Source organism: Stenotrophomonas sp. YJH_SMC_91 (assembly GCF_059368495.1).
Genome location: NZ_JCAFRT010000004.1, coordinates 166,860 through 220,352, shown reverse-complemented (window position 1 = coordinate 220,352; position 53,493 = coordinate 166,860). Strand labels below are relative to the sequence as shown.

Here is a 53,493-nt window from a genome sequence, read left to right as displayed (position 1 = left end):
TGGTTGAGGCGATCGAAGCCGGGCGTGCCCTGTGCGAAGCCCAGCCCCTGCCCGATGCCCTTCGCGGCCAGATGGTTGAGGATGGCCAGGCTCTCGCTGAGCAGCTCGTCCTGCGCGGTGCGCAGGGTCGGGGTTTCACCCAGCGGATTGAGGCGGCGGTAGTCTTCGCTCTGCACCTGGCCGGGCATGTCGATGCGGCACAGGTGATACGGCTGGCGCAGCCATTCCAGGGCGACGATGGAGCCGAACGAGCAGCCCGAGGGCACGCCGTAGAAGAGGATCGGGGTCATGGCAGGTTTCCGGTTCAAGCCGCGATGCGGCGGGTGAGGAAAGCGTGCCTGCGTGGACATTGCCCAGGAAGCCGCTTGAATGGCATCCTGAAGTCCACATCTGTGGACGTTGCGCATGCTCAACCTCAACGATCTGGCCCTGTTCGTGACGGCGGTGGAGCAGGGCGGGTTCGCTGCAGGCGGGCGCCATCTGGGCCTGCCGCGCTCGACCCTGAGCAAGCGCGTGGCGCTGCTGGAAGAACAGCTCCAGGTGCGGCTGCTGCAGCGCAGTTCGCGCCGCTTCGCATTGACCGAGGTCGGTCAGGAGTTCTTCGAGCGCGCACGCGCAGCGTTGTCCGAGGTCGAGGCCGCCGAGGCCATCGTCCGCGACCGCCAGGCCGAACCCAGCGGCACCGTGCGGATCAGCGCTTCGATTCCGGTGGTGCAGGGGGAGCTCGCCGCGTGCCTGCCCGCGTTGGCCCGCCGCTATCCACGGCTGCGTATCGAAGTTGAAGTGAGTGATCGTTTCATCGACCTGGCGCAGGAAGGCATCGACATCGCCCTGCGCAGCCACTTCGGTCCGCTGCCGGATTCCGGGTTGGTGCAGCGCATGCTCGGTAGCGAACGCATCGTGCTGGTGGCGTCCCCTGGTTATCTGGCAGCCGCGCCGGCAGTGGACACGCCCGAACAGCTACGCGCGCATGCCGGCCTGCTGACCGCGCGCCATGCAACGCGCTGGACGCTGCACGGCGCCGACGCCCGCACCGTGCAGGTGGAGCCGCAGGTGGCGCTGGTCGGCAATGAATCGCAGCTGCTGATCGCGGCGGCAGAAGCGGGTCTTGGCATCACCGTACTGCCACACAGCCTGTGTGCTGCGGCCATCGCCGCCGGCCGCCTGCAGCAGGTGCTGCCGGCGTGGCATGCCGGCGAAGTCACCACCAGCGTGTTGCTGCCGCATCGTCGCGGCCAGTTGCCGGGCGTGCGCGTGGTGGTGGATGCGCTGGTCGCGCATTACCAGCTCAACTCAGCGCGCGCGCCAGCACCTGCCAGATCCTCGGGTCCTGGCACTGCGAAACGTTGAAACGTACATAGTCGGCCGCGCGCTGCGATTGGCTGAAGGCATTGCCCGGCGCCAGCACGATGCCTTCGCGCAGGCATTGCCGCGCCAGTGCGGCGGCGTCGCGGCCATCGGGCAGCTGGCACCACAGGAACAGGCCGGCTTCCGGCTGCAGCCACGGCGTGATACCCAGCGTCTGCAGTTTCCGCAGTGTGTGCCGGCGTGCATCGGCCAGCCGCGAACGTATCGACTGCATGTGGCGGCGGTAACCGCTGTCGGTCAGCGCGATGTGCATCAACTGCGCGGCCAGATGGCCACCGCCGAAGCTGGTCGCCAGCTTCAGGTCGGTCAACGCCTCTATCCAGTCGTGGCGCGCGGCGATGTAGCCGCAGCGCGACGCTGCCGACAGCGTCTTGGAGAAGCTACCGACGTGGACCACCCGTGACAGCCCATCGAGCGCGGCCAGCCGCGGTGCCGGCTGCAGTTCGAAGTCGGCGAAGATGTCATCCTCGATGATGATCAGTTCGCTGCGTTCGGCCAGGCCCAGCAGGCGGTGCGCGGTGCTTGCGGAAAGCACCGCGCCGGTCGGGTTGTGCAATCCGGAATTGGTGATGTACAGCCGCGGCGAATGTGCCTGCAGGGCCTGCGCGAACGCCTCCAGGTCCGGGCCGCTGTGCGTGTACGGCACGCCGATGGCCTGCACCTGGTGCGCCTTCAGCAGCGCGTGGTAATTGAAGTAGCTCGGGTCATCGATCAGCACGCAGTCGCCGGGCTTGAGCAGGAAACGGCAGAGCAGGTCGACCGCGTGCGTACCGGATTCGGTCAGCAGGATCTGCTCCACCGGTGCATCGATGCCAAGCGTGGCGCTGCGCCTTTGCAGCAGCTGGCGCAACGCGGGCAGCCCGAGCGGGGCGGCGTAGTCCACCAGTTGCATGGCATCGGCACGCGCCAGCCGGCGCAGGCCGCGGCGCACGCCATCGTGATACAGCCAGTCACTGGGCATCCAGCCGCACCCTGGCTTGAGGTCGCCCGCGGGCGTTTCCAGCGATTGCCGTGATACCCACAGCGGATCCACCGCGCGATCCAGCCGCGGCTCCATTTCGGCCAGCGCCAGCGGTGCGGCCGGGCCACTGACGTAGAAGCCCGAGCCTGCGCGCGCACTGATCAGGCCTTCGGCCGCCAGGCGCTCGTAGGCTTCGACCACGGTGGAGACCGAAACCCCCATCGTCGCCGCCTGCGCACGGACCGAAGGCAGGCGTGAGCCGGGACCATCCACCCGTGCACTGATGCGGGTGCGGACGGTCTGGATGACCGATTCGATGCGGGTAAGCGGGCGCGGCATGGTGGAACCGTAGTGGAAGTGTGGGCAGTACAGTTACTTGGGACTGTACTGGATTGTAGCTGGGGTCTTCCCGCGCCGGATGCTTCCATGCAGGTCCAGCCGGGCATCGTCCGGCACCTTCAGGAGTACAGGCGTGGAACGGTCGGCGAGTGGTTGGATCAATGGCTTCATCGGTGTGGTGATCTTCGCCGGCTCCCTGCCGGCCACCCGCCTGGCGGTGCTGCAGCTGGACGCCGGATTCGTCACCGCTGCACGCGCCACCATTGCCGCCGTGCTCGGCCTCGGCCTGCTCCTTCTGCTGCGCCAGCCGTGGCCGCGGCGCAGTGACCTGCCAGGCCTGGCAGTGGTCAGCCTCGGGGTGGTAGTCGGCTTTCCGTTGTTGACCGCACTCGCGCTGCGCCACGCATCGTCGGCGCACACCATCGTGTTTCTCGGCCTGTTGCCGTTGAGCACTGCGGTGTTCGGCGTGCTGCGCGGTGGCGATCGGCCGCGCCCGGCGTTCTGGCTGTTTTCGTTGCTGGGCAGTGCCTGCGTGGTCGGCTATGCGGTGCGCAACGGCATCGAGGCATCGTTGCAAGCTGATCTGCTGATGCTGGCGGCGATCGTGGTGTGCGGGCTGGGCTATGCCGAAGGTGGTCGGCTGGCCCGTCATCTCGGCGGTTGGCAGGTGATCAGTTGGGCGTTGCTGCTGGCCTTGCCGGTGATGCTGCCGCTGACGGTGCTGATGCGCCCGGCCTCGTTCACTGCGGTCGGTGCCTCGGCGTGGTGGGCGCTGGGCTATGTGGCAGTGTTCAGCATGCTGATCGGCTTCCTGTTCTGGTACCGCGGGCTGGCGCAGGGCGGCATCGCCGCCGTCGGCCAGCTGCAGCTGCTACAGCCCTTCTTCGGCCTCGCCCTGGCTGCGCTGCTGCTGCACGAATCGGTCAGCCTCAGCATGGTGCTGGTGACCGTGGTCGCGGTGATCTGCGTGGCCGGCGCGCGCCGCTTCAGTCGCTGAACGAAAAAGGGGACGGAGGGGATTAAGTCGTAATCGGTCCTACTGTGCCTGAAACGACTTAATCCCCTCCGTCCCCTTTTCCGGGGCGCCCTGGAACAGATGCGCAACGGCATAGTCGATGAACACCCGCAGGCGTGCACTGGGATGGCGCCCACCGGGCCATAGCAACGAGAACTGCCCCTGGTGCGTGGGCAGCGCAGGCAGTACCCGTTGCAGGCGGCCATCGGCCAGCGCGTCAGCAGCGAGGAAGTCAGGCATCCAGGCCAGGCCCATGCAACCGATCGCAGCGGCAAGCACGGCCTCCATGTTGTTGCAGGTCATCGCCGTGGGAAGGCGTGCCCCCGCATCGCCTTCGATGCCCGGCAGCTGCCACGGATGCAGCTTTCCGGTGGTGGGGTAACGGAAACGCAGCGCGGTATGCATGCGCAGCTCGCCCACATCACCGGGCGTGCCATGCGCCTGCAGATAGCCCGGCGCCGCACAGAGGATGAAACGAAAGCCGCCCAGTCGCCGTGCGGTCAAGCTGGAATCGGCCAGTTCACCACTGCGTATCACCGCGTCCAGGCCTTCGCTGACCACATCGACGATACGGTCGTTGAAGTCCAGTTCCAGCTGCACCTGCGGATAGCGTTGCTGGAAGCCGGGCAGCACCGGCAGCAGGAAGCGGTACCCGATGGTGGGCAGGCCGATGCGCAGCAGCCCGCTGGGGGCGTGCTGTCGCTGCGCCAGGTCCGCCTGTGCTTCGGAAAGCTCGTCCAGTGCACGCCGGCAGCGCTGCAGCAGCAGTTCGCCTTCGTCGGTGAGATGCACGCGGCGGGTGGTGCGTTGGAACAGGCGGGTGCCGAGCTCCTGTTCAAGACGGGCGATGCGCTTGCCGACCGCCGACGCGGACAGGCCAAGTACACGCGCAGCGCCGACGATGCTGCCAGCCTCCGCGGTGCGGACGAAGGCGAGCAGGGCAGAAATGGAGTCCATGCGGGGCATGATTACGGAACAGTGGGACGCAATCAACGTCCATCGAGCCTGTTTTTCAGGGATAGCGGCCTGTCCATCATCAATGCCCCTGATGGATGGAGGCCCGCATGGCCCCGGTTTCGATGCTCCCTGTACCTGTCCAGACGCAGCAGCGCTGGACCCTGCTTGCCGTCTGCCTGGCCGCACTGGCGTTGCCGTTGTCCTTCTCGGCCGGTGCCGTCGCGGTGCCCGCGCTGGCCCGTGCCGTGGCGTCGTCGCCGAGCGTGCTGGCCTGGGTGACCAATGCCTTCATGCTCACCTTCGGCAGCCTGCTGCTCGCTGCCGGTGGCCTGGCCGACCGCTATGGCCGGCGGCGGTTGTTCCTGCTGGGCACGGCAGGCTTCACCGTCGCCACGATCGTCGTCTGCCTCGCGCCCACGCTGCTGTGGCTGGATCTGGCGCGCGGGCTGCAGGGCGTTGCCGCCGCAGCGGCGTTGGCGTCCGGCACGGCTGCGCTCGCGCATGCCTGGCAGGGGCCGATGCGTGGCCGTGTGTTCGCCCTGCTGGGCGCCACATTCGGTGCGGGGTTGGCGCTGGGGCCGCTGCTTGCGGGTCTGCTGCTGCAGGCATTGGGATGGCGCAGTGTGTTCGCCGTCGGCGGCGTGCTGACATTCGCCGCCTTCGTACTGGGCGCGCGTGTGTTGCCCGAAAGCCACGGTGAACGCGGGCGGCTGGATGTCGGCGGCATGCTGGGCTTCAGCCTGATGCTGGCAGCGTTGACACTGGCCCTGCTGTGGCTGGGCGAGTTCGGCCTGCATACCGTGCGCGTGCAACTGGCGCTGTTGGCGACGCTGCTGCTGGGCGCAGCGTTCATCTGCATCGAACGACTGCACCGCTCACCCCTGCTGGACCTCTCGTTGTTCTCGCAACCGGCGTTCCTCGGTGTCCAGCTGCTGCCGGTCGCAACCTGCTTCGGCTACGTGGTGCTGCTGGTGGTATTGCCTCTGCAGCTGCTGGGAGTGCACGGACAGAGCGCGACCCTGGTGGGGCTGCAGATGCTGGCCCTGTCCACGCCGATGCTGGTGCTGCCGATGCTGGCTGCGCGCTGGGCGGAGCGCGTTGGAAGTGCGCGGCTGTGCACGCTGGGACTGCTGGTCTGTGCCTCTGGCCTGTACCTGTTGTCGCGCCATGCATCGCAGCCGTCGCCTTCGCAGTGGGTGCCGTGGCTGATGCTGGTCGGTGCAGGGACGGCCTTGCCATGGGGGCTGATGGATGGGCTGTCGGTCAGCGTGGTGCCGGTACAGCGTGCGGGCATGGCCGCCGGCATCTTCGGGACCGTGCGTGTAGCCGGTGAAGGCATCGCATTGGCCGCAGTCACTGCCTTGCTTGCGCTGCTGATCGGCCATCAGCTGCAGGGCGCGTCGCCGGCATCGCTGGCGCGTGCCGGTGCCTATCTGGCCACCGGGGCGCGGGAACAGGCGCAGGCACTGCTACCGGCGATGAGTCGCATGCAGCTGCAGCACGCCAGTAGCGAGGCGCTGGCAACACTGCTGCGTGTACTGGCGCTGCTGACCGCCGCATGTGCTGCGTTGTTGCACCTGTTGCTGCGGAAACGTAAAGACGCGCTGGTCGGGCGTACTGCGTAGCAGGCTCATCGCCCGCCTTCGCCGTCATCCCGTTGTCGTGTCCCGCTCACGCTGCCTATGCCCACCCGGGCCTAGGCTTGGTCGTCCCCGTCCCCCACGGAGACCTGCCATGTGGCTGCTCGATCATCTCTGGCCTGGCCGTCGACCGCTTCCTCCCCCGGCCGCGGATGCGCCACCGGCACCGCCGCGCCGGCCCTGGCTGAAACGCCCGGCGCGGGCCGGGCGCAGCGGCATGGCGCCCTGGCAGAAGGTGGCCACGCCGCCGCGGCGCACGCGCCACTAGCCGGTGCGGTCTGATGGGTGGTTGACCCCATCGCTGACCGGGATCACCCCCAACGCGAACGGGTCGATGCCCTCCAGGCAGGCCACGTTGTAGCCGTACTGGTCGGGGTTGGAGCGGCGCCGGTGATGGGTGTAGATGCCGCACACGCCACAGAAGTAGTGCTCGGCCACATGGGTGTTGAACTGGTACATCTGCAGGTGGTTCTGCCCGCGCAGCACCTGCAGGCCCTGGCGGGGGACGCTGGCGGCGATGGCGCCCCGGCGCCGGCACATCGAGCAGTCGCAGCGGCGGGGATCGACGATGCCGTCCGGCAGGTCCAGCAGCAGCTCGACGGTGCCGCAGTGGCAGGTTGCGCGGTGCTGGGGTTGGACCGGAACGCCGGCCACGGAAGTGATGCCCATCATTGCTCCTGTGTGATCCGTCTGGCCGCGGGGGCCGCCGCAGACGGTGCGCCGATGTGCCTGAACGGGCCGTAGATGCCACGGTGAACCCGCTTGTGGCTAACTATGCGGCTTCAGGACCGCGACAGGATGCCAGTGAAAGCCGCAGGACGATGGATGACAGGAAGTGCCATGGCGCTGCTGGCGCTGTGGGTGACCGGGCTGCTGGCCTATCAGTTGCCGGGGCCGGGCTGGCTGGCTACCGGCGTCGCCGGGCTGTGGCTGCTGGTAGCGCTGTGGGTGTCGTGGCGGGTCGCGCGGGGCCGTGCCTCGCGCCGCCTGGGCCTGGCGTTCGGGGTATCGCTGGCGCTGGCCGGCCTGTGGTGGATGCTGCTGACCCCGCGCCAGGACCGCGTGTGGGCCGATGACGTGGCCCAGCGCCTGCACGTGGTGTCTTTCGATGGCCGCCACGTCGTGCTGGACAACGTGCGTGATTTCACCTGGCGCAGCGAAACCGACTACGACGCCCGCTGGGTGCGCCGCGAGTACGACCTGGACCAGTTGCGCTCGGCCGATCTGGTGCTGTCGTACTGGATGGGCCCGGCCATCGCCCACACCCTGATCTCGTTTGGTTTCGAGGACGGTCGCCACGTGGTGTTCTCGCTGGAGATCCGCAAGGAGCGCGGTGAATCGTTCTCGGCGCTGGGCGGCTTCTTCCGCAAGTTCGAGATGACCCTGGTAGCTTCGGAGGAGACCGACATCATCCGCACCCGCACCAACGCGCGCGGCGAGGACGTCTATCTCTACCGCCTGCATGGCATGGACCGCGCACAGCTGAAGGAACTGTTCGCTGCGTACATCGCGCAGGCCCGCGAACTGGATGCCAAGCCCGGCTTCTACAACACGCTGACCAGCAACTGCACCACGATCGTCTTCGACCTGGCCCGGCACATCGCACCGCGCCTGCCGCTGGATTACCGCCTGCTGCTGTCCGGTTACCTGGCCGAGTACGCGCAGGAGGTCGGCGCGCTCGCTCCAGGTGTGCCGTACGCCGAGCTGCATGACAAGGGCCGCATCACCCAGCGCGCGCTGGACCTGGGCAGCGGCGACCATTTCTCCACCGTAATCCGCCAGGGCGTGCCCGGCACCGAGCAGGACCCGCAGTAATGACCCGATTCCTCCCACGCCGCTGGCAGCGCCTGCTGCCGGTGTTGTTCGCTGCCTTCCTGCTGCTGGGTAGCAGCGGTTGCGCGATGGTTACCGTCAAGCAGGTCAAGTCCAGCGATTCGCTGGTCAACAAGCGTGCCGACGTGCTCAACACGGGCAAGCTCAGCCCGGCCGCGCGCGAGACGCTCAGCGCGGCAGGCCTGGACGAGTCGCAGTGCGAAAAGGACTTCCTGGTCTGCCGCAGCACGCTGCTGATGACCGACGACCTCAATGTCGAGCAGCGGTTGTCGGCGCTGTCCGAACTGTGGGTGAAGGCCGCGCTGGCGATGACGCCGAAGAAGACGGCTGCCGGCGATCCGCCGATGAGCGATGCGGCATTGGATGCCTGGCTGGAAGCGGCGCGCTATGCCTATGCCTACCTGTTCTACAGCGGCCGCTCACCGTCCGACCGTGCCTTCGAGGACCGCCAGACGCAGGTGCGCGACTATTACAACTACGCGGCCGAGAAGGCAGCAGTGGTGCTGTTCGTGCGCGCACGCGCCGCTGCGCTGGCCGGCGAGGATTACACGAAGCCGCTCACGGTCGGCAGCTGGTCGCTGGCCTCCAACTACCAGCAGCTGAACCTGAAGAGCATTCCCGCGCAGCTGGTGCCGGCCGGCACGGTCAGCTTCGTCGGCCTGCGCAGTACCTATCGCCGCGATGGCTTCGGTGCCGAGCTGGTGATGGTGATGGACCCGCCGAAGCTGGTTGCACCGGTGATCGCACCCGAGGGCCCCAAGGCCGAGGCGCCGCAGGAGAATGAGGACGACGCACGCCGTGGCCGCCGTCATCGCCATGACGATTCGGTGCCCGAGTTCAGCGAGATGTCCTCGATCAACGTCACCGCACTGCTGCGTTTCGAGGGCAGCAACCTGGACGATGTGATGCGCACGCGCCGGGTCGAGCTGGACGCTTACTCGCCCGAAGCCACTGAGCGCATCACCCTGCATGGCGAGCAGGTGCCGCTGGCCGGCAACTTCACCGCCGCCTATGGCCTGTGGCTGGCGCAGAGCGGTTTCGCCCGGCAATCGCTGCGCACCCTGTTCGGCATGAGCGAGGGCATCGGCGAACCGCACATCTACCTGATGCAGCCGTGGGATCCGAATCGTCGCATCATCTTCATGCTGCACGGCCTGGCCAGCAGCCCGGAAGCCTGGGTGAACCTGGCCAACGAGATCATGGGCGACCCCGAGCTGCGCCAGCAGTTCCAGGTGTGGCAGGTCTACTACCCGACCAATGCGCCGATCGCGTTGAACCGCTACGAGATCGCCAGTGCGTTCAACGACACGCTGAAGCACTTCGATCCCAACGGCAGCACGCGTGCATCGAAGGACATGGTCTACATCGGCCACAGCATGGGCGGCGTGCTGGCGCGCCTGCTGGTCAGTGACTCGGGCGACGTACTGTGGAATGATCTGCTGGCCAACTACGACCTGAAGGGCGAGCGCCTGAAGCGGGTGCAGAACAAGCTGGGGCCGTTGCTGCATTTCAAGGCGCAGCCGAACGTGGAACGCGCGATCTTCATCGCCGCGCCGCACCAGGGCACCGACATCGCAGGCAACAAGGTCGGGCGGCTGATCGGTCGCCTGGTACGCCTGCCGCTGACCATCCTCGGCAAGTTCGAGGATGTGTTCCTGGCACTGGCGCAGGCCGAACAGCAGGTCGATGGCACGGCCAAGCCGAAGATCCCGAACAGCATCGACAACCTCAAGGCCAGCGATCCGTTCGTGAAGGCCGCCGCACAGCTGCCGATCGAAGCGGGCCTGAAGTACCACTCGATCATCGCCCAGCGCAAACCGGAACTGCCGGTGGACAAATCCGATGACGGGCTGGTGCCGTACTGGAGCGCGCACCTGCCGGGTGCATTGTCCGAGAAGGTGATCATCTCCGGCCACAGCGTGCAGGAGACCCCGCAGGCGGTGCTGGAAGTGCGGCGCATCCTGCATCGGGACATCGATGATGTGGGGGCTGGTACGCGGTAATGCCGGTCCCTGGCCGTCATCATCTGGACATTCCAGCGTTCGTGAGGTTGCCGGCCAGCGGCCGGCACTACCGCGATGCGCGGCGGCGCTACACCCGTCGCGCGATCACCGTGGCCAACAGCGCAAGGCCGAAGGTGATGGCCAGGCACAGCAGGTAGCCGGTGTGCGGGGTGCTTTCCACGAACAACGCGAACAATGCGCCGGAGACCGCCAGCGCGGTGGTCACCGACAGGGCCTCGCTCAGCTGCAGTGCCGAGGTGTTGGCACCTTGCTCCCGCGGCGCCGACAACGACAGCGTCAACACCGACAGGCTGGCGTAGATCATGCCCATGCCGAAGCCGGTCACGGCCCAGCCGAGCAGCGACACCGGCAGTGGCACCGCGTTGAACAGCACGGCCAGCGTGGCGGCGATGCCGACCGTCATCATCATCGTGCCGGCGCGCAGCAGCTGCTGGCGTGACCAGCCACGCTGCTGGTGGCCCTGCAGCCACGAGCCGGCGAACCAGCCCAGCGCACCGAGACTGAGTACGGCACCGGCCCAGCTGGGCGAAAGGCCACGTTCGCGCTGCAGCAGCAGTGGCAGGTAGGCCTCGCAGGCGAAGAAGGCGGCTGCCGCGATGCCACGCAGCGCGATCACGCTGGGCAGGCCATGGCGCAGGATCAGTGTTCCGGGCGGAAGCAGTCGATGTACGCAGAACAGCAGCGCCAGCACCGCCACACCGATGCAGAGCAGGGCAGGCAGGCCCGGTTGCTGACCGCCGAAGTACAGCAGCAACGCGGCCAGCGAGGCGCCGCTGGCCCAGCGCACCACCTTGCCGCGTCCATCGTCGGCGGTGCCGGGGGGACGGGGCTGCATGCGTGCCAGCGCGGGGCGCAGCAGCAGGCCTGCCGGAACCGCCAGCAATGGCACCGCCAGAAACACCCAGCGCCAGCCCAGGTGCTGCACGATCAGGCCGCTCAACGCCGGGCCGACCATCGAAGGCACCACCCACCCGGCCGAGAAGGCGGCGAACACCTTCGGCCGCAGGTGCTCCGGGTAGCTGCGGCCGACCATCACGTACAGCGAGACCGAGATCGCACCCGCACCCAGGCCCTGCAGCAGGCGTCCCGCCACCAGCATGCCCATGCGCATCGCGAAGCCGGCCAGCAACAGGCCCAGCACGAAGCAGGCCAATCCGTACCAGAGCGGCCGTGCCGGACCATGGTGATCGGCCCAGCGCCCGGCCAGGGTCATGCCGATCACGCTGGTGGCCAGGGTACCGCCGAAGGCCAGTGCGTACAGGCGCAGGCCATCCAGCGCCTCGGCCACGGTGGGCATCGCGGCCGCAACGGCCAATGCCTCGAAGGCATGCAGCGCGACCAGCGCGACCATGCCGAGGGTGGTCGCGCGATAGCGTGCGGACAGGATCGAGGTGTCAGCCGGCAGATGGGCGGCGGCGGGAGAGAGGGTCGGGGTCATACGGGTCAGGTGCGGGCCGCGCTTGTCAACCGGCGGCGAAGATAGCAGCATGACACCTCAACTGCAGTTGAGGTCAAGCAATGGTGTCCCAGGAACTGAGCGTTGGCGAAGTCTCCCAGCGCAGTGGCGTGGCGGTTTCCGCGCTGCACTTCTACGAGCGCAAGGGGCTGATCAGCAGCCTGCGGACTTCGGGTAACCAGCGCCGCTACAGCCGCGACGTGCTGCGCCGGCTGGCGGTGATCCGCGTCGCGCAACGCGTGGGCATGCCGTTGGAAGCGGTCGGCCGTGCCTTCGAAAGCCTGCCCGAGGGCCGCGCACCGACCAAGGCCGACTGGGCCAGGCTGTCCGCGCGCTGGCGCACCGAGCTGGAGGAGCGCATCCATATGCTGCAACTGCTGCGCGATGAGCTCACCGGCTGCATCGGCTGCGGCTGCCTGTCGCTGCAGCGCTGCCGCCTGGCCAACCCGGGGGATGTGCTTGGCGAACGCGGCGACGGCCCGATGCGCTGGGAGTGAACCGCGAAAAGGGGACGGAGGGGATTATGTCGTTTGTGCATTGACGACTTGATCCCCTCCGTCCCTTCTTTCTTACCAGACCGTGATCGTCTCGCCGCTCTGGATGCCTTCCACTGCACGCTGGAAGGCCAGTGCGGCGCGTTGCGCGCTTACCGCTTCAAAGCCCGGGAAGTAGGGGCCGTAGGCTGCCATCGATTCGATCAGTACGTTCGGGCTGACCACGTTGATGCGCAGGCCGCGCGGCAGCAGCTCCAGTGCGGTGGCGCGCACGAAGCCTTCCAGTGCGGCATTCACCGAGGTGGCGTTGACGCCGTCGCGGATCGGTTGTGCGCTGACGATGCCGCTGGTCAGGGTGATCGAGCCGCCGCTGTTGAGATGGTGCTGCGCCGCCAGGGCCAGCCGCACCTGGCCCAGCAGCTTGTCCTGCAGGCCGAGGTTGAACTGCGCCGGCGTCATGTCCTGCAGCGGACCGAAGTGCAGCTTGCCGGCGGTGGAAATCACCGCATCAACCGGGCCGGTACGCGAGAACAGTTCGGCGACGCTGGCGTCGTCGGTCAGGTCCACCCGCAGTTCGCCGCTGCTGCGGCCGGCGGCGAGAATCTGATGCTGTTGGCCGAGCTGGCGGGCGACTGCCTGGCCGAGGGTGCCGCTGGCACCAACGAGGAGGATCTTCATGGCCGTTCCTTGCGTGAGGGAGTGAACGCAGTCTGCGCCGTCACAGCGGGGTTAGGTAAGCGGCGTATGCTTTGCAGATTCCTAACTCCGGATTAGCAATGGATACCCTTCGCTGCATGCAGGCTTTCGTCGCGGTAGCCGAGTGCGGCAGCTTTGCAGGGGCCGCTGAACAGTTGCAGGTCTCGGCGGTGATGGTCGGCAAGTACATCCAGCAGCTGGAGGCGCACCTGGGCACCGCGTTGCTGCAACGGAACACCCGCCGCCAGCGCCTGACCGAAGCCGGCAGCGCCTACCTGGCCGGGTGCCGGCAGGTGCTGGAGCAGGTGCAGCAGGCCGAGGCCGACGTGGCCGGCCTGCAGGTGCAACCGCGCGGGCTGCTGCGGGTCAGCGCACCCACCACCTGGGGCAGCTGCGTGCTGGCGCCACAACTGGCCGGCCTGCTGCGCGCGCAGCCGCAGCTGAACGTCGAACTGGATCTGAGCAACCGCCGTGTGGATCTGATCGAGGACGGCTTCGACGTGGCGATCCGGGTCGGGCCGCTGCCGTCGCAGGAGGTGGTGGCGCGGCCGCTGCCACCGTATGCGATGAGCCTGTGCGCGGCGCCGTCCTACCTGCGCCGGCGCGGCACGCCGCGTACGCCCGCCGATCTGGAAGGGCATGACTGCCTGAGCCATCTGGCCTGGCGCGGTGGCCACGGCTGGCAGCTGGCCAACGGTGAACAGGTGGACTGGGAAGCGCGCCTGACCTGCAACGATGGTGTTGCACTGCGCGAAGCCGCCGTGGCCGGAGCAGGGCTGGTGCTGCAGCCGACCGCACTGCTGGCCGGGGAGATTGCAGCCGGGCGGTTGAAGCCGCTGCTGCGCGACTACCTGCCCGAACCGCGGCCGATGCACCTGATCTACCTGCCCGACCGCAGGCCGCGCCCGCGGTTGCAGTGCTTCGTCGATTTCGTCATGACCACGTTGGCGCAATGAGCATCCACGCCATGCGTGGATGATGGTAGGTGCCGACCATTGGTCGGCACACATCGGGATCAATCATTCGCCGCAGACAGTTCCTGCCCACGCACCTGCGCAGCGCGCAGTGCCGTATCCACCAGGGCCTCGAAGCCGCCGGCCTGGAAGCTCTCGATCGCGGCCTGGGTGGTTCCGTTCGGCGAGGTCACGCGGCGGCGAAGCTCGGCCGGGCTCTCACCGGCTTCATCCAGCATGCGCGAGGCGCCCAGCAGGGTCTGCACCACCAGCGTGCGCGCGGCGTCGGCCGGCAGGCCCTGGGCAATACCCGCCGCTTCCATCGCTTCGGCCAGCAGGAACACATAGGCCGGGCCGCTGCCGGAAACGGCAGTCACTGAATCCATCAGCCCCTCGCTGTCGATCCACACCGTGCGCCCGGCACTGGCCAGCACCTGCTCGGCCCGCGCGTGCTGCTGCGTGTCCACCGACGGTGTGGCGAACAGGCCGGTCACACCTGCGCCGAGCAGGGCAGGGGTGTTCGGCATCGCGCGCACCACTGCCAGGTCGCCCCCCAGCCAACGCTGCAGCTGCGCACTGGTGATGCCGGCGGCAATCGACACCACCAGCGGTCGGCTTGCCTGTGCCAGCGCCTGCAGAGACTGGCAGACCTCGCGCAGCACCTGCGGCTTCACCGCCAGCAGCCAGGTGCCACCCTGCGCGGCGGCATCGCTCGCGTTGTCATGCACCTGCACGCCGAAGTCGGCGGCCAGCGCCTGGCGCAGTTCGGCCACCGGTTCGGCGACGTGGATGTGCGCGGCCGGCACGCCCTGGCGGATCAGGCCGGCGATCAGGCTGCGCGCCATGTTGCCGCCGCCGATGAAGGTGATGGAATCAGCTGCCATGGAAGTCTCCTTGAAAAATCAGGCCGGGCGCGGGCGCGCGCCGAACAGGGCGGTGCCGATGCGCACCAGGGTGGCGCCCTCGGCGATGGCTTCGGCGTAGTCGCTGCTCATGCCCATGGACAGCGTGTCGATCTGCGCGTGCTGGGCAGCCAGCGACTGGAAAAGTGTGCGCATGCGCACGAATGCATCCCGACGGCGCTCGGCTTCGGGCCATGGCGCGGGAATCGCCATCAGTCCGCGCAGGCGCAGGGTGGGTTCGGCGGCAATCGCTGCGGCCAGTGCATCCACTTCCTCCGGTGCACAGCCATGCTTGCTGGATTCGTCGTCGATGTTGACCTGGATCAGCACGTTCAGCGGGCCTCGCGCGGCCGGGCGATGGCGTGCCAGCGCGGTCACCAGCTTGGGGCGGTCCACGCTCTGCACCCAGTCGAAATGGCTGGCCACGGCCTCGGCCTTGTTCGACTGCAGGTGGCCGATCAGGTGCCATTCCAGCGCCAGATGCTGCAGCGCCTGCATCTTGGCCAGTGCCTCCTGCACGTAGTTCTCGCCGAAGGCGTGCTGGCCCTGCGCGGCCAGCGCGGCCACGGCCTCGGCCGGCTGGGTCTTGGACACCGCCAGCAGGCGTGGGTCGGGCCTGCCAGCGGCCTCGGCGGCGGCATGCAGGTTGCTCAGGATCTGGGGCAGGGGAGTGGCCACGTAACGCGTTCCGTTGAATCAGGAGGCTATACTGCCGCCCGGGGAAAGATCCTTCCAGTCGAAGCCGTTATTGGGGAGTAGCCGCTCATGGATATCGCCGAACTGCTGGCGTTTTCCGTAAAGAACAAAGCGTCCGACCTGCACCTGTCCGCAGGCCTGCCGCCGATGATCCGCGTCGACGGCGACGTTCGCCGGATCAACATCCCAGCCCTGGACCACAAGCAGGTCCATGCGCTGGTGTACGACATCATGTCCGACAAGCAGCGCCGCGATTACGAGGAATTCCTCGAAGTGGACTTCTCCTTCGAGATTCCATCGCTGGCGCGCTTCCGAGTGAACGCGTTCAACCAGAACCGTGGTGCCGGTGCGGTGTTCCGTACCATTCCGTCCGAGGTGCTCACCCTCGAGGACCTGGCCTGCCCGCCGCTGTTCCGCGAAGTGATCCAGCAGCCGCAGGGCCTGATCCTGGTGACCGGCCCGACCGGTTCGGGCAAGTCGACCACGCTGGCGGCGATGATCGACTACATCAACAAGAACGAATACGGCCACATCCTCACCGTCGAGGATCCGATCGAATTCGTGCATACCTCGCAGAAGTGCCTGATCAACCAGCGCGAAGTGCACCGCGACACGCATGGCTTCAATGAAGCACTGCGCTCGGCGCTGCGTGAGGACCCGGACATCATCCTGGTGGGCGAACTTCGTGACCTGGAAACCATCCGCCTGGCACTGACCGCGGCGGAAACCGGCCACCTGGTGTTCGGCACCCTGCACACCAGCTCGGCGGCCAAGACCATCGACCGCATCATCGACGTGTTCCCGGCCGGCGAAAAGCCGATGGTGCGCTCGATGCTGTCCGAGTCGTTGCGCGCGGTCATTTCGCAGGCGCTGCTGAAGAAGGTTGGCGGCGGTCGTACCGCAGCGTGGGAAATCATGGTCGGCACCCCGGCCATCCGCAACCTGATCCGCGAGGACAAGGTGGCGCAGATGTACTCGGCCATCCAGACTGGCCAGCAGTACGGCATGATGACCCTGGACCAGCACCTGCAGGATCTGGTCAAGCGCAGCCTGATCACCCGAAACCAGGCCCGTGAGTACGCCAAGGACAAGCGCCTGTTCGAGTAAGGCGGGGCAGTAACGGGGCAGCGTGCGCCAGTGCGCTGCTGTTCCCGTGTTGTTTCCTCCACCGACCGTTACCTGGTAAACCGCTTTCCGGGAGCCTGCCGTGAACACCACCGCGACCACCATCGATTTCACTTCGTTCCTCAAGCTGATGGCGCACCAGCGCGCCTCGGACCTGTTCATCACTGCGGGCATGCCGCCGGCGATGAAGGTCAACGGTAAGATCTCGCCGATCACGCAGACCCCGCTCACGCCGCAGCAGAGCCGCGACCTGGTCCTCAACGTGATGACCCCGGCGCAGCGCGAGGAATTCGAGAAGACCCACGAATGCAACTTCGCCATCGGCCTGTCCGGTGTCGGCCGCTTCCGCGTCAGCTGCTTCTACCAGCGCAACCAGGTCGGCATGGTGCTGCGTCGCATCGAGACGCGCATTCCGACGGTGGAAGAACTGAGCCTGCCGCCGATCATTAAGACGCTGGCGATGACCAAGCGCGGCATCATCCTGTTCGTCGGTGCCACCGGTACCGGTAAATCGACCTCGCTGGCGGCGATGATCGGTTACCGCAACCAGAACTCGACCGGCCACATCATCACCATCGAAGATCCGATCGAATTCGTGCACAAGCACGAGGGCTGCATCATCACCCAGCGCGAAGTCGGCATCGATACCGACAGCTGGGAAGCCGCGCTGAAGAACACCCTGCGCCAGGCGCCGGACGTGATCATGATTGGCGAGGTGCGTACCCGCGAAGGCATGGACCACGCCATCGCGTTCGCCGAAACCGGCCACCTGGTGCTGTGCACCCTGCATGCCAACAACGCCAACCAGGCGATGGACCGCATCGTCAATTTCTTCCCGGAAGACCGCCGCAACCAGCTGCTGATGGACCTGTCGCTGAATCTCAAGGGCGTGGTCGCGCAGCAGCTGGTGCCGTCGCCCGATGGCCGCTCGCGCAAGGTGGCGATGGAGATCCTGCTGGGCACGCCGCTGGTGCAGGACTACATCCGCGACGGCGAGATCCACAAGCTGAAGGAAGTGATGAAGGACTCGGTCCAGCTGGGCATGAAGACCTTCGACCAGAGTCTGTTCGAGCTGTACCAGGCCGGCGAGATCAGCTACGAGGACGCGCTGCGTTACGCCGATTCGCAGAACGAAGTGCGCCTGCGCATCAAGCTCAGCCAGGGCGGCGACGCACGCACGCTGTCACAGGGCCTGGATGGCGTGGAGATCTCCGAGATCCGGTGACCTGCGACTCTGTAGAGTCGACTGTCAGTCGACGCTCGCGCGCAGCGCGGGATTTTCCCGGCCGGTGAAAGAGCAGTCGACTAACAGTCGACTCTACCGGGCGCGTTGGCGATTGATGAATTCCAGTCATGACCAACTGCAATGCTGCCCATTCAATCGGCGGCCCCTGCAGGCGTATCGTCAGCGTTCCCCCTCTGGAGCACCACGATGCAGACACGTGAACTCGGCCGCAGCGGCCTGAAGGTTTCCGCCCTGGGCCTGGGTTGCATGGGCCTGACCCATGCCTATGGCCAGCCGGTCGAGCGCAGCCAGGGCATCGCCCTGCTGCACGCTGCCGTTGAACGCGGCGTGACCTTCTTCGACACCGCCGAAGTGTACGGCCCGTACACCAATGAAGACTTGCTCGGCGAGGCTCTGGCGCCTTACCGCGACAAGCTGGTGATCGCCACCAAGTTCGGCTTCAAGGATGCGCGCACCGATACCGGCCTGGACAGCCGCCCCGAGAACATCCGCGCCGTGGCCGAAGCCAGTCTCAAACGCCTGCGCACCGACCATATCGACCTGTTCTACCAGCACCGTGTCGACCCGAACGTGCCGATCGAGGACGTGGCCGGCACCGTGCGCGACCTGATCGCCGAGGGCAAGGTCGGCCACTTCGGCCTGTCCGAGGCCAGCGCCACCACCGTGCGCCGTGCGCACGCGGTGCAGCCGGTGGCTGCCGTGCAGAGCGAGTATTCGCTGTGGTGGCGTGAACCGGAGCGCGAACTGCTGCCGGCCCTGCAGGAACTGGGCATCGGCTTCGTGCCGTTCAGTCCGCTCGGCCGTGGCTTCCTGACCGGTGCGATCAACGCCGACACCACCTTCGACGCCAACGATTTCCGCAACAGCGTGCCGCGCTTCGAAGTGGAAGCCCGCCGCGCCAACCAGGCGCTGGTGGATCGCATCAGTACGATTGCTGCAGCACGCGGCGCGACCCCGGCGCAGGTGGCGCTGGCCTGGCTGCTGGCGCAGGCGCCGTGGATCGTGCCGATTCCGGGCACCACCAAGATCCACCGCCTGGAAGAGAACCTGGGTGCGGCTGACCTGCAGCTGGCGCCGGAGGAACTGCAGCGCATCGCGCAGGCGCTGGATGAAGTGTCGATCGTCGGTGAGCGCTACAACGCCCAGCGTGCGGCCCAGGCCAAGGGCTGATCACCGGGTGCGGACCGAGGTGGGTGCGGACCGTTGGTCCGCACACCTCATCCAGCCATCGGCCCGCGCAGCGCATCCAGCACCGTGCGCATCGCCACGGTGACGTGGCGGCGCGACGGGTAGTACGCGTAGTAGCCATCGAAGTGCGGGCACCAGTCGTCCAGCACCGACTGCAGGCGGCCATCGTCCAGCATCGGCTGCACCTGGTCTTCCGGCAGCCAGGCCAGTCCGCTGCCGGCCAGCGCAGCGGCGCGGGTCATGCCCATGGTGTTGAAGGTCCACTGGCCGCTCACGCGCACGCTCAGTTCGTTGCCGTCCTGGCCGAAATCCCACGGCATCAGCCCGCCATGCGTGGGCAGGCGCAGGGTCACGCAGTTGTGGCCTGCCAGCTCGTCCGGATGGCGTGGGACCACGTGCTGGCGGAAGTAGCTGGGTGCACCGACCACGCGCATGCGCAGCGGCGGGCTGATCGGCACGGCGACCATGTCGCGCGCCAGGCGTTCGCCGAGGCGGATGCCGATGTCGTAGCGCTCGGCCACGATGTCGGCCAGCCCATAGTCGGCGGCCAGTTCCACCTTCAAATCCGGATACTGCTGCAGCAGCGGCGCCAGCCGTGGCCACGCGATGTACTCGGCGGCATGGCCGGTGGCATTGATGCGGATGGTGCCGGCCGGGCGTTCACGGTATTCGGCCAGCGCGGCCAGTCCGTCCTCGATCTCGGCCAGGCGCGGGCCCAGGGTGTCGAGCAGGCGGGCACCGGCTTCGGTGGTGGACACGCTGCGGGTGGTGCGGGTCAGCAGGCGCACGCCCAGGCGCTGTTCCAGGCCGCGCATGGCATGGCTGAGCGCGGACTGGGACACGCCCAGCTGGGCGGCGGCCTTGGTGAAGCTGCCCTCGCGGGCAACGTGGACGAAGGCCTGCAGGTCGTTGAGGTTTTCGCGGGGCATGCTGGGATGATACGGCCGGGCTGCGCCCGGCACCTGCTTCAAGCCAAGGCAACGTCAACGTCAGATGCGTGCATTCCGTGGGATGGCGGGGTGGGTCCGGTTGAGGGGGACGCCGTAAATACCTCCATGTAGGCTCGGTCGCCGCATCCATGCGGCTCACGCCCCCTCAACCGGACCCACCCCACCTTCGACAGTTTCCCGTGAGCTGTTGGAACGGCATTCTGCTTTGGTGGGTGCCGACCGTTGGTCGGCACTGGGTCGGACGTGTGGGTATGTCGATTTCTGCGTCTGTGGTTCGTCGAATGAATGACTTCAACGGGAGCTGCACATGAGCATTGACACCAAGCCGAAAGGCCCGGCCTCGTATTTCCCCTCCATCGAGAAGACCTACGGGCAGCCGGTGGCGCACTGGTTCGGGCTGCTGGCCGCGAAGAAGGGCCTGAAACACATGGAACTGGTCAGCTTCCTGAAAAGTGAGCATGGGCTGGGCCATGGCCATGCCAACGCGCTGGTGGCGCACCATCTGGCCGGCAAGGGTTGAGCAGCGGCGGGCCGGAGATCGGGCGGGGCGCATTCAGCTGAACGATTTCATCTGCAACTGTCATGCAGATCGTGTCTAATACCGCTCCCCACCTGCTGTTCCCCACCCGTATGTCCCTTCCCTCCCATGGCCCCGCGCCGTGCGACGACGCTGACGGCCACCTGGTCACCGCCGGTCCGCTGACCCCGCCGCCCGACAGCGCCGGCACCACCGCCGACGAAAAAGCGCTGCGCCACTCGATCGCCGAGGACGTGCAGGGCATGGTGCTGGCCACGATGGTGGCCTCGCTGGGCTTGGCCATCTTCGCCAAGGGCGGGCTGATGATCGGCGGCATGGCGGGCATGGCGTTCCTGCTGCACTACGCGATGGGCTGGAACTTCGGCCTGGTGTTCGTGCTGGTCAACCTGCCGTTCTACTGGGTGGCGCTGCGGCGCATGGGCTGGGAATTCACCCTGAAGACCTTCGCTGCGGTCACCGCCTGTGGCGTGCTGACCGACCTGCTGCCGCGCTGGATCGACTTCTCGCACATCCACCCGCTGTGTTCGGCGATCGTCGGCGGTGCGTTGTCCGGCCTGGGCATCCTGTTCTTCATCCGCCATCGTGCCAGTCTCGGCGGCATCGGCATCCTGGCGGTGTACCTGCAGCGCACGCGTGGCTGGAGCGCGGGCAAGGTGCAGATGTCCTACGACGCCTGCCTGATGGTGGCCGCGTTCTTCGTGTTGTCGCCGTCGAAGGTGATGTACTCGGCCATCGGCGCGGTGGTGCTCAGCCTGGTGCTGATGTTCAACCACCGCCCCGGCCGCTACATGGGCGTGTGACCGTTCAACGGGGTTGCCGGCCAGCGGCCGGCACTATCGGAACCCACGCGTGATGACGCCGGGCCATGCCCGGCGGATATCCATCAGCGGGCGGCGGCCTGCAACCACGGCGGCGACAGCGTCAGCAGCCGCGCATGCACCGGGCAGTCCTCGGCATGCGCACCGGGCAGGTAGCCCAGGCTCATCAGGAACTCGCCGGTGATCTCGCCGCCGGTGAAGCGGAAGGTCTTCTTGAACAGCTTCACCCAGTCAGCCTTGCTGCGCGGGTGGTGCGCATCCAGCCACGACGCGAAGCTGCCGTGGCTGGCCCGCAGCTGCTGGATCACCTGCGCGTTGTGGATGGCCGCCAGCACCTTCAGCCGGTTGCGGATGATGCCTGCGTCCGACAGCAGGCGCTCGATGTCCTGCTCGGCGTACGCCGCCACGCGGTCCACATCGAAGCCGTCATAGGCCGTGCGGAAGCCCTCGCGCTTCTTCAGGATCGTTTCCCAGCTCAGGCCGGCCTGGTTGATCTCCAGCACCAGCCGTTCGAACAGCTCGCGCTCGTCACGCTGCGGGAAGCCGTACTCGTTGGCGTGGTAGTAGTCGTGCACCGGATGGCCCGGGGCGATGAGGCAGTAGCCGCTCATGGGGAAGGCTCGTTGGATTCGGGTTCGGATTCGGATTCGGGATCGATGGCCAGCGCAGGGCGCCCGCCGATGGACAGCATCGGCCAGCGCGCTGGCACGAGCGTGAGTTCGCCATCACGCAGGGCCTGGTTGATCGCCTCGGCCTGGCCGCTGACGGTGCCGAACAGCGAACCGGCCCGGCGCCAGTGGGCATCCCTGCCACGTGCGTACAGCACGCAGTCCGGCCCACGGTGGGTGTACAGCTCGCACAGCAGCACTTCGCCAGTGCCATCGCCGTCCAGGTCGCGATGCACGATCAGGCAGTCGCGCTCGCTCTGGGCGCAGGATTCGCCATCGATCGCGCGCGTGGCCAGTGCCTGCCACCAATCGTCCGGTGGCGAGCTGGATCCCTTGGCCAGCTTCAACGCGCGCTGCAGGGCGACGACGTCCTGCGGCCCCTTGTCGAGGCGGTGGCCGTCATCCCAGCGCGAGGTACGTGCCAGCGCGGCAGCGATCACCTGTGGCGCGTTGGCATCGGCGGTGATGGCCGGATCACGCTGCAGCTCGCGCAGCGCCCGCACGCCGCGGTGACCAAGATCAAAGCGCAGCACGTTGACGTCACTGCTGGTGATCGCGGGCGGGTCCGCACGCAGGCGCGCCAGCTGGCTGGACAGAGTCAGCCGCACCGGGTCCAGCAGCGGCGAGTTGCCCAGCAATGCCAGTGCCAGCACCGCCCAGCACATCCAGCGGTTGACCGGCTCCAGCATCTGCAACCAGCGGCGCTGCCGGCGCAGCACCGCCAGCGCGTAGCCCGTGGCATAGCCGGCCACGGCCATTGCGACGAGTACCGCCCAGAACCGGTCCACGGTCCAGCCGTACTGCACTACGCGCAGTCCCAGTGCGTACAGCGCCAGTGCGGCGTAGACCGGCAGCGCCAGCAGGCTGGCTTCAACCAGCCGGCGCAGCAGCAGCGGGTAGGGGGCGCTGTCTTCCCCCTGCTGGTAGACCGCATTGGTGAACGTCACCAGCAGCAGCGACAGCACCAGCAGCAGGCCGGCGGCCGAGCGGGTCTTCCACAACGGTTCCAGCCCGGTAAGCGGCAGGCTCAGCACGAACAATACGGCGATGAACGAGAGCAGCGGCAACAGCCCACGGCAGATCGCGAACAGCACCTGGCGGGTGATCTGGATGGTGCGGTGCTGGGTGCGCCCGATCAGTACGCCGAACCCGGCCAGGCTGCCGGTGGCCAGTGCGATGAACGCGTCCTGCCGGAACAGGTCGCGGAAGACGGTCACGTCGAGCAGCTGGAACAGCGCCGACCACAGCCACAACAGCAGCCAGGTCAGCCCGGTGAACAGTGCCGCCAGGGCCAGGGTCAGACCATTCTGCCAGGCGCGCTCGAACAGCTCGGGGTAGCTGGCACGCCAGTGCCCGTGCTGCAGCTGGAACTGCCACCAGGGCAGGACCACGAACACCGCAACGGCCATGCCCAGGGTCAACGGAAGCTGCAACGCGCCCGATTCCAGTGCGGTCTCGCCATTGAGGTTCCAGCCGATCCAGGCGGCCAGCGCCAGCACCACCGTCGAGCCGAGCACGGCCTGCAGCCACAGGCGGCGCTGGCCCAGCTCCACCAGGCTCAGCGCCACAGCGCTGGGAATGGCCAGCACCCAGGCGTACCAGCAGTAGCGCCAGCCGATATCGCGGAACGGCCACGCGTCGGACAGTTCCTGCGCGGCATACAGCATCAGGCCCTGCAGCAGGGCAAGCAGGACGATGGCGCTGCGTGCCGGCAGGGTCAGGGGCGTTGAAGACTGCATCGATGACCTTCCATGGCAAAGCACCATCCTAGCCCATCGCTGTTCGACGCCATCGCGCGACCATCCCGCCCCCAGCAGGTAGAATAGGGCCATGCCTGTAACGCCGACCTCCCTTGCCGATCACCTGCTCGTCGCGCTGCCGTCGCTGCTCGACGCGACCTTCGCCCGCAGCGTCGCGCTGATCTGCCAGCACGACGAGAACGGGGCGATGGGCGTGCTGGTCAACCAGCCTTCCGAGTACACGCTGGGTGAAGTGCTTGCACAGATGGACATCACCACCGGTGATGGCGACCTGCAGGCGCGCATGGTGCTCAACGGCGGCCCGGTGCATCCCGAGCGCGGCTTCGTCATCCATGACGACGCGCGGGCGTGGGATTCCAGCCTGACCGTGGGCGACGGCCTGTACCTGACCACCTCGCGCGACATCCTCGAAGCGATGGCGCGCGGCGAAGGCCCGGCCAATGCCGTGGTCACCCTCGGCTGTGCCGGTTGGGGCGCAGGGCAGCTGGAAAGCGAGCTGTCCGAGAACAGCTGGCTGACCGTGCCGGCCGATGCCGAGCTGGTGTTCCAGCTGCCGCTGGAGCAGCGCTGGCAGGGTGCGGCCTCGCGCATCGGCGTGGACCTGTTCCGGCTGACCGACTACAGCGGCCATGTCTGAGCCCATCACGCCCGCGCCGGATTCTGCTGCCCCGGCGATCCGCCGTGATGGCACCGTTCTGGGTTTCGATGTCGGCTCGCGACGGATCGGCGTGGCCATCGGCAGTGCCTTCGCCGCGCATGCGCGCGCGGTGGCCGTGGTCGATGTGCACGGCAACGGCCCGGACTGGACCGCGATCGAACGCCTGCTCAAGGAATGGAAGCCCGACGGCCTGGTGGTCGGCGACCCGCTGACCCTGGACGGCCAGGACCAGCCCAACCGCAAGCGCGCGCAGGGCTTCGCCCGCCAGCTGCGGGAGCGCTTCAAGCTGCCGGTGGTGATGATCGACGAGCGTTCCAGCTCGGTCGAGGCCGCACGCCGCTTCGCCGTCGAGCGCGCCGAAGGGCGCAAGCGCCGCCGTGATGCGGCCGCCCTCGATGCCGTCGCCGCAGCGGTGATCATCGACCGCTGGCTGTCGTCGCCGGACGACGCCACCCCCATTCCCTGACTGCCCGACACCGCCATGACCGCCCAGCAAATCGATGCCTCCGGACGCCTGCGCCACCTGCTGACCCTGGAGGGCCTGCCGCGCGAAACGCTGCTGCAGCTGCTCGACCGCGCAGGGCAGATCCGCGATGCCGCAGTCGGCCGCGTCGGCAACAAGCGCCACGTGCTGGCCGGTTCGGCGGTGTGCACGCTGTTCTTCGAACCGTCCACGCGCACCCGCAGTTCGTTCCAGCTGGCCGCGCAGCGGCTGGGGGCGGACGTGCTGAATTTCGACGCCTCGACCTCCTCTACCCGCAAGGGTGAGACCGCCTGCGACACGCTTCGCAACCTGGAAGCGATGGGCGTGCGCGGCTTCGTGGTGCGCCACCCCGATGACGGCGCCGTGGCCGCACTGGCCGATGCGGCAGGCGAGGGCACCGCGCTGATCAATGCCGGTGACGGCCGCAGTTCGCACCCGACCCAGGGCCTGCTGGACATGCTGACCCTGCGCCAGGCCAAGGGCCCGGATTTCTCGAAGCTGAAAGTCGTGATCGTCGGCGACGTAAAGCACTCGCGCGTGGCCCGCACCGACCTGCATGCGCTGCGCACGCTGGGCGTGGGCGAGATCCGCGTGTGTGGCCCGCAGTCGCTGCTGCCGGACGACGAGACCCTGAAGGGCTGCGTGGTCGGCGATGATTTCGACGCGATGCTGGAAGGCGTCGACGCGCTGATGATGCTGCGCCTGCAGCGCGAGCGCATGGAAGAAGGCCTGGTGCCGTCGCTGGAGCAGTACCACGCGCAGTACGGCCTGACCAACGAACGCCTGGCGCGCGCGGGCAAGGATGCCGCGGTGCTGCACCCGGGCCCGATCAACCGCGGCGTGGAAGTGACCGACGAGGTGGCCGACGGCCCGCAGTCGTGGGTGCTGCGCCAGGTCGCCAACGGCGTCGCCGTGCGCATGGCCGTGCTGGAAACCCTGCTGGGCTGACCTGCCCGGGTGGGTGCCGACCGTTGGTCGGCACGGTTGATCTGTCCTTATCCGATCCGGTGGGTGCCGACCGTTGGTCGGCACGGTTGATCTGTCCTTATCCGATCCGGTGGGTGCCGACCGTTGGTCAGCACGGTTGATCTGTCCTTATCCGATCCGGTGGGTGCCGACCGTTGGTCGGCACTGAACCGTCAGTGCGGTGAAGTGCGGGCCTAGCCATTGAATGGTTCCGGGCCTACCTGTACTGACGTGATTGCCCGATAGAACCGGAGTAGCGGCAGGCGCACGCTTGGGCCCATGAGCCGCGCACGCCTACGCCTTGGCCGCCATTCCCGGATCGGACAATCCTACATCCTGACCACCGTCATCCAGGAGCGTCGACGCTACTTCGATGATGCCACTGCGGCACAGGAGGTGATGGATGTGTTCCGTCGCATTGATGCTGAGGGCCTGACGCACTCACTTGCCTATGTGGTCATGCCGGACCACATCCATTGGCTTGTGGAGATCCGTGCGTTCTCGCTGGACTACATCATGCAACGCTTCAAATCGAGCAGTGCATTGCGGATCAACCGCATGCTGGGTAGGACAGGACCATTCTGGCAATCGAGCTATCACGATCACGCCATTCGTTCTGAAGAATCACTGTTTCGCCATGCGATGTACATCGTCGCCAACCCGGTCAGGGCGAACTTGGCGAGCTGCGTGGGAGAGTATCCGTATGCCTGGTGCCGATGGGAGATCGATGAGAGGTACCAGGCAATGGATTACCCCGAAGCGGAGAGGTAGTGCCGACCAACGGTCGGCACCCACCAATACCCAAGCCGACCAACGGTAGGCATCCACCAACAGGTGTTTCCCAGCAGAAGCTGCGGTTCAGCGCTTCTGCGCGAACAGCCATTCCCACATTGCCGGGTCGGCGTAGGTGGCGTCCCAGGCATTGTGGTTGCCTTCCGGGTATTCGGTGTAGCGCACGTCGCGTGCGGCGGCGCGCTGGAATGCGGCATGCAGTCTGCGGTCGTCGTCCGGCGGCACCACGTCATCCAGTGCGCCGTGGAAGATCCAGATCGGCGTGTGCTGCAGGCGCTGGGCAATCACCGCGTACGGGTCCGCTTCGTGCGCGACCTGCTCGACGAACAGGGTCGGGCGTACCGCACGCGGGGCGAGCACCGCGCCGCATACGGGGACGATCGCGGCAAAGCGGCGTGGGTCATCCAATGCGATGTTCCAGCTGCCATAGCCGCCCATCGACATGCCGGTCAGGTATTGCCGCGCCGGGTCGGCGCCGAATTCGGCGATCGTCGCGTCCAGCGCGGCCACTGCCGCACGGTTGTTGCGGCCGCTCCATTCCTCGTGGCCCGGCACCTGTGGGAACACCACCAGGGCGGGGAAATCGGGATGCGCGCGCAGGTAAGGCCCCAGCCCGGCGTGGGTCTGCTTGACGCCATCGGCGCCGCGCTCGCCCGAGCCGTGCAGGAACAGGACGACCGGAAGGTGGGTGGGAGCGGCGGCCTGCACGCCGGCCGGAATGAACACCTGGTAGTAAGCCGTTTGCCCGTCCACCTTCACCGCACGTGCTTCGAAGCGGCCACGCGCGCTGTCCGGCAGCGAAGTGCAACCGCTCATCATCAGAAGGGCCAGCAGTGGCAGCCAGCGCGACAGCAAACGGACCATGGGATTTTCCGAAGCGGCGAGATCGCCTGCATCGTAGTCCGCCGACGTCGGCCCGGCATCGTGCGCCGCGTCACTGCGGGCGCGGGAAGCTGGCGATGATCTCCAACTGCTCCTGTGCCTCGGCATTGCCTTCGGCGGCGGCGGCCTGCACCTGCGCAATGTCCGGGTGCAGGACCACCAGCAGTGGGTTCTCGCAGACCGGGCAGTCGTACTCGGTGGCGTCCTCGTCCAGTTCCATTTCCATGGCGCGCGAGCTGCCCTTCCATTCACAGGCCGGGCAGGTGTGCTGCTGGTCGCGCCAGCCGGGCTGGAAGTAGTTTTCGATTGTCGTTGCCATGGGGGGATCCAGTTGGGATCGGGTCAGAGCGCCGCGCAGCGGGGATCCGACCGTCGAGATGGTCAGTGCAGCAGCACCAGGGTGGCCAGGCCGAGGAAGGTGAAGAAGCCCATCGAATCGGTCACGGCGGTGAGGAAGATGCCGCTGGCCAGCGCCGGGTCGAAGCCGAAGCGCTTCAGCGTCAACGGCACCAGCACGCCGGCCAACGCAGCAAACAACAGGTTGCAGGTCAACGCGATGGCGATCACTGCCGACAACCCGGGCGAGTGGAACCAGGCGAGCACGATCAGGCCCAGCACCGAACCCAGCATCACGCCGTTCAACAGCGCGACCCGAACTTCCTTCCACAGCAGGGTGCGAGCGTTGGAGGCGCCGACCTGGCCCAGCGCCAGGCCGCGCACCATCAGTGCCAGCACCTGGGTGCCGGCGTTGCCGCCGAGGCCGGCGACGATCGGCATCAGCACCGCCAGCGCCACCAGTTTGTCGATGGTGCCTTCGAAGTGGCCGACCACGCTGGAGGCCAGGAAGGCCGTGCACAGGTTCACCGACAGCCACATCAGGCGGCGGCGCATCGCGCGCCAGACCGGGCTGAACAGATCTTCGTCCTCGTCCAGACCGGCGGCGCCCAGCGCCTGGTGCTCGGCCTGGCCGCGGATGATGTCGACCACGTCATCGATGGTGATGCGACCAATCAGGATGTTGTTGTCATCCACCACTGGCGCGGAGATCCAGTCATGGTCGGAGAACTGGCGGGCGACTTCCTGGTCGCTCTCGCCGACGTCGATGGCTGGCTGCTCGTCGTCGATCAGGCGATTGATCGGGGTGGTGTCCTCGTGGGTCACCAGTGCCGCCAGCGACACGCGGCCTAGGTACTGATGGCGGCGGCTGACCACGAACAGGTGGTCGGTGTGGTCGGGCAGTTCACCGCGCAGGCGCAGGTAGCGCAGCACGACGTCGACATTGACGTCGGCGCGCACGGTCACCACGTCCGGATTCATCAGGCGACCGGCGCTGTCCTCGGGATAGGACAGGACCTGTTCCAGGCGCTCGCGGTTCTCGCGGTCCATCGACTTGAGGACTTCGTCGATGACCGTGTCCGGCAGGTCTTCGACCAGGTCGGCCAGATCGTCGATGTCCAGGTCTTCGACCGCGGCGATGATCTCGTCCGGGTCCATGTCCGCGAGCAGGCTTTCGCGCACGTCGTCGCCGACGTGGACCAGCACCTCGCCGTCGTCTTCCGGATCAACCAGTCCCCACACCACCTCGCGCTTGCCCGGCGGCAACGATTCGAGCAGGTTGCCGATCTCGGCCGGGGCCAGGGTGTTGACCAGGCGACGCACCGGGCCCAGCCGGCCGCTGTCCAGTGCATCGGACAGCATCCGCAGTTGGCGCGCAGTCTTGTCGTGGCGTACAGCTTCAGCCATCGCAGCTCCCGCGGGGATAAGAAAAGCCGCGATCCCGGCAAGGATGCGGCAACAGGGGTGTTCAGCGCGTCATTATCGCAAGGCGATGTTTCAACGCATAGCCGCCGGGTGGCGGGAGTGCCGGCCGCTGGCCGGCAACGTCTTGGCCTTCAACGAGACGGGGTCAGATCCCTTTTCCCGCGGAAAAGGATCTGACCCCAGGCGTGCATGCCCGGCGAGCGGGGGGTATCAGGCCGTTTCGGCCACCAGCGCCAGCCAGCGTTCGATCGCGCGGCGGTCGCGCGCGGCCAGCAGCTTCGGTGCGCGCGCGCGCAGCATGGCCAGGTCGGCCTCGCGGACCGCGCGGCGTACTTCCAGCAGCGTGCCCGGGTGCAGGCTGAACTCGGTCAGGCCCAGTGCCAGCAGCAGTGGGGTCATCCGCGCATCGCCGGCCATCTCGCCACAGACCGCCACCGGGATGCGGTGGCGCGCGCCGGTCTCGATCACCATCTGCAGCAGCCGCAGCACCGCCGGGTGCAACGGCGAATACAGCTCGCCCAGTGCTTCATTGTTGCGGTCGGCCGCCAGCAGGTACTGCACCAGGTCGTTGGTGCCGATCGACAGGAAATCGACCAGGTCGATGAAGCTTTCCAGCGCCAGCGCCGCAGCAGGGACTTCGATCATCGCGCCCAGTGGCACGTGGTCGGACACCATGTGGCCTTCGCCGCGCAGCTGTTCGGTCAGCTTGAGCATGCGGCGGCGCACTGCCAGCAGTTCCTCCCGGGTGCTGACCATCGGCACCAGCACCCGCAGCTTGCCGTAGGCCGAGGCGCGCAGGATCGCGCGCAGCTGGGTGTCGGCTACCTTCGGCCGTGCCAGCGACAGGCGTACGCCGCGAAGGCCGAGCGCCGGATTTTCTTCGTTGCTCAGGGTCAGGCCGGTGCGGTCGGCCTTGTCCGCGCCCAGATCGAGGGTGCGGATGGTCACCGGTCGCCCGCTCATGCCCAGTGCCGCATCGCGGTAGGTCTGGAACTGTTCTTCTTCATCCGGCAGCTCGTTGCGCTGCAGGAACAGGAATTCGGTGCGGTACAGGCCCAGGCCGTGGGCGCCCAACGCATGCGCCTGGGTCACGTCCTCCAGCGACTCGGCATTGGCCAGCAGGGCGATGTCGACCTGGTCGCGGGTGCGGCTGGGCTTGCTGCGCAGGCGGCCGAGCTCGCGCTGTTCGCGCGCGTGTTCCTTCAGTCGTGCGCGGTAGTCGCGCAGATTGTCGGCCTGTGGATTGGCGGTGATGCTGCCGTCGGCGCCGTCGATGATCAGCACGTCGCCATCGGCGATGCGGCTGAGCAGCTGCGGCACGTTGACGATCAAGGGCAGGTGCAGGCTGCGCGCAAGGATCGCGCTGTGCGAGAGCGCGCTGCCGGCGGCGGTGACGATGCCGACCACGCCTTGCGCCTGCAGCTGTGCCAGTTCGGAGGGCGCGATGTTGTCGCAGACCAGGATCTCGCCGGCCAGGCCTTTCACCGCTGGCGGGCGTTCGGGCTGCAGGAAGGCATGGATGCGGCCGATCACATGGTCGAGGTCGTCCATGCGGCTCTTCAGGTAAGCATCGTCCATGCCGTCGAAGACCTTGGCCAGGCGGTCGCGCTGCAGGCGCAACGCATAGCCGGCGCTGTACGGTCCGCTGCGGATCAGTTCGTCCAGCCCATACAGCAGCTCGGGATCGTCCAGCAGCAGCGCATGCAGGTCGAGGAACTCACCCACTTCCTGGTTCAGCGCTCCATGCAGGCGCTGGCGCAGCTCGTGCATCTCCGAGCGCGCGGCGTCCACCGCGCGATGCAGGCACGCCAGCTCGGCCTCGACCTGATGGGCGGCAACGCGCTGCTCGGCCACTTCCAGTGCATGCGGCAGGCGCACGCGGGCGCGGCCCATTGCCGTGCCGCGGGCGGCACCATGCCCGGCCAGCAGCAGTACCGGCCGCTGGCCGGAAGGGGGTTGGCCGGCGCGTGCGCGTGGCACGCTCAGCTGTCCTCGTCGAAACGGCGTTCGAACAGGCCGACCACCGCCTCCATCGCGGCGGCTTCGTCCTCGCCGTTGATCCGCACGGTGACCGGGGTGCCCTGGCCGGCGGCCAGCAGCATCACGCCCATGATGCTCTTGGCGTTGATCTCACGGCCTTTGGCGGCCATGGTCACGTTGCAGCGGAACGGCGCCAGGGTCTGCACCAGCTTGGCGGTGGCCCGGGCATGCAGGCCCAGGCGGTTGCTCACGGTGAGTTCTCGTTCAAGCATCGTCGACTATCGCTCCATTACGGGTACCCGCCGCGGCTGTGGCGGGCAGTTGATCCAGTCCCTGTTCCGGATAATTCATCACCCGCAGCAACATCGGCAGGCTCAGCGCCGACACCCGGCGAACCGGGGTCCCCAGCCGGGCCAGCTGCCCGGCAAGGTTGGCAGGGCTGGCGCCGTACAGGTCGGTCAGGATCAGCACACCATCACCCCCGTCAACCCGCCGCAGGGCGGCCGAGGCGAGCGGGAGCAGGGCGTCCAGGTCTGCGTCGAACGGTACTTCGAAAGCTTCGGTTTTCAGCGGCAACTGCCGCAGGAGCCGGGTCGCCACGTCAAGCAGGGCGGTCCCGACCCCAGGATGTGTTACGAGGAGAATGCCACAGGTCATTACTGCACGTTAACAGGTCAAGGTGAATTGGCGATAGCAGCAGGAGAGGGGCACTGTGTCCCGTATTCAGCGTTGCTCCCAGGGGAGGCCTTTTCCGTTGAGAAAGAGATCCGACCCCATCCGTTTTTCGATGCCTGACAGCGATTCATCCACGCAGGCGTGGATCCATCGTGTCGACCAGGGTCGACACCCACCCGCAGCAGAAATCTGTCAGAGGTGGGGCGGTGTGGGTCTGCAGGACCGTTGGCGCCATGGATGGCGCCATCGAGCCCCCAGGGGGGAGGGCGCTTTGCTTGCGAAGCACTGCTTCGCAAGCGCCCGAACGCCCAGCCGCCAGCGGCTGGGCCGGACCGCGGAGCGGGGTTCACGGCGTGTCCTGCAGACCCACACCGCCCCGCCATCCCACGGAATGCCGCTTCTGCTGTTGCTGTTGCCGGCCAGCGGCCGGCACTACCGGCGGGTGCCGGGCGCAGCCCGGCCGCCCCCCCCTCAATCCTGTTCGCGGTGGTACGTCGCCACGTCTTCCCAGCCCATCTCGCGGGCATGCCGGGCCAGGCGCTCGGCCAGGAACACCGACCGGTGCTTGCCGCCGGTGCAGCCGAACGCCACGGTCACATAGCTGCGGGTGCCATCACCCAGCTTCGGCAGCCAGGTATCGAGGAAGTCCATCAGCTGGGCCAGGTAGCGCTGCACGTCCGGCTGCGCTTCCAGGTAGTCGCGTACACCCGGTTCGCGACCGCTGAGCGCGCGCAGGTCCGGGTCCCAGTGCGGATTGGGCAGCACCCGCGCATCGAACACGAAGTCCGCCTCGGCCGGCACGCCGCGCTTGTAGGCGAACGATTCAAACAGCAGCGACAGGCCGGTGGCATGGTCCATCGTGAACTCGGTGATGATCCGCCGCCGCAGCTGATGCACGTTGAGGCTGCTGGTGTCGATCACCGCATCGGCCTCGCGGCGCAGCGGTGCGGTCAACTCGCGTTCGCGGGCGATGGCTTCAGGCAGCGACAGGCCCAGCTGGCTCAGCGGATGGCGGCGGCGGGTGTCGGCGTAGCGCTTGAGCAGCGTCTCGTCGCTGGCTTCGAAGAACAGCACCTTCACGTCCACGCCGGCGTCGGCCGCCAGCTGCCGCCAGTCGCCCAGCTGGCTCAGGTCGGCCTGGCCGCGAACGTCGATGCCTACGGCCAGACGCCGTGGTGCGCTGCCGTCGTGGTTGGCCAGCAGGCTGCGCACGAAGTCGGGCAGCAGATTGATCGGCAGGTTGTCCGAGCAGTAGTAATCCTGGTCCTCGAAGGTCTTCAGGGCGACGGATTTACCCGAGCCGGACAGGCCGCTGACGATGATCAGGGTCGGGGCGGAGGGGGTGACGGTGCTCATGGACAGGCTCTTCGAAGGGCAGGGAAATCAGGGTGTTCGCCGTTCCAGCAGGTTGCTGTGGCGGGCGATGAACATGGCTGCCGGGTCGATGCCCTTGGTGCGCAGGATGTGCAGGCGGGTGGCCGCCTCGGTCAGCACGGCCAGGTTGCGGCCGGGCATCACCGGCAGGGTGATCAGCGGTACGTCCAGGTCCAGCACATGGCGGGTGCCCGAATCGCCGGTCAGGCGCTCGTAGCCATGCGGGGTGGGTTCGGTCATCGGCTTGGTCAGGTGGACGATCAGCCGAAGGTACTTGTTCTTCTTTACAGCCGTGTCGCCGAACATCTCGCGCACGTTCAACACGCCCAGGCCGCGCACTTCCAGCAGGTCCTGCAGCAGCTCCGGGCAGGTGCCATCGAGTACATCGGGTGCGATCTGGGTGAATTCGGGGGCATCGTCGGCCACCAGGCGATGGCCACGGCTGAGCAGTTCCAGCGCCAGTTCGCTCTTGCCGGATCCCGCTTCGCCGGTGATCAGCACGCCGATGGAGTAGATCTCCATGAACACGCCGTGCAGGATTACCCGCGGCGCCAGCGTACGCGCCAGGTGGTAGGACAGGTGGTTGAGCAGTTCGTGGCCGCGCTTGGGCGACAGCCACAGCGGCGTGCCGGATTCGTCCGCGGCAGCGCGCAGGTCTTCCGGGCAGGCCTGGTTGCGGGTCAGCACCAGCGCCAGCGGGTGCGACTGCATGATCTTTTCGATGGTCTCCCAACGCTGGCGCGGTTCCAGCGCATCCAGCCAGGACAGTTCCTCGGTGCCCAGGATCTGCACCTTGTTGGGGTAGATCGCATTGAGATAGCCGGCCAGCGACGGACGCCGCGAGACCGTGTTGCCGGCCTCCAGCTCGCGCTTCTCGCCGGACTTGCCGGCAGCCCAGCGCAGCCCCAGCCGCTCGCGCTGCTGTTCGAACAGTTCACGGGCGGTGATGCTGGTATTCATGCGGCACTCGCAGGTGGGGTCATGTCCAGCGCCTCGCGCAGCGCCCGGGCATCGCCCGCTTCGCGCAGGGCCTGGCGGATGTCCGGCGCCGAGAACAGCTCGGCCAGCTCGGACAGCAGCATCAGGTGCTGGTGGGTGTAGTGGGCGGGGACGGCCATCGCGAACACCAGGTCCACCGGCTCCTCGCCACCGAAATCGACCGGGGTGGCCAACCGCAGCAGGGCGCCGCGGGGGCGGTCCAGGGTTGGCGCGCGGCCGTGGGGAATGGCGATGCCGTGGCCGATGGCGGTGCTGCCCAGCGCTTCGCGCTGGCACAGGTTCAGATAGATCTGTTCGGCGTTGGCCTGGCGGCAGGCCAGCAACCCGGCGGCGGCCTGCAGGACGCTGTCACGGTCGGTGGCCGTGCAGAGCTGGGTCTGCACGGCCGCCAGGAGGTCAGTCAGGGGCATGTCTGCGGGGAACGGTGGCGATCAGCCACCATTGTCGCCCACCGGCAGCGGTGCGTGCTGCTGTTTTTTCTCCTTGTGCTTGATCACCAGACGGTCAAGCTTGTCCGCAAGCAGGTCGATCGCGGCATACATGGTCTGGGCATTGGCCTCGGCGTGCAGGGTCTGGCCGGGAATGTTGAGGCTGGCGTCGACGTGGTGTTCGGTCTTCTGCAGCTTGAGGGTCACCCGCGCTTCGCAGTGCTGGTCGAAGTGCTTTCCGATCCGGGCCAGCTTCTCCTCAACATAGGACTGCAGGGCCGGGGTGACTTCGACATCTTTGCCAAACGTTTCGATGCGCATCGGGTTTCTCCTGTGTTCGGATGTGCCAATGAACCTCTCCGCCGGGCGCGGCGGCGCGTCAAGCGATTCTGACCCTTTCGTGCGAGGCGGAAATGTTCATGGCTTCACGATACTTCGCCACGGTGCGTCGCGCTACTGGAATTCCCGACGATTTGAGCAGGTCAGCCAGCTTGGCGTCAGAAAGCGGCTTGCGCGGGTTCTCGTCGTCGATCAGGCGCCGGATCATCGCCTGGATGGCGGTGCTGGACGCCTCGCCACCACTCTCGGTATCGATGCCCGAGGCGAAGAAGGCGCGCAGCGGCAGGGTGCCTCGCGGGGTACGCACGTGCTTGCGGGCGATCGCGCGCGAGACCGTGGATTCGTGCAGGCCGAGCTCGGCGGCGATCTCGCGCAGGGTCAGTGGACGCAGCGCCTGCTCGCCGAATTCGAGGAAGCCGGCCTGCTGCAGGATCAGGCTGCGCACGACGCGCAGCAGGGTGTCACCACGCTGCTGCAGCCCTTTCAGCAGCCAGCGCGCTTCCTGCAGCTGGGCACGCAGGTAGCCGGCATCGGCGTCGCCACAACGTCGGATCAGCTGTTCGTAGCCGCGGTGGATCACCACCTTCGGCCCGGCATGCGCGGCCAGCGCTGCGCGCCATACGCCGTTCTGCCGCCACACCACCACATCCGGCACCACATAGGTGTCCTGCGACAGCGGCGCGATCTGCGTGCCCGGGCGCGGGTCCAGCGAACGCAGCAGCGCCACGGCAGTCTCGACCTCGTCCAGAGGCAGCTTCAACTCATGGGCGAGCCCGGTGACGCCGCTGCGAGGCAAACGTTCCAGGGGTCCTGCGGCAATCTGTCGCGCCAGGAGCAGGCCGGGCGTGTCGCCGGCCAGCACATCCAGCTGCAGCAGCAGGCATTCGCCCAGCGTGCGTGCAGCCACACCCACCGGATCGAAGCGCTGGATGCGGTGCAGCACGGCGAGGATCTCGTCCTCGTCGGCGTGGATCGCCGGCAACAGGGTTTCAGCGATGGTGGCCAGCGGCTCGCGCAGGTAACCATCGTCGTCCAGTGCATCGATCAGCGCGGCACCGATGCTGCGATCACGCGAGGACAGATGCGAGAGATGCAGCTGCCACAGCAGATGGTCGGCCAGTGTTTCGGTTTCGGCTACGCGCTCGGCGGCGCTGCCGTTGTCGTCGTCATCATCGAAGCTGCCACCGCTGCCGGTCGTCGTCCAGTCCAGTTCGGTCGGCGCCCAGTCGTCGCCCTCATCGCTGCGCTCTGCAGGCGCTTCGTTGTCGTTGCCATCGCTGCCTTCATTGGCGGCGCTGCTGTCGTTGCTGTCGGCCCAGTCCAGCAGTGGGTTGCTTTCCACTGCCTGCGCGATCTCCAGCTCCAGTTCGGTGGCCGACATCTGCAGCAGCTTGATCGCCTGCTGCAACTGGGGCGTGAGCACCAGTTGCTGTCCCAACGATGTCTGCAGCCGAGTCTTCATGCCTGTGCCGAAAGGAAGGAAAGGGACCCGGCGACTGCTTCACAGCTTGAAGGAATCCCCGAGGTAGACGCGGCGTACATCGGCGTTGTCCAGGATCGCCTCCGGCGAACCCTGGGCCAGCACGCTGCCCTCGGCGAGGATATACGCGCGGTCGCAGATACCCAAGGTCTCGCGCACGTTGTGGTCGGTGATCAGCACGCCGATGCCACGCTGCTTGAGGTGGGTGACGATGCGCTGGATCTCGCCGACCGAAATCGGGTCGACACCGGCGAACGGTTCGTCGAGCAGGATCAGGCGCGGTTGTGCGGCCAGTGCGCGGGCGATCTCGCAGCGGCGGCGTTCGCCACCGGACAGGCTGGCGCCGAGCTGGTCGGCGACATGGCCCAGCTGCAGTTCGTCGAGCAGGCCGTTCAATTCGCGCTCGCGGCCGGCCGAGTCCAGGTCCTCGCGCAGTTCCAGCACCAGGCGGATGTTGTCGGCCACGGTAAGCTTGCGGAACACCGACGGTTCCTGCGGCAGGTAGCCCACCCCCTGCTTGGCGCGGGTGTACATCGGGTCGCCGGTGATGTCCTTGCCGTCGAGTACGATGCTGCCGGCATCGGCGGCCACCAGACCGACGATCATGTAGAAACAGGTGGTCTTGCCGGCACCGTTGGGGCCGAGCAGGCCGACCACTTCACCCGCATCGAGGGTCAGCCCGAAGTCCTTGACCACTTCGCGCTGCTTGTACTTTTTGCGCAGGCCCTTGGCGACGAGCATTACTTCCTGCTCCCGGCCGGCTGTGCCGGCGTGGTGGCCTTGGGCTGTGCCGCAGGCGCGGCCGGGGTCTTGTTCTTCGGCGGGATGACGGTACGCACGCGGCTGCCGTCACCACCGGAGTTCATCTCGCCGGTGCGGGTGTTGTAGACCATGCGCTGGCCGGCATTGGTGCCGCGCGCGCTGGTGACCTTGTAGTTGCCGGTCAGGGTGATGATCTCGGTCTTGATGTCGTAGTCGATGCGATCAGCCAGCGCATCCATCCAGGTGCCGTCATCAAGCTGCTGCTTCATCTTGGCCTGCTTGCCGGTGAACACCACGCGCACGGCCTCGCCGTCCTTGAGGTAGATCTCGGCCTCGGACGAACGCAGGTCCAGCGTGCCCTGGGTGATGATCACGCCCTGCGACAGCACGGTCTTGCCGTCGCCGGTGAGCATGCCGGACTGGGCGCCGGAATCGATGTGCATGTCTTCGTTGCGGTCGGTGGACTTGGCGAAGGCGGCGCTGGGGACAAGAAGACCGAGCGCGAGTACGGCGGCAAAGGGAATCTTCATCGGGGTCCGTTCTACCGGTGGGGGCCTGCCGGGCGGGCCGGGGGCGGAGGGTGGGGCTGCCGGCCCTGCGCCTGTCCGGAGACGTCGCGGGCTGGCGGCGGAATCAGCGTCTGGGCGTGTAGCGGCCCTTGGACTGGCTGAGGAAATGATACGTGTTGTTCTTCGAATCCACTTCGAAGCCGACGCCGGACTGTTCCATGCCCGGGCGGGTCATGGTCACCAGGGCGTCGGTACGGGCACGGTTCTCCTTCGGGAACACGTCCAGGTGGTCGGTGCGGAAGGTGGTCGGCACCACGCCCGGGCCGGCCGGGCTGTCGCCGGCAACCTTGCCGCGCAGCTTCATCTCGTCGCCCTTGGCGCTGAGCCAGCCGGTCTCGGCACGCAGCGTCCAGTGCTTGCCATCCTTGTCCGGCATCTCGAACAGCGGGGTGGCGATGTTGATGGTCTGGTCGCCGCGCTGGCGTTCCAGCCGCGGTGCGCGCAGGGTGGTCGATTCCTTGCCGTGCTCATCCAGGGCAACGATCTGGAAGTCATGCAGGATGTAATCCACGCCGATTTCCTGGCCCCCCGTGGCTGGCCCCTTGTCGCGGTTGCGCAGCGCCGCCCAGCTGCTCAGCAGGGCGGCCAGCAGCAGGCTGATGCCGAGCACGGTGCGCCAGTTCAAGGTGGGCAGGTTCATGCGCCAAACCTCGCCAGCACCGCATCCGCGCGGCCCTGGGCGGCCAGCAGGATGTCGCACAGCTCGCGCGCGGCGCCACGGCCACCCTCGGCGCGGGTCTGCCAATGCACGCGTTCGGCGATCCACGGATGGGCATTGGCCGGGGCCACCGCAAGGCCGACCGCACCCAGCGGCGCCAGATCGGGCAGGTCATCGCCCATGAACGCCACCTGTTCCAGGCCGATCCCGTGCTGCGCACACAGCGCCTGCACGCTGGCCAGCTTGTCGCCCACGGCGATCTGGGTGTCGATGCCGAGGTCGGCGCCGCGCTTGAGCGCGGACTGGCTGTTGCGCGCGGTGATCAGCACGGGGTGGATACCGTGCTGCTGCAGCAGTTTCAGGCCCAGGCCATCCTGCACGAAGTACGCCTTGCTCTCGTTGCCGTCCTTGTCGTAGTACAGCCGACCGTCGGTGAGGGTGCCGTCCACGTCGAAGCAGGCCAGGCGGATCTGGGCCGCAGCGGCATGCAGGTGGGCGGGGAAGGCGGGCAGGGGGGACCAGGGCATCAGGGCGGCAGGCTCGTTATGGGCAGGTGCGGCGTTACAGACTGAATGGGGTCTACGGACTGTCGGTTAAACCACCCGGGCCCGCAACAGGTCATGAATGTTCAGCGCGCCAACCGCGCGGCCCTGGCCATCAACCACGATCAGGCCGGTGATCTTGTGGGTCTCCATCAGGCGGGCGGCCTCGACCGCCAGCTGGTCGGCGCCGATGGTGCGCGGGTTGCGGGTCATCACGTCGGCGATCTTCGCCGTGCGCACGTCCAGCGCGCTGTCCAGTGCACGGCGCAGGTCGCCGTCGGTGAACAGCCCGATCAGCACGCCGCCGGCGTCGACCACGGCGGTCATGCCCAGCCGCTTGCGGCTCATTTCCACCAGCGCCTCGCTGAGGCTGGCGTCGGCGCCCACGCTGGGCAGGTCGTCGCCGGTGTGCATGACGTCGGTGATGTGCAGCAGCAGGCGACGGCCGAGGCTGCCGGCCGGGTGCGAGCGGGCGAAGTCATCGGCGGTGAAGCCACGTGCATCGAGCAGGGCCACGGCCAGTGCATCGCCCATCGCCAGCGAGGCGGTGGTGCTGGAAGTGGGTGCCAGCGCCAGCGGGCAGGCCTCGGCCGGCACGCTCACGTCCAGATGGATGTCGGCGGCGGTGGCCAGGCTGGACTGCGGGCGGCCGGTCATGGAGATCAGCAGGTTGCCCTGGCGCTTGAGCACCGGCAGCAGCATCAGCACCTCGTCCGATTCGCCCGAGTAGGACAGGGCCAGCACGACGTCGTCCTCGGTGATCATGCCCAGGTCGCCGTGGCCGGCTTCACCGGGGTGCACGTAGAACGCCGGCGTACCGGTAGAGGCCAGGGTGGCGGCGATCTTGCGGGCGATATGCCCGGACTTGCCCATGCCGGTGGCGACCACCCGCCCGCGGCTGGCCAGGATCGCCTGGCAGGCCTGCTGGAAGGCCTCGCCGAGGCGGTCGGCCACGGCATCCAGGGCCTGCCGCTCGATCTCGAACACGCGGCGGCCACTGGCAACCAGGCCGGCAGGGTCGACGGAACGGGGGGGCAACAGGGATTCGGCCATGCGGACGCCACGCAGCGGAAGTAGAATGGACCCACATTTTATTAGGAAAGCCCGTTGGACGCCGACACCATCCGCAATCTGATCGAAACCGGCCTGCCTGGCGCCCGCGCCGACGTGCAGGGCGACGATGGCGTGCATTTCGAAGCGACCGTGGTCTGCGAGGCCTTCGCCGGCAAGATGCCGCTGGCCCGCCACCGCATGGTGTATGCCACCCTGGGCGACCTGATGGGCGGCGCGATCCACGCGCTGGCGCTGAAAACCGTGACCCCGGCCGAAGCCGGCTGAACCGCAGAAGATCCCGAATACATGGCCAAGATCGTTGTGACCGGCGGCGCTGCGCTGCACGGTGAAGTGAGCATCTCCGGCGCCAAGAACGCCGTCCTCCCCATTCTCTGCGCGACCCTGCTGGCCGATGCGCCGGTGGAGATCACCAACGTGCCGCACCTGCACGACGTGGTCACCACGGTGAAGCTGCTCGGCGAGCTGGGCGCCAAGGTCACCATCGACCAGGGCACGCTGTCGCGCGGCAGCGCGATCGTGGTCGACCCGCGTCCGGTCAACCAGCACGTCGCACCGTATGAGCTGGTCAAGACCATGCGCGCCTCGATCCTGGTGCTGGGCCCGCTGCTGGCCCGCTTCGGCGCCGCCGAAGTGTCGCTGCCGGGCGGCTGCGCGATCGGCTCGCGACCGGTCGACCAGCACATCAAGGGCCTGCAGGCGCTGGGCGCCGAGATCGTGGTCGAGAACGGCTTCATCAAGGCCAGCGCCAAGCGCCTGAAGGGTGGCCACTTCACCTTCGACATGGTCAGCGTCACCGGCACCGAGAACGTGCTGATGGGCGCGGTGCTGGCTGAAGGCACCACCATCCTCGACAACTGCGCGATGGAACCGGAAGTGACCGACCTGGCGCACTGCCTGATCGCGCTGGGCGCGAAGATCGAAGGCCTGGGCACCGCCCGCCTGGTGATCGAGGGCGTCGAGCGCCTGTCCGGTGGCCGCCACGAAGTGCTGCCCGACCGCATCGAGACCGGCACCTTCCTGGTGGCCGCAGCGATGACCGGTGGCAAGGTCACCGTCAACCGTGCGCGCCCGAACACCATGGACGCGGTGCTGTCCAAGCTGGTCGAGGCTGGTGCGAAGATCGAGACCACCGACGACACCATCACCCTGGACATGCAGGGCAGGCGGCCGAAGGCGGTCAACCTGACCACCGCGCCGTACCCGGCATTCCCGACCGACATGCAGGCGCAGTTCATGGCGCTCAACTGCGTGGCCGATGGCGTGGGCGTGATCAACGAAACGATCTTCGAGAACCGTTTCATGCACGTCAACGAACTGCTGCGCCTGGGCGCGGACATCCAGGTTGAAGGCCACACCGCCATCGTGCGTGGCAGCGAGCACCTGAGCGGCGCACCGGTGATGGCGACCGACCTGCGTGCGTCGGCCTCGCTGATCCTGGCCGGCCTGATGGCCAGCGGCGATACCACCATCGACCGCATCTACCACCTTGATCGCGGCTACGAGAACATCGAAGAGAAGCTGTCTTCGCTCGGCGCCACCATCCGGCGCGTGCCATGATCCTGCGCGGCAAGTTCAGCCCGCGTCGCAAGGCGCTGCTGGCCCTGGTGCTGATCGTGCTGGCGTGGCTGGGCTATGCCTGGTACGCCAACATCGCCATCACCCAGGGCATCGAGCAGAAGGACATGGACTGGAACGGCGACGGCACGGTCACGCGTGACGAGATCATCGAGTCGTTCTATGCGGTCGCGGTGAACGACAGCCAGGACGGCAACCGTCATTGCCGCACCTTTGTCTGGCGCAGCACCGGCGAGCAGATCCGCGTGGACTGCCGCACCGAGTTCAAGCCGGCGGCGGCCGAGGAAAAGAAGTAAGAAAAACGCCCGCGAAAGCGGGCGTTTTCTTTTCGCGGGGCCCGGGGTCGGAGCCCTTTCCATCGGAAAGGGCTCCGACCCCAGCCACACAACCGGGGTCAGAGCCCATCCCCGAGGGGATGGGATCCGACCCCGGCACTCAGTTCATCGCCTTGATGGTCAGGTCCAGCGCATCGCGGCCGCTCTCACGCTGCAGCATGCGCGCCGGCACCGGGAAGTCCGGCACGATCCAGGCGATCAGCTCCTTGTTGCCATCGGCGCGCGAGACCTTGGTCGCCTCGTAACTCTTGCCGGCCACGGTGATCGATTCCTTGCCGATCACGCGGTAGGTCATGTTCTTGATCCGGCCTTCGTCCACCATGCGATAGGTCAGCGGCTTGCCGGCGGCCAGGTCACGGGCGATCGCCAGGTTGATCAGCAGCGCGTCCATGTCGCCTGCTTTCAGCGCGATGGGGCCCGCACGGTCCGGCTTGATGTCGCCGGTCCAGGTGGCCTGGTTGCTGGTCCAGTTGTAGTTGGCCTGCACGTTGCGCTTCTTCACCAGCAGTGCCGAACGATCCTGGCTGCTGAGCGGGCGCAGCTGGCCACGCACTTCCTCGAACACCGTGCTCTGGCTGAGGTCGGCCAGCTGGTTCTTCACCTGCAGGCTGTAGCGCCATTTGTTGCTGCCTTCGCTGGCCAGGGTCATGGTGCCGTTGGCCTGCATGCCCATGTAGCTGGCCAGGTAATCCGCCTTGAACGGTTCCAGCGCCATGGCCGGCAGGCTGGCCACGGTCAGGGCAGCGGCTGCGATCCAGGTGAGGGGGCGGGTCAGGGTATTCATGCTCAGACTCCTTGGTATTCGATCAGGCGCAGGTCGACGCGGTCTTCGCCGTCTTCGCGTTGCAGGATGCGCACCGGGGTGGGGACACCGTTGGCGATCCAGAGAATGGTTTCGTTTCTGCCACCGTTGGTCCGGTAGACCCGCAGCGCGTTGTAGGACAGGTCGCCGACCTCGACGTTCTCGGTCTGCGGCGCGGCCTGGTAGTCGTGTTCGCGGACCTTGCCCATGTCCACGTAGCGGTAATGCATGGTGGCGCCCGGACGCGCATCGCGCATGATCGCCAGGTTGATCAGCAGCGCGCTCTGGTCGCCGGCCCGCAGCGGGATCGGCTGCGCGCGCTCCTTCTTGACGTCGCCGGTCCATTGCGCGGTGCCGGCCTGCCAGTTGTAAGTGCCCACGGCCTTCTTGCCCAGGAACAGGCCCTTGCGCACCGTGCTCTGGCTGAGCGGTGCGTAGACGCCACTGCGCTCCTCGAACACCGTGCTCTGCTCGATGTTCAGGCCGAGCACGCTGGCAAAGCCGCGGCGGCCGACCACCTGCATGTCCACCCGCCACTGGCTGCCGCCGGTGTGGGTGACCTGCATGCTGGCATCACCCGCTTCCTTGCCCTTGTAGAAGGCCTGGTAGGTGGCGGTGAACGGCTGCAGCGGCGGTGGCTCCCAGGCCAGTGCCGGCAACAGCGGCACACTGGGCTCGTTCGGTGGCAGCGCAGCGGGTGTGGGCGGCGGGGAAGCCGCAGGCGGCTGCGCCTGGCCCCAGCCCACAGCGGGAAGCACGGCAAGCGACAACAGCAGTGAAGTGGACAGCAGCGTCGTGGTCTTCATGGAGGACAGGAACCGCAGGAGGAGGCAGGATGCCAGCCCCGCAGTCAGCGGGGCGTGTGCAAGAGCGTTACCGGTTCAGGTTTCCGGCGGAATCTAGGGCCAAGGGGCTAAACAGGGGGTGACCGTCCAGCCAGGGCTGACCCTCCCGTTCAGCCAGGCGGCCCTCGCACAGCAGCTGCAGTGTGGCGATCAGCAGCGGATGCTCCACCGCAAGCACGCGTGCAGCCAGCGCCTGCGCGTCATCGCCGGGCCGCACCGGCACGCGGGCCTGCGCCAGCACCGCGCCGGCATCCAGTTCGGGGACCACCAGGTGCACGCTGGCGCCATGCTCGGCGTCACCGGCCTGCAGCGCCCGCGCGTGGGTGTCCAGGCCCTTGTGCAGCGGCAGCAGCGACGGGTGGATGTTGACCAGGCGGCCATCGAAACGCTGCACGAAGGCCGGACCAAGGATGCGCATGTAGCCGGCACAGACGATCCAGTCCGGCTGTACCGCGGCAAGCGCATCGCCGAGCGCCTGCTCGTAGCTGGCGCGGTCGCTGAATTCCTTCGGTGCATGCGCCCAGCGCAGGCCGGCATCGACACGCAGCAGGGCCTCTGCGGCGGGGCGGTCGGAGAACACGCCGACCACCGCGGCCGACAGGCGGCCGCTGCCGATCGCGTCGAGGATGGCCTGCAGGTTGCTGCCGCGGCCCGAGGCGAGCACGGCGATGCGGGTTGGGGCGGTCATTGCAGGGAACTCCGGCGGATCAGAGGCCAGGTCAGCAGGCTGCCGACGGTCGCCATCAGCATGTCGGCATGCGCATCCCACATGTCACCCTGCTGGCCGTTGTAGGCTTCGGCGGCATCCGGCGACAGCGCCAGCGCGATGGCCCATTCGAACCATTCGTAGACCAGGCTGGCACACATCACCGTCATCACTGCCAGGGTGAAGGCCTGGCCCAGGCGCAGCGCCGGCCACGCGTGACGGGCCAGCTGCAGCAGTGCGGGAGTGAAGCAGACGCCGAACAGGAAGTGGATGAGGCGGTCGAAATGGTTGCGCTGCCAGCCGAAGGCCGCATTCGGCGACCAGCCGGTCAGCATCTGCACCCAGGCGTCGTAGGGCACGTTGGAATACAGCCAGCGCGCCGCCACGCAGTGCAGGGCGATGAAGCCGCAGATGGCGATGAAGGCGCCGTTGCCCAGCCAGCCGCCGCGGCGGTCGACCCACAGCAGCGCGGCCAGACCGACCACGGTCAGCGTGCTGTGCAGGGCCTGCTCGGTGGGCCACAGCGGGTGGATCCAGCTGATCGCGAAGACCGCCAGTACGGCGGCGAAAGCCCACTTCTTCGGGCCCGGGAAGCGGCGGGTGGTGGGCGAAGCAGACGTCGGGAGGGCAGGCGCGGACATGGGAAATCGATCAGGATAGGGCGCGGCGTCTGCCGCCAGGTTCAGGCACTGAGGTGATCACCGCGGTCGAACAGCGCAGCCATCTCCGGCTTGGACAGGAACACCCAGGCATAGGCGGCCAACGCCATGCCCAGTGGTCCAGCCAGCACGCCCAGCCACGCCGCGCGCTGGCACCAGGCCAGCCCGGTGCGATGTGACAGCTGGCGCGCGGTGTGCAGCTGCACGAACCCCAGCACGGCGGCCAGCACGGCCATGGACGCATAGACCGTGGTCAGCATCCAGGCATCCTCCAACCCGCGCGACTGGGCCACCCAGCCGCTGAGGCCGAGGAACGCCACTGTGGCGACCCAGTGGAAACCGGCCAAGGCGTAGAACAGCACTCTCAGTGTCTGCAGATGGCTGGTCAGCTGCAGCTGTGCCAGGGTCTGATGCGGCAGCGGCGGCGGATTGCCGGAGGCGGTCATGCGGTCGCGGCGGGAAGGTCGAAGGCGGCCTTGACCTGCGAGCGCAGCAGGGTGATCAGGCTGAACACCCCCAGCACCGTGCCGACCGGCGTGAACAGGCAGGCCAGGCCAGCCGCGATCAGGCACAGCAGATGGCGACGGCGGCGGGACAGGCAGCGGCCGGCATAGGCCACGAACGCGCCCAGCGTGATGCCACCGAACACGACGACGCAGCCGAGAACGGTGAACACCCAGCCCATCAGGCGCTGTTCCTCCAGCGAGGAGGGCCCGCCGCCGGACTTCATCGGCAGGCTGCCGGTCAACGCGGCGATGCCGATCACGATGTGCAGGATGAAGATCAGCGAGAACAGCACGATCAGGCCACCGACCACGTAGTGTGCGATGGCCAGCATGCGCAGGTGGTCGGCATCCTGCGCGCTGAACGGCGGTACCGTCGCCAGCGGCGGCGGCACGGGGGCGGGCGACAAAGGGGGCGTTGCGTCCATGCGGGGCTCCTGGGTTGCCGGCGTCAGCCGATGTGGACGCGTTCGGCGCCTTCGGCGGTGACCACCTGGCCGATGGTCCAGTGCTCCAGGCCCTGCGCCTTGACTGCATCGGAAACGGCAGCCACCTGGTCCGCTGCGACGATCAGCACGAAGCCGATGCCGCAGTTGAAGGTGCGCCACATCTCGCTGTCGGCCACCGCGCCTTCCTTCTGCAGCCACTGGAACACCGGCGGCAGGGTCCATGACGACGCCTGGATGTCCAGGCCGAGGCCGTCGGGCACTACGCGGATGATGTTCTCGGTCAGGCCGCCGCCGGTGATGTGGGCCATGCCATGGATGGCCTCGCCGTGCGACTTCAGCAGCGACAGGATCGGCTTCACATAGAGGCGGGTCGGTGCCATCAGCGCATCGACCAGCTTCACGCCGCCTTCCAGCTCCAGATCGGCCGGGCGACCGGCGCGGTCGTAGATGCGGCGCACCAGCGAGTAGCCGTTGGAGTGCGGGCCGGAGGAGGCGATGCCGATCAGCACGTCGCCGGCGGCCACGCTGGCGCCGTCCTTCAGCTCGCTCTTCTCCACCGCGGCGACCGTGAAGCCGGCCAGGTCGTATTCGCCGGGGGCGTACATGTCGGGCATTTCAGCGGTTTCGCCGCCGATCAGCGCACAGCCGGCCTCGGTGCAGCCGTTGGCGATGCCGCCCACGACCGCTGCGGCGGTGTCGATGTCCAGCTTGCCGGTGGCGAAGTAGTCCAGGAAGAACAGCGGTTCGGCGCCCTGCACCAGCACGTCGTTCACGCACATGGCGACCAGGTCGATGCCGATCGTATCGTGGCGGTTCAGCTGGTGGGCCAGCTTCAGCTTGGTGCCCACGCCGTCGGTACCCGACACCAGCACCGGCTCGCGGTACTTGTTGGACAGGTCGAACAGGGCACCGAAGCCACCCAGACCGCCCATCACTTCCGGGCGGAAGCTGCGCTTGACCAGGGGCTTGATCCGCTCGACCAGCGCATTGCCGGCGTCGATGTCGACCCCCGCGTCACGGTAGGTGAGGGGGGAGGGGGCGGAAGACGGGGTGTTGGTCACGGGCGTCGGCGCTGGCAGGGGTTGAACGGGCGATTTTAACAGGCCGCATTGGCGCAAAGGCCGTATTCGGGCAACAATTCCCCCGGATACGTCGAGCCAATGGATGTCCTGATGCGCCGCAGCCTGATTCTGACCCTGCTCCTTGCGCTGAGCCTGCCGGTGGCCACGATGGCCCAGAGCGGCCTTCGCACCGAGGGTGATGTCGCCACCGCCAGTGGCGCGTACGAGGCCGAAGTGCCCGTCAACAGCCAAGCCGAGGCCGATCGCAACGGCGCCCTGGCCCGCGCCCTGAGCGTGGTACTGGGCAAGCTGTCCGGCGACCGCAGCGTGATGTCCCGCCCCGGCGTGGTGCAGGCGCTGCGCAACGCCAAGGACTACGTGGCCAGCTACGACTACAAGCAGGACCAGAGCGTGGGCGCCAGTGGCGCCCCCAGCTTCCGTACCCTGCTGGTGGCCCGCTTCCGCGAGGATGATGTCGACTCGCTGGTGTCGGCGCTGGGCCTGCCGCTGTGGCCGCAGCCGCGACCGAAGCCGGTGCTGTGGCTGGCTGTCGACGATGGCAGTGGCCCGCGCCTGGTCAGCGTGCAGCAGGCCAACGCCGCCCGGCCGTTGCTGAACCGCGCCATCGAGCGCGGCTACAAGCTGGGCCTGCCCAGTGGTGGCGCCGCCGAACAGGCGCTGGCGGGTGCGATCTGGCGCCAGGACAGTGCCGCCGTGGCCCGTGCCTCCTCGCGCTACTCGCCGCCGATGCAGCTGATCGGCAAGTTGTACCGCGCCAATGGCGGCTGGCAGGCGGACTGGGTGTTCGTCGACAACGGCCGTGAACTGAACAAGTGGACCAGCAAGGACGCCAACGCCATGCGCGCGATGGCGGCCGGTGCCGACGGCGCCGCCGATGCGCTGGTCAAACGCTATGCCAAGGCCGGCGCCGCCGTCGGTCAGGCCGGGACCTACCGTGTGGTGGTCACCGGCATCAACAGCGCCGACGACTACCTGCGTCTGGCCGCCGGCCTGCGCGAGGTGCCGGTGGTGCGCAATGTCACCCCCCTGCATGCCTCGGCTGGCCAGCTGGAGCTGAACCTGGAGATGACCACCGGCCTGGCCGGCTTCAACCGCATGCTGGGCGACAACGGCGTGCTGGTGCCGAGCGCTCCGCTGCCGGCCCTGCCCGCTCCGATCGACGACACCACCGGTACCCCGGTGGCCGCCCCGGTCAGCAACGAGTACCGTCTGCGATGACTCTGACCCCGGAAGCGGAAATCGCGCAGTTCCTGCGCCGCCTGAAATACATCCTGTTCGCCGGCCTGATCGGCTGGGTGGTGTGGCTGCTGGCGCCGATCCTGACCCCGTTCGTGCTGGCGCTGGCGCTGGCCTGGCTGGGTGACCCGCTGGTGGACCGCATTGAGGCCACCGGCCGCTCGCGCATGACCGGCGTAGTGCTGGTGTTTGCGGCGATGGTGCTGGTGATCGTGGCGCTGCTGCTGGTGCTGGTACCGATGATCGAGCGCCAGATCACCACCCTGATCGCGGTTGCCCCGCAGGCACAGGCGTGGCTGATGGAGAAGGGGATTCCCTGGTTCGAGCAGAAGACCGGCCTGGAAGTGATGCAGTGGCTGGACCCGGACCGCCTGATCGAATGGGTGCGCAGCCACTGGCAGCAGGCCGGCGGCTTCGCCACCACGTTCATGGGCTACGTCTCGCGCTCCGGCTTCGCGATGGTGACCTGGGTGGTCAACATCCTGCTGCTGCCGATCCTGGCGTTCTACTTCCTGCGTGATTGGGACAAGCTGGTCGAGCGCGTGGCGTCGGTGATTCCGCGCAACCACATTGGCACCATCAGCGCGTTGGCGCGTGAGTCCAACGAGGTGCTGGGTGCGTTCATCCGCGGCCAGTTCCTGGTGATGCTGGCACTGGGCGTGATCTATGCCGGCGGCCTGTCGCTGGTCGGCCTCAAGCTGGGCCTGCTGATTGGCCTGATTGCCGGTCTGATCAGTTTCATCCCGTACCTGGGCGCGACCACCGGCGTGCTGATGGCGGTGATCGCCGCGCTGGTGCAGGCACAGGGCTTCGACCTGAAGCTGCTGATCCTGGTCGGCGTGGTGTTCACCGTGGGCCAGCTGCTGGAGAGCTACGTACTGACCCCGCGCATCGTCGGCGACAAGATCGGCCTGCACCCGGTGGCGGTGATCTTCGCGGTGATGGCCGGCGGCCAGCTGTTCGGCTTCCTCGGCATGCTGCTGGCGCTGCCGGTGGCGGCGGTGACCAACGTGCTGCTGCGCTACGCGCACCAGCGTTACCGCCAGAGCGAGTTGTACGTGGGCGAGAAGCCGGCAATCGTGCTTGACGGCGTGGTCGATGCGCCCCATATCATCGTTCCGAACGAAAAAGGCCCCGACCTGAAGTGATGGGTGTGCCGCAACTGCCGTTGGCCCTGCATTACCCGCGGGACCAGCGCCTGGAGACCTTCATCGGCGCGCCGGATGGCGCGCTGGCGCAGCTGCGCGCGATCGCGGTGGGTGCCAGCCACGATTGGGTCTACCTGGAAGGTGCGGCGGGCACGGGCAAGACCCACCAGGCGCTGGCGATGTGTTCCAGCGCCGAGCAGGCAGGGCGCCTGCCGACCTATGTGCCGCTGGCCAGTGCCGCCGGCCGCGTGCGTGCGGCGCTGGACGGGCTGGAAGCGCGCGAGCTGGTGGCGCTGGACGGCCTGGACGAGGTTGCCGGCAACCGCGACGACGAGATCGCGCTGTTCGATTTCCACAACCGCGCGCGCGCCGCGGGCGTGACCGTGCTGTACACGGCGCAGAAGGCCCCGGAAGCGCTGGGCCTGGTGCTGCCGGACCTGCGTTCACGGCTGGGCCAGTGCGTGCGCGTGCTGCTGCAGCCGCTGGATGAGGAGGGGCGGGCAGCGGTGCTGCGCGAACGCGCGCTGCGACGCGGTCTGGCGATCGACGAGGCATCCATCGAGTGGCTGCTGTCGCACACCGGGCGCGAGCTGGGTGGGTTGATCACGCTGCTGGACTGGCTGGACCGCGAGTCGCTGGCGGCGAAGCGGCGGATCACCGTGCCGTTCCTGCGCCAGGTGCTGGAAGAAGGCCGGCCCCGCTACTGAGGGTGGGGTTTGTTTGCAGGGCTGCGCCCTGCACCCGCAGAAGCAACGTCAACGTCAAAAGCTGGCTATCCGTGGGGATGGCGGGGTGGATCCGGTTGCGGGGGACGCTGCAAGTACGTCCATGTAAGCTCGGTCGCCGCATCCATGCGGCTCACGCCCCCGCAACCGGATCCACCCCGCCTTCGACAGGTTCCCGCGATCTGCCGGGACTGCGTACTGCACTGCTGACTGCTGACTGCTGTTGTTGGGTGTCGACCTTGGTCGTCACCAGAGCAAGCGCAGCGAAGCGACCCGCTTTTGCTTTTCTTTTTTCTTTTCCGTGGCTGGACGCCCACGGAAACTGTCAGAGGCCGGGCGGGGTGGGTTCGCGGGGGTGTCCGCGGCATGGATGCCGCGGCCAAGCCCCCAGGGACGGGTCCACGGCGTCCCCCGCGAACCCACACCGCCCGGCCAAGCACAGCTGTTGATTTGAGCGACCAGCCACGAGGGGCTCAGCCGTTCGCCGCCAACTCAGCATCCAGCGCACGCAGCCGATCCACGGTGCCGACATCGGTCCAGCGCCCGCGATGGTGCTGCCCGGTCATCAACCCCTGCGCCATGAAATGCTTCTGCAGCGGCACCACCGAGAACTTCGGCGGCAGCCGCTCGCTGCCCGGCGCCTCGCCGATCACCGTGCGCCAGTCGGCCACGATCGAAGGACGGTACACGCCGATGCCGGCATAGGTCAGGCACGGGCCTTCGCGATCGTGGTGCAGCACCCCCTGCGTATCGAGGCGGTAGTCACCGTCCGCGTGCTGAACCGGATTGTCGACCAGCACCAGGTGCGCCTGGCCCCGCGGCTCGCGCGGCAGCGTGGCGAAATCGAAATCGGTCCAGATGTCGCCGTTCACCACAAGGAACGGGGCATCGCCCAGCACCGGCAGGGCGTTGAGGATGCCACCGCCGGTCTCCAGCGGGGTCGCTCCTTCGTACAGGAAATGCAGGTGCAGGCCCCATTGGCTGCCATCGCCCAGCGTCGCCGGGAACTGTTCGGCCAGCCATGCGGTGTTGACCACCACCTCGCGCACGCCGAGTGCGGCCAGGCGTTCCAGGTGCCAGACGATCAACGGCTTGCCAGCCACTTCCAGCAGCGGCTTGGGCGTGTGCAGGGTCAGCGGGCGCATGCGTTCGCCGAGGCCGGCGGCAAAGACCAGCGCCTTCATCGGGCCACGCGCATCGGTGCACCCAGCTCGGCCAGCGCCGGCTTGATGCGCTCGTCCAGCAGCTGCTGCAGCGGTGCCAGTTCCCGATAGCGCGGCAGTACTTCATCCAGATAGGTGATGAAGCGCGGTGCGTCGTCGAGGTAATGGCCCTTGTTGTCGCGGTAACGCAGCCGGCAGAACAGGCCCAGGATCTTCACGTGGCGCTGGATGCCCATCCAGTCGGCATCGCGCAGGAAGGTGGCGCGGTCGGGCACCGGCAGACCGGCGTCGCGGGCGCGCTCGTGATACTGCGCCAGCCACTCGTCCACACGCTCCAGCGGCCAGCTAAGGAACGCGTCCTTGAACAGGCTCATCGCGTCGTAGGCGATCGGGCCGCGCACCAGGTCCTGGAAATCCAGCACTGCGGGACCATTTTCGACCGGCATCAGATTGCGCGGCATGTAATCGCGGTGGGTCATCAGCTGGGCCTGGCCCAGCGCGTTGTCCATCAAGCGGCGGTGTACCAGCTGCAGCCCTTCGATCTCGCCGCAGTCCAGCTCCAGGTTCAGGTGGCGCTGCAGGAACCATTCATCGAACAGGCCGGCATCGCGCTGCAGCAGCGCCTCGCCGAACTGGCCGAAGTCGGCCGGCACCGGGATCGCCTGCAGGCGCAGCAGCTGTTCGATCGAACGACCGAACCATTCATCGGCATTGCGCTCGTCGAGGATCCTGGCCAGGGTCGGGCCGCCGAGATCTTCCAGCAGCAGGAAGCCGGCATCCAGATCCTGCGCCAGCAGCGCGGGCACGCGCAGGCCGTTGTCGTGCAGCAGGCCGCGCATGCGCAGCCACGGCCGCGGATCTTCCAGTCCCGGCGGTGCATCCATCACGATGTGGCTGCCACCGGTGCTGGTGGTACGCCAGTAGCTGCGCATGCCGGCATCGACCGAGGCGCGTTCGACCACCGCGCTGGCATCATCGAGCTGGGCACGGGCCCACTGCAGGCGCTGCGCGCTGCGCTGGGGATCGGAGGCGGGTTCGGTCATGCAGGCATATCCGGGCGCGCCGGGCGCGCCAACGTCGGGAACAGGAAGGGAAGGAGGGACGGGGTCAGCGACGGCCGCTGAACAGGCGCAGCACGGCCAGCACGGCCACCGCACCCACTACCGCACCGAGGAAACCGGCCGGCTCACCGGGGGCGTACCAGCCCATGTACTGGCCGAACCAGCCGGCCACCAGGGCGCCAAGGATGCCCAGCACGATGGTCAGCAGGCAGCCCATGCGGTTGTTGCCGGGCATGAGGAAACGCCCGAGCAGGCCGACGAAGAAGCCGACCAGGATGATGTAGAGCCAGCTGCTGCTGCCGAACAGACCATTCATGCGCGCGATTTCCGCCAAGGGTGGACGCAGCCTAGCAAGGCCAGGCTGCGTCCGTCACGGGTGCAGGATCAGCAGCAGCCGTGGTCGCCGTGGCGGGTGCCGCTGTCGGCAGCCACCGGCGAACCGCTGGTCTCGCCGCGCAGGCTGGCCGCGTAGTGCTCGCTGATCACCTTGGACACGCAGGCGGTGACCTTCTTGCCCATCGGGATGTGCAGGAACTCGTTCGGGCCGTGCGCATTGGAGTGCGGGCCGAGCACGCCGGTGATCATGAACTGGGCACCCGGGAACTTCTCGCCCAGCATGCCCATGAACGGGATCGAGCCGCCTTCGCCCATGTACATCGCCGGCTTGCCGAAGAAGGCCTGGCTGGCGTCGTCGATGGCCTGGGTCAGCCACGGCGCCATGGCCGGGGCGTTCCAGCCGGTGGAGGCCTTTTCCAGGTCCAGGGTGACCTGCGCGCCATTCGGCGGGTCGCGCAGCAGCGCTTCCTTCAGCAGCTCGCCGCAGGTCTTGCCATCGGCCGTCGGCGGCAGGCGCAGCGACAGCTTCACCGAGGTCTGCGGGCGCAGCACGTTGCCGGCCGATTCCAGCGGCGGCATGCCACCGACGCCGGTGACCGACAGCGCCGGGCGCCAGGTGCGGTTGAGCACCAGCTCGGTCAGGTCCTCGTTCATCGGGCGCAGACCGTCGACCATCGGGAACTTCTCGAAGATCTCGGTATCTACCACTTCGGCGGCACGCTTGGCCTGTTCCAGGCGCTCGGCCGGGATCTCGACGTTCATGCCGTCGATCAGGATACGGCCGGTCTCCTGGTCTTCGATGCGCGAAAGGATCTGGC

59 protein-coding genes and 1 pseudogene (2 of these 60 running past the window's edge) are annotated in these 53,493 nt (G+C 67.6%); 22 read left to right on the top strand and 38 right to left on the bottom strand.

The genetic code is table 11. The features are described from left to right. Positions 1-290: the beginning of a glutathione S-transferase family protein gene (locus AC5P5X_RS08170; RefSeq protein ID WP_049459422.1), read on the bottom strand. The gene continues 409 nt to the left of window position 1, outside the view; only the first 290 of its 699 coding nucleotides appear in the window; it begins with the start codon at positions 288-290; the stop codon falls past the left edge of the window. Between the two features lie 115 nt (positions 291-405). On the opposite strand from AC5P5X_RS08170, the gene AC5P5X_RS08165 reads away from it, so the two are divergent. Next, positions 406-1,350, top strand: a complete 945-nt coding sequence (locus AC5P5X_RS08165) for a LysR substrate-binding domain-containing protein (protein ID WP_111188990.1) — start codon at positions 406-408, stop codon at positions 1,348-1,350. Here the strand turns inward: AC5P5X_RS08165 and AC5P5X_RS08160 are convergent. Next, complete coding sequence (locus AC5P5X_RS08160; protein ID WP_111188989.1) at positions 1,289-2,668, bottom strand: aminotransferase-like domain-containing protein; 1,380 nt, start codon at positions 2,666-2,668, stop codon at positions 1,289-1,291. The genes AC5P5X_RS08165 and AC5P5X_RS08160 overlap by 62 nt on opposite strands. Before the next feature lie 133 nt (positions 2,669-2,801). On the opposite strand from AC5P5X_RS08160, the gene AC5P5X_RS08155 reads away from it, so the two are divergent. Next, entirely contained in the window at positions 2,802-3,665 is an 864-nt protein-coding gene (locus AC5P5X_RS08155) for a DMT family transporter (RefSeq protein WP_005412480.1), read from the top strand. A 39-nt stretch (positions 3,666-3,704) separates the two neighbouring features. On the opposite strand, the gene AC5P5X_RS08150 is transcribed toward AC5P5X_RS08155, so the two are convergent. Next, a complete protein-coding gene (locus tag AC5P5X_RS08150; RefSeq protein ID WP_111188988.1) occupies positions 3,705-4,640 on the bottom strand; it encodes a LysR family transcriptional regulator in 936 nt (311 codons plus the stop codon). Positions 4,641-4,747: 107 nt separating this feature from the next. Here AC5P5X_RS08150 and AC5P5X_RS08145 point away from each other — a divergent pair, with 107 nt between their 5' ends. Beyond that, complete coding sequence (locus AC5P5X_RS08145; protein ID WP_111188987.1) at positions 4,748-6,265, top strand: MFS transporter; 1,518 nt, start codon at positions 4,748-4,750, stop codon at positions 6,263-6,265. A gap of 279 nt (positions 6,266-6,544) precedes the next feature. Here the strand turns inward: AC5P5X_RS08145 and AC5P5X_RS08140 are convergent, their stop codons facing one another. Next, positions 6,545-6,949 (bottom strand): GFA family protein, encoded by a 405-nt coding sequence (locus AC5P5X_RS08140; protein WP_033834825.1) that lies wholly within the window; start codon positions 6,947-6,949, stop codon positions 6,545-6,547. Between the two features lie 171 nt (positions 6,950-7,120). Here AC5P5X_RS08140 and AC5P5X_RS08135 point away from each other — a divergent pair, with 171 nt between their 5' ends. Both AC5P5X_RS08135 and AC5P5X_RS08130 read left to right on the top strand, forming a co-directional pair. Continuing rightward, the gene (locus AC5P5X_RS08135; protein ID WP_111188986.1) at positions 7,121-8,095 is read left to right on the top strand and encodes an Lnb N-terminal periplasmic domain-containing protein; all 975 of its coding nucleotides are present in this window, start codon (positions 7,121-7,123) and stop codon (positions 8,093-8,095) included. Next, on the top strand, positions 8,095-10,116 hold the full coding sequence (locus tag AC5P5X_RS08130) for an esterase/lipase family protein (RefSeq protein ID WP_111188985.1): 2,022 nt from the start codon (positions 8,095-8,097) through the stop codon (positions 10,114-10,116). Before AC5P5X_RS08135 ends, AC5P5X_RS08130 begins: the two co-directional genes overlap by 1 nt. Positions 10,117-10,204: 88 nt before the next feature. On the opposite strand, the gene AC5P5X_RS08125 is transcribed toward AC5P5X_RS08130, so the two are convergent. Further along, positions 10,205-11,626, bottom strand: coding sequence for an MFS transporter (locus AC5P5X_RS08125; protein WP_111188984.1), 1,422 nt, complete (start codon positions 11,624-11,626; stop codon positions 10,205-10,207). Between the two features lie 29 nt (positions 11,627-11,655). Between AC5P5X_RS08125 and soxR the strand changes: the two genes are divergently transcribed. After that, the gene (gene soxR / locus AC5P5X_RS08120; protein WP_012479331.1) at positions 11,656-12,090 is read left to right on the top strand and encodes a redox-sensitive transcriptional activator SoxR; all 435 of its coding nucleotides are present in this window, start codon (positions 11,656-11,658) and stop codon (positions 12,088-12,090) included. Positions 12,091-12,162: 72 nt separating this feature from the next. Here soxR and AC5P5X_RS08115 read toward each other — a convergent pair. After that, a pseudogene (locus tag AC5P5X_RS08115) lies at positions 12,163-12,792 on the bottom strand (short chain dehydrogenase); the annotation flags it as partial. A gap of 71 nt (positions 12,793-12,863) precedes the next feature. On the opposite strand from AC5P5X_RS08115, the gene AC5P5X_RS08110 reads away from it, so the two are divergent. After that, positions 12,864-13,739: a LysR family transcriptional regulator gene (locus AC5P5X_RS08110; RefSeq protein WP_005408366.1), complete on the top strand. Its 876-nt coding sequence runs from the start codon at positions 12,864-12,866 to the stop codon at positions 13,737-13,739. Between the two features lie 59 nt (positions 13,740-13,798). On the opposite strand, the gene proC is transcribed toward AC5P5X_RS08110, so the two are convergent. Together proC and AC5P5X_RS08100 are read right to left on the bottom strand one after the other, a co-directional pair. Further along, positions 13,799-14,620 carry a pyrroline-5-carboxylate reductase gene (gene proC, locus AC5P5X_RS08105; RefSeq protein WP_005408367.1) on the bottom strand — a complete coding sequence of 274 codons (822 nt, stop codon included), beginning with the start codon at positions 14,618-14,620 and terminating at the stop codon, positions 13,799-13,801. Positions 14,621-14,638: 18 nt separating this feature from the next. Further along, entirely contained in the window at positions 14,639-15,316 is a 678-nt protein-coding gene (locus tag AC5P5X_RS08100) for a YggS family pyridoxal phosphate-dependent enzyme (RefSeq protein ID WP_005412486.1), read from the bottom strand. Between the two features lie 87 nt (positions 15,317-15,403). Between AC5P5X_RS08100 and AC5P5X_RS08095 the strand changes: the two genes are divergently transcribed. The 3 genes from AC5P5X_RS08095 (at position 15,404) to AC5P5X_RS08085 (ending at position 18,875) form a co-directional block, all read left to right on the top strand. Next, positions 15,404-16,441, top strand: coding sequence for a type IV pilus twitching motility protein PilT (locus tag AC5P5X_RS08095; RefSeq protein ID WP_004147099.1), 1,038 nt, complete (start codon positions 15,404-15,406; stop codon positions 16,439-16,441). A gap of 100 nt (positions 16,442-16,541) precedes the next feature. Beyond that, positions 16,542-17,684: a PilT/PilU family type 4a pilus ATPase gene (locus AC5P5X_RS08090; protein ID WP_005408369.1), complete on the top strand. Its 1,143-nt coding sequence runs from the start codon at positions 16,542-16,544 to the stop codon at positions 17,682-17,684. A 207-nt stretch (positions 17,685-17,891) separates the two neighbouring features. Then, the gene (locus tag AC5P5X_RS08085; RefSeq protein ID WP_005412488.1) at positions 17,892-18,875 is read left to right on the top strand and encodes an aldo/keto reductase; all 984 of its coding nucleotides are present in this window, start codon (positions 17,892-17,894) and stop codon (positions 18,873-18,875) included. A 47-nt stretch (positions 18,876-18,922) separates the two neighbouring features. On the opposite strand, the gene AC5P5X_RS08080 is transcribed toward AC5P5X_RS08085, so the two are convergent. After that, a complete protein-coding gene (locus AC5P5X_RS08080; RefSeq protein WP_043033641.1) occupies positions 18,923-19,822 on the bottom strand; it encodes a LysR family transcriptional regulator in 900 nt (299 codons plus the stop codon). Positions 19,823-20,150: 328 nt separating this feature from the next. On the opposite strand from AC5P5X_RS08080, the gene AC5P5X_RS08075 reads away from it, so the two are divergent. Together AC5P5X_RS08075 and AC5P5X_RS08070 are read left to right on the top strand one after the other, a co-directional pair. Next, the gene (locus tag AC5P5X_RS08075; protein WP_111174491.1) at positions 20,151-20,363 is read left to right on the top strand and encodes a DUF4287 domain-containing protein; all 213 of its coding nucleotides are present in this window, start codon (positions 20,151-20,153) and stop codon (positions 20,361-20,363) included. 110 nt (positions 20,364-20,473) lie between these two features. Continuing rightward, entirely contained in the window at positions 20,474-21,181 is a 708-nt protein-coding gene (locus AC5P5X_RS08070) for a YitT family protein (protein ID WP_043034218.1), read from the top strand. 83 nt (positions 21,182-21,264) lie between these two features. On the opposite strand, the gene AC5P5X_RS08065 is transcribed toward AC5P5X_RS08070, so the two are convergent. Then, positions 21,265-21,810: a DNA-3-methyladenine glycosylase I gene (locus tag AC5P5X_RS08065; protein WP_024956076.1), complete on the bottom strand. Its 546-nt coding sequence runs from the start codon at positions 21,808-21,810 to the stop codon at positions 21,265-21,267. Continuing rightward, positions 21,807-23,606 carry a DUF4153 domain-containing protein gene (locus AC5P5X_RS08060; RefSeq protein ID WP_111188983.1) on the bottom strand — a complete coding sequence of 600 codons (1,800 nt, stop codon included), beginning with the start codon at positions 23,604-23,606 and terminating at the stop codon, positions 21,807-21,809. The genes AC5P5X_RS08065 and AC5P5X_RS08060 overlap by 4 nt, the downstream gene beginning before the upstream one ends. A 91-nt stretch (positions 23,607-23,697) precedes the next feature. On the opposite strand from AC5P5X_RS08060, the gene AC5P5X_RS08055 reads away from it, so the two are divergent. The 4 genes from AC5P5X_RS08055 to AC5P5X_RS08040 all read left to right on the top strand — a co-directional run bounded on the left by AC5P5X_RS08055 (position 23,698) and on the right by AC5P5X_RS08040 (position 26,506). Then, complete coding sequence (locus AC5P5X_RS08055; RefSeq protein ID WP_005408377.1) at positions 23,698-24,264, top strand: YqgE/AlgH family protein; 567 nt, start codon at positions 23,698-23,700, stop codon at positions 24,262-24,264. Further along, entirely contained in the window at positions 24,257-24,751 is a 495-nt protein-coding gene (ruvX, locus tag AC5P5X_RS08050) for a Holliday junction resolvase RuvX (RefSeq protein WP_005408378.1), read from the top strand. Before AC5P5X_RS08055 ends, ruvX begins: the two co-directional genes overlap by 8 nt. A 15-nt stretch (positions 24,752-24,766) precedes the next feature. Then, complete coding sequence (locus AC5P5X_RS08045; RefSeq protein WP_043398325.1) at positions 24,767-25,717, top strand: aspartate carbamoyltransferase catalytic subunit; 951 nt, start codon at positions 24,767-24,769, stop codon at positions 25,715-25,717. Positions 25,718-26,014: 297 nt separating this feature from the next. Further along, positions 26,015-26,506 (top strand): REP-associated tyrosine transposase, encoded by a 492-nt coding sequence (locus AC5P5X_RS08040; RefSeq protein WP_005408380.1) that lies wholly within the window; start codon positions 26,015-26,017, stop codon positions 26,504-26,506. 87 nt (positions 26,507-26,593) lie between these two features. On the opposite strand, the gene AC5P5X_RS08035 is transcribed toward AC5P5X_RS08040, so the two are convergent. The 16 genes from AC5P5X_RS08035 to AC5P5X_RS07960 all read right to left on the bottom strand — a co-directional run bounded on the left by AC5P5X_RS08035 (position 26,594) and on the right by AC5P5X_RS07960 (position 40,029). After that, the gene (locus AC5P5X_RS08035; protein ID WP_033834838.1) at positions 26,594-27,391 is read right to left on the bottom strand and encodes a carboxylesterase family protein; all 798 of its coding nucleotides are present in this window, start codon (positions 27,389-27,391) and stop codon (positions 26,594-26,596) included. 70 nt (positions 27,392-27,461) lie between these two features. Beyond that, the gene (locus AC5P5X_RS08030) at positions 27,462-27,728 is read right to left on the bottom strand and encodes a hypothetical protein (protein WP_005412494.1); all 267 of its coding nucleotides are present in this window, start codon (positions 27,726-27,728) and stop codon (positions 27,462-27,464) included. Positions 27,729-27,790: 62 nt separating this feature from the next. Beyond that, positions 27,791-29,152 carry a magnesium transporter gene (gene mgtE, locus AC5P5X_RS08025; RefSeq protein ID WP_005408383.1) on the bottom strand — a complete coding sequence of 454 codons (1,362 nt, stop codon included), beginning with the start codon at positions 29,150-29,152 and terminating at the stop codon, positions 27,791-27,793. Positions 29,153-29,380: 228 nt separating this feature from the next. Then, positions 29,381-31,150: a phosphoenolpyruvate--protein phosphotransferase gene (gene ptsP, locus AC5P5X_RS08020; RefSeq protein WP_005408384.1), complete on the bottom strand. Its 1,770-nt coding sequence runs from the start codon at positions 31,148-31,150 to the stop codon at positions 29,381-29,383. Between the two features lie 2 nt (positions 31,151-31,152). Next, positions 31,153-31,422, bottom strand: coding sequence for an HPr family phosphocarrier protein (locus AC5P5X_RS08015; RefSeq protein WP_005408385.1), 270 nt, complete (start codon positions 31,420-31,422; stop codon positions 31,153-31,155). Beyond that, positions 31,415-31,807 carry a PTS sugar transporter subunit IIA gene (locus AC5P5X_RS08010; protein WP_005408386.1) on the bottom strand — a complete coding sequence of 131 codons (393 nt, stop codon included), beginning with the start codon at positions 31,805-31,807 and terminating at the stop codon, positions 31,415-31,417. Before AC5P5X_RS08010 ends, AC5P5X_RS08015 begins: the two co-directional genes overlap by 8 nt. A 489-nt stretch (positions 31,808-32,296) precedes the next feature. After that, positions 32,297-33,181 (bottom strand): RNase adapter RapZ, encoded by an 885-nt coding sequence (gene rapZ / locus AC5P5X_RS08005; protein ID WP_012479342.1) that lies wholly within the window; start codon positions 33,179-33,181, stop codon positions 32,297-32,299. Positions 33,182-33,208: 27 nt separating this feature from the next. After that, positions 33,209-34,159 carry an HPr(Ser) kinase/phosphatase gene (gene hprK, locus AC5P5X_RS08000; protein WP_005408388.1) on the bottom strand — a complete coding sequence of 317 codons (951 nt, stop codon included), beginning with the start codon at positions 34,157-34,159 and terminating at the stop codon, positions 33,209-33,211. Then, positions 34,156-34,608, bottom strand: coding sequence for a PTS sugar transporter subunit IIA (locus AC5P5X_RS07995; protein ID WP_005408389.1), 453 nt, complete (start codon positions 34,606-34,608; stop codon positions 34,156-34,158). The genes hprK and AC5P5X_RS07995 overlap by 4 nt, the downstream gene beginning before the upstream one ends. 21 nt (positions 34,609-34,629) lie before the next feature. Then, positions 34,630-34,947, bottom strand: a complete 318-nt coding sequence (gene hpf / locus AC5P5X_RS07990; RefSeq protein ID WP_004147311.1) for a ribosome hibernation-promoting factor, HPF/YfiA family — start codon at positions 34,945-34,947, stop codon at positions 34,630-34,632. A 58-nt stretch (positions 34,948-35,005) separates the two neighbouring features. Further along, positions 35,006-36,427, bottom strand: a complete 1,422-nt coding sequence (locus tag AC5P5X_RS07985; protein ID WP_038645608.1) for an RNA polymerase factor sigma-54 — start codon at positions 36,425-36,427, stop codon at positions 35,006-35,008. Positions 36,428-36,466: 39 nt separating this feature from the next. Next, positions 36,467-37,186: an LPS export ABC transporter ATP-binding protein gene (gene lptB / locus AC5P5X_RS07980; RefSeq protein ID WP_005408391.1), complete on the bottom strand. Its 720-nt coding sequence runs from the start codon at positions 37,184-37,186 to the stop codon at positions 36,467-36,469. Beyond that, positions 37,186-37,737 (bottom strand): lipopolysaccharide transport periplasmic protein LptA, encoded by a 552-nt coding sequence (gene lptA, locus AC5P5X_RS07975; RefSeq protein WP_005408392.1) that lies wholly within the window; start codon positions 37,735-37,737, stop codon positions 37,186-37,188. The genes lptB and lptA overlap by 1 nt, the downstream gene beginning before the upstream one ends. Positions 37,738-37,840: 103 nt before the next feature. Next, the gene (gene lptC, locus AC5P5X_RS07970) at positions 37,841-38,416 is read right to left on the bottom strand and encodes an LPS export ABC transporter periplasmic protein LptC (protein ID WP_012479345.1); all 576 of its coding nucleotides are present in this window, start codon (positions 38,414-38,416) and stop codon (positions 37,841-37,843) included. Further along, positions 38,413-38,961, bottom strand: coding sequence for a KdsC family phosphatase (locus AC5P5X_RS07965; RefSeq protein WP_005408394.1), 549 nt, complete (start codon positions 38,959-38,961; stop codon positions 38,413-38,415). Before AC5P5X_RS07965 ends, lptC begins: the two co-directional genes overlap by 4 nt. Before the next feature lie 66 nt (positions 38,962-39,027). Continuing rightward, positions 39,028-40,029, bottom strand: a complete 1,002-nt coding sequence (locus tag AC5P5X_RS07960) for a KpsF/GutQ family sugar-phosphate isomerase (RefSeq protein ID WP_099527775.1) — start codon at positions 40,027-40,029, stop codon at positions 39,028-39,030. Positions 40,030-40,083: 54 nt separating this feature from the next. Between AC5P5X_RS07960 and AC5P5X_RS07955 the strand changes: the two genes are divergently transcribed. From AC5P5X_RS07955 to AC5P5X_RS07945, 3 genes are read left to right on the top strand one after another with little or no spacing between them, the layout of a single operon-like run. Beyond that, positions 40,084-40,314 (top strand): BolA family protein, encoded by a 231-nt coding sequence (locus tag AC5P5X_RS07955; RefSeq protein ID WP_005408396.1) that lies wholly within the window; start codon positions 40,084-40,086, stop codon positions 40,312-40,314. A gap of 21 nt (positions 40,315-40,335) precedes the next feature. Then, a complete protein-coding gene (murA, locus tag AC5P5X_RS07950; RefSeq protein ID WP_088428723.1) occupies positions 40,336-41,607 on the top strand; it encodes a UDP-N-acetylglucosamine 1-carboxyvinyltransferase in 1,272 nt (423 codons plus the stop codon). Continuing rightward, the gene (locus tag AC5P5X_RS07945) at positions 41,604-41,921 is read left to right on the top strand and encodes a hypothetical protein (protein WP_005408398.1); all 318 of its coding nucleotides are present in this window, start codon (positions 41,604-41,606) and stop codon (positions 41,919-41,921) included. Before murA ends, AC5P5X_RS07945 begins: the two co-directional genes overlap by 4 nt. Positions 41,922-42,060: 139 nt before the next feature. Here AC5P5X_RS07945 and AC5P5X_RS07940 read toward each other — a convergent pair whose 3' ends face one another. The 7 genes from AC5P5X_RS07940 to purM all read right to left on the bottom strand — a co-directional run bounded on the left by AC5P5X_RS07940 (position 42,061) and on the right by purM (position 46,985). After that, complete coding sequence (locus tag AC5P5X_RS07940) at positions 42,061-42,744, bottom strand: DUF3108 domain-containing protein (protein ID WP_005408399.1); 684 nt, start codon at positions 42,742-42,744, stop codon at positions 42,061-42,063. Between the two features lie 2 nt (positions 42,745-42,746). Beyond that, positions 42,747-43,568: a DUF3108 domain-containing protein gene (locus tag AC5P5X_RS07935; protein ID WP_005412504.1), complete on the bottom strand. Its 822-nt coding sequence runs from the start codon at positions 43,566-43,568 to the stop codon at positions 42,747-42,749. Positions 43,569-43,635: 67 nt separating this feature from the next. After that, on the bottom strand, positions 43,636-44,295 hold the full coding sequence (purN, locus tag AC5P5X_RS07930; RefSeq protein ID WP_012479348.1) for a phosphoribosylglycinamide formyltransferase: 660 nt from the start codon (positions 44,293-44,295) through the stop codon (positions 43,636-43,638). Then, complete coding sequence (locus tag AC5P5X_RS07925) at positions 44,292-44,954, bottom strand: DUF2238 domain-containing protein (protein ID WP_111189460.1); 663 nt, start codon at positions 44,952-44,954, stop codon at positions 44,292-44,294. The genes purN and AC5P5X_RS07925 overlap by 4 nt, the downstream gene beginning before the upstream one ends. A 41-nt stretch (positions 44,955-44,995) precedes the next feature. After that, complete coding sequence (locus AC5P5X_RS07920; RefSeq protein ID WP_049397534.1) at positions 44,996-45,418, bottom strand: hypothetical protein; 423 nt, start codon at positions 45,416-45,418, stop codon at positions 44,996-44,998. Beyond that, positions 45,415-45,903: a hypothetical protein gene (locus AC5P5X_RS07915; RefSeq protein ID WP_111189459.1), complete on the bottom strand. Its 489-nt coding sequence runs from the start codon at positions 45,901-45,903 to the stop codon at positions 45,415-45,417. The genes AC5P5X_RS07920 and AC5P5X_RS07915 overlap by 4 nt, the downstream gene beginning before the upstream one ends. Positions 45,904-45,926: 23 nt before the next feature. Further along, complete coding sequence (gene purM, locus AC5P5X_RS07910; protein ID WP_005412508.1) at positions 45,927-46,985, bottom strand: phosphoribosylformylglycinamidine cyclo-ligase; 1,059 nt, start codon at positions 46,983-46,985, stop codon at positions 45,927-45,929. Positions 46,986-47,084: 99 nt separating this feature from the next. Between purM and AC5P5X_RS07905 the strand changes: the two genes are divergently transcribed. From AC5P5X_RS07905 to hda, 3 genes are read left to right on the top strand one after another with little or no spacing between them, the layout of a single operon-like run. Next, positions 47,085-48,224 (top strand): DUF2066 domain-containing protein, encoded by a 1,140-nt coding sequence (locus tag AC5P5X_RS07905; RefSeq protein ID WP_049403272.1) that lies wholly within the window; start codon positions 47,085-47,087, stop codon positions 48,222-48,224. Continuing rightward, complete coding sequence (locus AC5P5X_RS07900; RefSeq protein WP_005408407.1) at positions 48,221-49,390, top strand: AI-2E family transporter; 1,170 nt, start codon at positions 48,221-48,223, stop codon at positions 49,388-49,390. Before AC5P5X_RS07905 ends, AC5P5X_RS07900 begins: the two co-directional genes overlap by 4 nt. Beyond that, on the top strand, positions 49,390-50,097 hold the full coding sequence (gene hda / locus AC5P5X_RS07895) for a DnaA regulatory inactivator Hda (protein ID WP_005408408.1): 708 nt from the start codon (positions 49,390-49,392) through the stop codon (positions 50,095-50,097). Before AC5P5X_RS07900 ends, hda begins: the two co-directional genes overlap by 1 nt. Before the next feature lie 491 nt (positions 50,098-50,588). Here the strand turns inward: hda and murU are convergent, their stop codons facing one another. The 4 genes from murU to AC5P5X_RS07875 form a co-directional block, all read right to left on the bottom strand. After that, positions 50,589-51,299, bottom strand: coding sequence for an N-acetylmuramate alpha-1-phosphate uridylyltransferase MurU (murU, locus tag AC5P5X_RS07890; RefSeq protein ID WP_005408409.1), 711 nt, complete (start codon positions 51,297-51,299; stop codon positions 50,589-50,591). Next, positions 51,296-52,321 carry an aminoglycoside phosphotransferase family protein gene (locus AC5P5X_RS07885; RefSeq protein WP_099596944.1) on the bottom strand — a complete coding sequence of 342 codons (1,026 nt, stop codon included), beginning with the start codon at positions 52,319-52,321 and terminating at the stop codon, positions 51,296-51,298. Before AC5P5X_RS07885 ends, murU begins: the two co-directional genes overlap by 4 nt. 64 nt (positions 52,322-52,385) lie before the next feature. Continuing rightward, positions 52,386-52,655: a GlsB/YeaQ/YmgE family stress response membrane protein gene (locus AC5P5X_RS07880; RefSeq protein WP_099498037.1), complete on the bottom strand. Its 270-nt coding sequence runs from the start codon at positions 52,653-52,655 to the stop codon at positions 52,386-52,388. Positions 52,656-52,723: 68 nt separating this feature from the next. Continuing rightward, positions 52,724-53,493, bottom strand: partial view of a M20 family metallopeptidase gene (locus AC5P5X_RS07875; protein ID WP_049459155.1) — the 3' portion only. Its footprint extends 724 nt past the window's final position; 770 of the gene's 1,494 nt are visible here — the last part of the coding sequence; the start codon falls outside the window, past its right edge; the stop codon is at positions 52,724-52,726.

Excerpts from the sequence above, each read along its gene's own strand:
- AC5P5X_RS08165 (WP_111188990.1), top strand. The coding sequence starts at position 406 with ATGCTCAACCTCAACGATCTGGCCCTGTTCGTGACGGCGGTGGAGCAG.
- AC5P5X_RS08160 (WP_111188989.1), bottom strand. The coding sequence starts at position 2,668 with ATGCCGCGCCCGCTTACCCGCATCGAATCGGTCATCCAGACCGTCCGC.
- AC5P5X_RS08150 (WP_111188988.1), bottom strand. The coding sequence starts at position 4,640 with ATGGACTCCATTTCTGCCCTGCTCGCCTTCGTCCGCACCGCGGAGGCT.
- AC5P5X_RS08145 (WP_111188987.1), top strand. The coding sequence starts at position 4,748 with ATGGCCCCGGTTTCGATGCTCCCTGTACCTGTCCAGACGCAGCAGCGC.
- AC5P5X_RS08140 (WP_033834825.1), bottom strand. The coding sequence starts at position 6,949 with ATGGGCATCACTTCCGTGGCCGGCGTTCCGGTCCAACCCCAGCACCGC.
- AC5P5X_RS08135 (WP_111188986.1), top strand. The coding sequence starts at position 7,121 with ATGGCGCTGCTGGCGCTGTGGGTGACCGGGCTGCTGGCCTATCAGTTG.
- AC5P5X_RS08130 (WP_111188985.1), top strand. The coding sequence starts at position 8,095 with ATGACCCGATTCCTCCCACGCCGCTGGCAGCGCCTGCTGCCGGTGTTG.
- AC5P5X_RS08125 (WP_111188984.1), bottom strand. The coding sequence starts at position 11,626 with ATGCTGCTATCTTCGCCGCCGGTTGACAAGCGCGGCCCGCACCTGACC.
- soxR (WP_012479331.1), top strand. The coding sequence starts at position 11,656 with ATGGTGTCCCAGGAACTGAGCGTTGGCGAAGTCTCCCAGCGCAGTGGC.
- AC5P5X_RS08110 (WP_005408366.1), top strand. The coding sequence starts at position 12,864 with ATGGATACCCTTCGCTGCATGCAGGCTTTCGTCGCGGTAGCCGAGTGC.
- proC (WP_005408367.1), bottom strand. The coding sequence starts at position 14,620 with ATGGCAGCTGATTCCATCACCTTCATCGGCGGCGGCAACATGGCGCGC.
- AC5P5X_RS08095 (WP_004147099.1), top strand. The coding sequence starts at position 15,404 with ATGGATATCGCCGAACTGCTGGCGTTTTCCGTAAAGAACAAAGCGTCC.
- AC5P5X_RS08085 (WP_005412488.1), top strand. The coding sequence starts at position 17,892 with ATGCAGACACGTGAACTCGGCCGCAGCGGCCTGAAGGTTTCCGCCCTG.
- AC5P5X_RS08080 (WP_043033641.1), bottom strand. The coding sequence starts at position 19,822 with ATGCCCCGCGAAAACCTCAACGACCTGCAGGCCTTCGTCCACGTTGCC.
- AC5P5X_RS08075 (WP_111174491.1), top strand. The coding sequence starts at position 20,151 with ATGAGCATTGACACCAAGCCGAAAGGCCCGGCCTCGTATTTCCCCTCC.
- AC5P5X_RS08070 (WP_043034218.1), top strand. The coding sequence starts at position 20,474 with ATGTCCCTTCCCTCCCATGGCCCCGCGCCGTGCGACGACGCTGACGGC.
- AC5P5X_RS08065 (WP_024956076.1), bottom strand. The coding sequence starts at position 21,810 with ATGAGCGGCTACTGCCTCATCGCCCCGGGCCATCCGGTGCACGACTAC.
- AC5P5X_RS08060 (WP_111188983.1), bottom strand. The coding sequence starts at position 23,606 with ATGCAGTCTTCAACGCCCCTGACCCTGCCGGCACGCAGCGCCATCGTC.
- AC5P5X_RS08055 (WP_005408377.1), top strand. The coding sequence starts at position 23,698 with ATGCCTGTAACGCCGACCTCCCTTGCCGATCACCTGCTCGTCGCGCTG.
- ruvX (WP_005408378.1), top strand. The coding sequence starts at position 24,257 with ATGTCTGAGCCCATCACGCCCGCGCCGGATTCTGCTGCCCCGGCGATC.
- AC5P5X_RS08045 (WP_043398325.1), top strand. The coding sequence starts at position 24,767 with ATGACCGCCCAGCAAATCGATGCCTCCGGACGCCTGCGCCACCTGCTG.
- AC5P5X_RS08040 (WP_005408380.1), top strand. The coding sequence starts at position 26,015 with ATGAGCCGCGCACGCCTACGCCTTGGCCGCCATTCCCGGATCGGACAA.
- AC5P5X_RS08035 (WP_033834838.1), bottom strand. The coding sequence starts at position 27,391 with ATGGTCCGTTTGCTGTCGCGCTGGCTGCCACTGCTGGCCCTTCTGATG.
- AC5P5X_RS08030 (WP_005412494.1), bottom strand. The coding sequence starts at position 27,728 with ATGGCAACGACAATCGAAAACTACTTCCAGCCCGGCTGGCGCGACCAG.
- mgtE (WP_005408383.1), bottom strand. The coding sequence starts at position 29,152 with ATGGCTGAAGCTGTACGCCACGACAAGACTGCGCGCCAACTGCGGATG.
- AC5P5X_RS08015 (WP_005408385.1), bottom strand. The coding sequence starts at position 31,422 with ATGCTTGAACGAGAACTCACCGTGAGCAACCGCCTGGGCCTGCATGCC.
- AC5P5X_RS08010 (WP_005408386.1), bottom strand. The coding sequence starts at position 31,807 with ATGACCTGTGGCATTCTCCTCGTAACACATCCTGGGGTCGGGACCGCC.
- rapZ (WP_012479342.1), bottom strand. The coding sequence starts at position 33,181 with ATGAGCACCGTCACCCCCTCCGCCCCGACCCTGATCATCGTCAGCGGC.
- hprK (WP_005408388.1), bottom strand. The coding sequence starts at position 34,159 with ATGAATACCAGCATCACCGCCCGTGAACTGTTCGAACAGCAGCGCGAG.
- AC5P5X_RS07995 (WP_005408389.1), bottom strand. The coding sequence starts at position 34,608 with ATGCCCCTGACTGACCTCCTGGCGGCCGTGCAGACCCAGCTCTGCACG.
- hpf (WP_004147311.1), bottom strand. The coding sequence starts at position 34,947 with ATGCGCATCGAAACGTTTGGCAAAGATGTCGAAGTCACCCCGGCCCTG.
- AC5P5X_RS07985 (WP_038645608.1), bottom strand. The coding sequence starts at position 36,427 with ATGAAGACTCGGCTGCAGACATCGTTGGGACAGCAACTGGTGCTCACG.
- lptB (WP_005408391.1), bottom strand. The coding sequence starts at position 37,186 with ATGCTCGTCGCCAAGGGCCTGCGCAAAAAGTACAAGCAGCGCGAAGTG.
- lptA (WP_005408392.1), bottom strand. The coding sequence starts at position 37,737 with ATGAAGATTCCCTTTGCCGCCGTACTCGCGCTCGGTCTTCTTGTCCCC.
- lptC (WP_012479345.1), bottom strand. The coding sequence starts at position 38,416 with ATGAACCTGCCCACCTTGAACTGGCGCACCGTGCTCGGCATCAGCCTG.
- AC5P5X_RS07965 (WP_005408394.1), bottom strand. The coding sequence starts at position 38,961 with ATGCCCTGGTCCCCCCTGCCCGCCTTCCCCGCCCACCTGCATGCCGCT.
- AC5P5X_RS07960 (WP_099527775.1), bottom strand. The coding sequence starts at position 40,029 with ATGGCCGAATCCCTGTTGCCCCCCCGTTCCGTCGACCCTGCCGGCCTG.
- murA (WP_088428723.1), top strand. The coding sequence starts at position 40,336 with ATGGCCAAGATCGTTGTGACCGGCGGCGCTGCGCTGCACGGTGAAGTG.
- AC5P5X_RS07945 (WP_005408398.1), top strand. The coding sequence starts at position 41,604 with ATGATCCTGCGCGGCAAGTTCAGCCCGCGTCGCAAGGCGCTGCTGGCC.
- AC5P5X_RS07940 (WP_005408399.1), bottom strand. The coding sequence starts at position 42,744 with ATGAATACCCTGACCCGCCCCCTCACCTGGATCGCAGCCGCTGCCCTG.
- AC5P5X_RS07935 (WP_005412504.1), bottom strand. The coding sequence starts at position 43,568 with ATGAAGACCACGACGCTGCTGTCCACTTCACTGCTGTTGTCGCTTGCC.
- purN (WP_012479348.1), bottom strand. The coding sequence starts at position 44,295 with ATGACCGCCCCAACCCGCATCGCCGTGCTCGCCTCGGGCCGCGGCAGC.
- AC5P5X_RS07925 (WP_111189460.1), bottom strand. The coding sequence starts at position 44,954 with ATGTCCGCGCCTGCCCTCCCGACGTCTGCTTCGCCCACCACCCGCCGC.
- AC5P5X_RS07920 (WP_049397534.1), bottom strand. The coding sequence starts at position 45,418 with ATGACCGCCTCCGGCAATCCGCCGCCGCTGCCGCATCAGACCCTGGCA.
- AC5P5X_RS07915 (WP_111189459.1), bottom strand. The coding sequence starts at position 45,903 with ATGGACGCAACGCCCCCTTTGTCGCCCGCCCCCGTGCCGCCGCCGCTG.
- AC5P5X_RS07905 (WP_049403272.1), top strand. The coding sequence starts at position 47,085 with ATGGATGTCCTGATGCGCCGCAGCCTGATTCTGACCCTGCTCCTTGCG.
- AC5P5X_RS07900 (WP_005408407.1), top strand. The coding sequence starts at position 48,221 with ATGACTCTGACCCCGGAAGCGGAAATCGCGCAGTTCCTGCGCCGCCTG.
- hda (WP_005408408.1), top strand. The coding sequence starts at position 49,390 with ATGGGTGTGCCGCAACTGCCGTTGGCCCTGCATTACCCGCGGGACCAG.
- murU (WP_005408409.1), bottom strand. The coding sequence starts at position 51,299 with ATGAAGGCGCTGGTCTTTGCCGCCGGCCTCGGCGAACGCATGCGCCCG.
- AC5P5X_RS07885 (WP_099596944.1), bottom strand. The coding sequence starts at position 52,321 with ATGACCGAACCCGCCTCCGATCCCCAGCGCAGCGCGCAGCGCCTGCAG.
- AC5P5X_RS07880 (WP_099498037.1), bottom strand. The coding sequence starts at position 52,655 with ATGAATGGTCTGTTCGGCAGCAGCAGCTGGCTCTACATCATCCTGGTC.